Genomic DNA, 56,497 nt, shown 5'->3' with positions numbered 1-56,497 from the left:
GGCAACGAGCGCCGCAGCTCGGGCCTGCGGTTCCAGTGCCCGGACGGCACCCGGTTCACCATCCAGGTCCAGGTCCGGGGAGCGGCGCAGGTGCCGTGCGTGCGGCTCCTCCGGCCCGCGCGGAACCAGCGCCGCGACATCGCCGAGATCGAGGTCTTCGTCGCCGGCGTCGTGCACCCGAGCTGGGAGGACTGCGGGCGCGGCGGCCAGTGCTGGCGCAGGCGGTTGCGCGGCACCGGCCGCTGCCCCGGCCACCTGCGGTGGCGGGCCGCGGTCCACGACGAGGAAGTCGTCGACGCGACGACCTCGCGCTACGCGGGCCGGGCCGCGATGCTGGGCATCGACACCTTCGCCGAGCGCATCACCAGCGGCGAGCTCGTGATCGTCGCCGCGCCCCGGGACGACCGCCCGGACACCTTCCCGGTGATCTCCACCCCTGACGGCGCCGAGCAGGCCGCGCGGTACGGCGCGGATCTCGCGGAATGGCGGAATCGCAGCACCATCGGGCGGATGGCGGACCGGGCGCGGAAGATCGCCGCCGTGCGCGGGTCGTTCGTCCGCGTCGTCCCCGACGTGGACCGGCTCCTCGACCAGCTGGCGCGGCCCGGCAGCACCGTGCTGACCGGCGAGATCTTCCTGGTGCCCACCGAATCCGACCGCGACCGGATCGCCGCTGCCGGCGCCGCGCGGGAGTGGTCGCGGCGGCTCCGGGCCGTGATCGCGATGCCGGTCGGGTATTGACACCATTTCCGAGAACGCTGGAATATTCCAGCGAAAGTCGTTCTCGACAATTCCCGGCAAACGCGAAACGTCGTCGAGTTGATGTTGTACCTTGAGTCGATCTCCGGCCTTCGCACGAGGGGACGACAACGATGGCGGAAGCACCGGGACCGCTGGAACGACTCATCGGATCCGAATCCGGAATCGAGCACGTACCCGCGGAGATCAACACCGAGAAGGTCTCGATCGCCCGCATCTACGACTACTCCCTCGGCGGCAAGGACAACTTCGCGGTGGACCGGGCCGCGGCCGCGGCGATGATGGAAGTGGTGCCGGAGGCCATGCTGCTGGCCAAGGCGAACCGGCACTTCCTGCGGCAGGCGGTGCGCTTCCTGGTCGGCGAAGCGGGCATCCGGCAGATCGTGGACATCGGCTCCGGGCTGCCGACCGCGGGCAACGTGCACGAGATCGCGCAGGAGATCGCCCACGAGACGCGCGTGGTCTACGTGGACAACGACCCGATCGTGCTCGCCCACGGACGCGCCCTGCTCGCCTCCAACGACCGGACCGCCTTCCTCAACGCGGACCTGCGCGAACCGGATGCGATCTTCGAGCACCCGGAGACCGCGCGGCTGATCGACCAGTCCGAGCCGTTCGCCGTGCTGCTGGGCGGCATCCTGATGCACCTGGAGGACGAGGAGGACCCCGAGGGCGTGGCCGCGGGCATCCGCGACCGGCTGCCCTCCGGCGGTTTCCTGATGGTCTCCAACACCTGCGACAACGGCGAGCCGCGCGCCATGGAGCTGTCCCGCGTGTTCGCCGAGAGCGGCATGGGCAGCCGCTGCTTCCGCGGCTGGGACGAGCAGATCCGCTACTTCGACGGCCTCGACCTGGTCGAACCGGGCCTGGTGCCGCACAACCAGTGGCGCGCGGGTCCGGACATGCCGGAACCGGACAGCCCGGCGCACAGCATGCACATCGGCGGCATCGGCCGGAAGCCCTGATCGCACCGAAAACCGATCCTGCCGGTGCGCAAGTGGTGACATAATGCGCACGATCGATCACCGCACGGGAACGCAGGAGTCGGATGCACGGCAAAGGCAAGTTCACGTTCGTCGCCGTGGCCGTCGGATTCGCCGGCTTCATCGGGTTCCTGGCCGACAGCCTCAGCGTGCTGGACTGGTTCACCGGCAGCACTGATGCCGCCACGACCAGCCCGGCCGCACCGCCCACCGAGGAACCCGGGATGTCCGCGCAGCCCTCGGCATCCGCCACCCCTGTCGCGCAGTTCCGGTTCGGCGAACCGGAGGAGGTCGCGTGGAGCGTGACCGACACTGCGTGCGGAAACGTGAACGAGATCAACTGGGATGACCTCGGCAGCTCCCCCGCTGCCGACCCCGGCGAAGCCGATTTCTCCTACGGGCGCAGCGATTGTTCGAATGCATCGTTCCACGCCACGCACGGCGGCTTGGTCCCGCCCGGAACCGCCTTGGACGCCATGTCCTGCCGCAGCGCGGCGATGGCCGGCACGCTGCCCATCTGGGTCGACAGCGACGAGGTGAACGAACTGGGCCTCGTCCCCGGCGCCGCCATCTGCATAGTCACCGATCAGAAGCGCGTCGTGCGCGCAGAGATCGAGAACGTCACACCGGACAGCCCCCGTTCACCCTCCCTGCGCGGCAGAGCCAAGATCTGGATCCTGGAGTGATGCCGCAACGTCGGAGGGCGGCTTTCCTGCTCGCAGCCGCTTTCGTCGCCGGATGCTCCAGCGAACCCGAGGACACCACCCCTCCACAGCTACGCGCGCCCGCCGCCGCCTACTTCCCGCCGGAAGTCGTGCCCTGGGGCGTGAATTCTCTGAGCTGTGAGATGCACGAGATCGACTGGGACGACACCGGGACTCGCCCCGAGAGCGCGCCGGGCGAGCCGGACCTCGCCTACAGCGGGGAGCACTGCTTTGAGGACTGGTTCAGCGACTACCAGGGCAGCGCCATGTCGATCGTGCGAGCCGGTGCGTTCCTCACCCCGGCCGAGTGCCACCGGGCCGCGACGGTTCCCGGGGTGCCGGACGTGCTGCGCGAGGAGACCGGAGCGGACATCCTCGACGTCCTGCAACCGGGCACCGCGGTGTGCGTGGTGACCGATCGCGGCCGGGTCGTCCGCGCCCGCATCGACGACGTCGATCCGCCGGACCACCAGCCGACGTTCCGGGGCGAGGCCACCGTGTGGACGCCGAAACCGGCGCGCTGATCCCCTTGGCAGGGTGAACTGAATCACGTAGCCTCCTGTCACCCAAGAACGTGAAATTGGTTCGCATTCATCGAGGAGTGCAGGCCCATGCCCGTTGCCAGGAGGCAGGTGCTGGCGGCCGCGGCGGCGGCACCGCTGGTCGCTTCGACGCTCGGCGGCACCAGCGCCGCAGCCGAAACCGTCCGCGAGACCGGGGACTACCTGGTGGGCCGAGGCATGGCCGACGTCACCGGCCCGGCCGCCGAAAACGGCATGATGGGCTACTCGATGCCCCAGCAGCAGACCGCGGGCATCCACCTGCGCACCCTCGCGCGCGCGTTCGTCGTGGCCGACGGCGACAAGCGCATCGCGTTCGTGACCGCCGAGCTCGGCGCGGTGTTCCAGTCGGTGCACCAAGGAGTGCTGCGCAAGCTCCGGGAAACCCACGGCGACCTCTACACCGAGCAGAACGTGCTGCTCAACGCCACGCACACGCACGCGGCGTGCGGCGGCGACTCGCACTACGCCGCCTACGACCTCGCCATCCTCGGTTTCCAGGAGCAGACCTACAACGCCGTCGTCGACGGCATCACCGAGGCGATCTCCCGAGCGCACGCCGACCTCAAGCCCGGCACCGCGCACCTGGGACGAGCCCTGCTGACCGACGCCAGCGCGAACCGGTCCCGCAGCGCCTTCGACCTCAATCCCCAGCCGGACAAGGACCACTTCCCGCTGGGCATCGACCCGGCGGTGACCGTGCTGCGCTTCGCGCAGGGCAGCCGGGACGTCGGCGCGATCACCTGGTTCGCCACCCACGGCACCTCGATGACCAACACGAACCGGCTGATCAGCTCGGACAACAAGGGCTACGCCGCGTTCGCCTGGGAGCAGCTCGACGCGGACTTCGTGGCCTGCTTCGCGCAGACCAACGCCGGCGACATGTCGCCGAACCTGAACCTCTCGCCCGGCTCCGGCCCCACCGAGGACGAGTTCGAGAACACCCGGATCATCGGCGACCGCCAGTTCCGCGCCGCCAAGCGCGCTTTCGACGCGTCCCAGGAGCAGATCACCGGCGCGGTGGACCACCGGATGTGCTTCGTCGACCTGTCGAAGGTCACCGTGGACGGTCGCTTCACCCCGGACGGCGAGCAGCACTCCACCTGCACGGCGGCGATCGGCGTGTCCATGCTCGCCGGGAGCCGGGAGGACGGCCCCGGCCTGCCGATCCCGGAAGGCATCCGCAACCCGTTCCTCGACTGGCTCGGCGGCGCGGACGCACCGATCCCCGCCGGGCTGGCCGACGCGCAGGCGCCCAAACCGATCGCGGTGCCCTTCGGCGCGATGAAGCCCTACCCGTGGTGCCCGGAAGTCCTGCCGCTCCAGCTGATCCGCATCGGCCAGCTGCACCTGGTGGCGGTGCCCGCCGAGTGCACCATCGTGGCCGGGCTGCGGCTGCGCCAGGCGGTCGCCGACGAGCTGGGCGTGCCGCTGGAGAACGTGCTGGTGCAGGGCTACGCCAACGCCTACAGCCAGTACGTGACCACGCCGGAGGAGTACGACGCGCAGCAGTACGAAGGCGCTTCGACGCTGTTCGGCCGCTACACGCTTCCCGCCTACCAGCAGGAATTCGCCCGACTGGCCGCGGCGATGCGCTCCGGCACCGCCGTGCCGCCCGGCCCGACCCCGCGCGACCTGCGCGGCAAGCTGATCAACTTCCAGCCGGGCGTGGTCTTCGACGACAAGCCACCGGGCCGCGAATTCGGCGACGTGCTCACCGAACCGGCCAACCGCTACCGCCGCGCCGAGCAGGTGACCGCGGAGTTCGTGACCGGCCACCCGAAGAACGACCTCCGCACCGGCGGCACCTTCGCCGAGGTCCAGCGCCAGGTGGGCGGCGAGTGGCGGCCGGTGGCCGACGACCGCCACTGGTCGACGAAGTACCACTGGACCCGCTCGCTCGGAGCGACCTCGACGGCCAGGATCACCTGGGACATCCCGCCGAACACCCCGGCGGGCCGCTACCGGATCGTCCACCACGGCAACTGGAAGAACGGCTGGAACGGCGAGATCAGCCCCCTCACCGGAACCACCAGAACCTTCGTGGTCGGTTGACCTGCGTTAGAAGCGGATGGCCGGGCGGTGTCGGGGACGTCGACGAGCGACGCACCACCCGGCCATCCGGGGTGCCCGACCGCCGTGGGAACCCGGCGGCGGGCACGTGGTGAGGAGCGCGGCCAGGGAGGGGAAGCCGCAGATCTCCCCACCAGGCCTTCAGATCTGGTGCAAAGCGGTCAGAATCCGCTGCATCATCAACGGATCCCGCGACGACGAGCCGAACGCGGGCGGACTCATCTCGACACGAGGCAGCTGATCGGTCTCCGCACCGTCCAACCCGCGACCCGGAGGTCCTGGCTCGCGCAACCGATGTCGACCGGCGGTTTCGGCTTCACGGGCAGCTTGAGCCAGCAGGTGCGACACGGTCAGCGCACCTTCGCCGGAACCGGCGTGCTTGCCGTACTCGATGAAGTGCCGGGCCACCCACCACATCGCGAACCCGAACCCGGCAACGACGAGCACCATTCCAGCTGAAATCATCGCGCACCGCCCACCGGGGGAAGACCGGCGAGCTTGTGAGCAGCCCGGTTGCACGCAGAACAGGTCGGCCACAACCAGGCGATCTCGCTCGAATCGGCCTGAACGGACTCCTCGCACAAGGTCGAGACCTCAGTGCCAGCTGGGTAAACCAGAGTGCCGACCGGACGAGCATCGGTACTCGCGTGCCGCTGACCAGCGCCCGGCACCCAGTGGAAGGGATGAGCTCGGTACGACATGAAGCCTCCCGCCAGATCATCACCAGCAGCTCCGTCGCTGCTGCATGCATCAAGTATGTGATGCATGCAGCATTTCCGCTATTACTCGATCAGCTGACGCTGTCATGACGATCTGTGCACGCCTACGATTGCTGCATGGCTAGCAGCGCTGACACTCCGCGCGCACGCGCATTGGGAGTGGAGCTACGACAGGCACGCGAACGGCGCGGCTACTCAACACGCAAGCTCGCTGAGATGATCGAGCGCAGTAGTTCGCACATATCGCGTTGGGAGAACGGCAAACTCATTCCCAGCGAGGCAGACACTGCCACCGTGCTGGCCGTCCTCGGAGTCAACGGTCCGGACCGCGAACGTCTTCTCGAACTTGCACGCGATGCACTCGACCCGAACTGGGTCGCGCCAGGTATCGACAAGCAGCTAGCCGCACTGACCGAGTACGAGCGCACCGCCACCACGGTGATCAACGTCGAGCCGCTGATGATCCCGGGACTGTTGCAGACCTACGAGTACGCCCGCCACATCATGGTGGCCTACGGCCAGTCACGCGGCGAGGCAGATCAACGCGCAACGCTCCGGATCGGTCGACAGCATGTGCTCACCGACAAACCGCCCAAGAAGCTCATCGCCATCGTCGGCGAGTACGCACTACGCCACTCGGTTTGCCCGGATGACGTGATGGTCGAACAGCTCCACCAACTGCTGAAGATCTCCGCGCTGAGCAACGTGACGTTCCAAGTCCTGCCGATGGAGCGCCCCTCTGCCGCCGCCCTGAGCGGCCCGTGGGCACTCCTTGAGTTCCCTCGCGCGAAACCAGTGCTGCATCTCGAACACTTCCGTTCGTCGGCGACGATCACGGATGAGAAGACGGTGAAGAGCTACCGAGCCGCAGCAGACGAGCTGCTCGATCTGGCGATGAGTCCGGCTGAAACAGCAGCGCTCGTCGCCGATGTCATCAAATCCAGGGAGACGACATCATGACGAAACCGCACCGCCCCGAAGGATGGCGGAAGTCGAAGTACAGCGGTGGCCAGACCAACTGCGTCGAAGTCGGCCGCGTCGACGGTGGCGCCGCTGTACGCGACACCAAGAACCGCGCCGCAGGGCACTTAACCACCACCGCCGGTCAGTGGGCGGCGTTCCTCGGCGCGATCAAGGACGGCCGCTTCGGCGGGTGAGGGTTCAGGCCCGTGAGTGTTTTGGGGCGCTATGGCACCCCGAAACACTCACGGGCTCTTTCACACCCAGCCGGCGTTGAGGCCTTCCAGGCGCTGGTGCAGCTCGGCGGGCCAGTCGACCTGGCCCACCGCCGCGTAGTCGATGTGCAGGACGTTCTTGACGTCGCGGTCGCCGACCATCAGGACCTTGCGGTTGGCCTCCAGGACCACGTCCATGCCGTCCGGGCCCGCGAAGAACGAGACCTCCAGCTCGTTGATCTGCCCGTACCTCGGCGAGGCGCTGAACTCGATCTCCTGGTGGAACGGCAGCTGCTGGCGGGTGCCGCGGAACTGGCCCATCTCCACGTCGGCGTGGTGCAGTCGGAAGCCGAGGGCTTCCACCGCTTCCAGCAGCACGTGCTGCGCGGGCAGCGCGCCGATGCCGATCGGGTCGGTGTCGGTCGAGTCGAACGAGCCCTTGATCTCCAGCTGGGTGCGCACCGCGACGAACATGCCCGGCAGCGGGCCGTGCTTGTAGTGCGTGATGGGCGTTTCGAACGGCACCGGCGCCTCGAACGGGAACTCCACCACCTGCCCGGGCTGCAGGACCACTCCCTGCTGCACGTGAACTCGCCCGAAACCGCGCGTGACCTCCCGCTTCTCGTCGCGGTACATCTCGTGGCGGTGCGGGTTGTCGTAGTTGTGCCGGATGCGGTCGGGGATCTCCTCCTTGACCTGCGTGACGAACTCGACGGTCACGCCGTCCAAGGGCTGCTGGACCTCCCCGCCCCGCAGCCGGACGGTCCCGCGCACGACCCCACCGGGCTGCACCCCCGGAGTGCCCAGCACGGTATCGACCTCAGCGCCACCGACACCGACGGCGGCCAACAACTTCTTGAACATGCCGCCCAGTGTCGCGTCCCGAGCAGTCCGAGGTCTGCCGAACACGCGAATCCGACCGGCGGGGGCCGTGAGTGTTTCGGGGCGTCCCAGCACCCCAAAGCACTCACGGTCTCTTTCACAGCCAGCCGGTGCCGATTCGCTCCAGGCGCTGGTGGATCTCGGCCGCCCAGTCCACCTGGTGCACTGTCGCGTAGTCGACGTGCAGAACGTTTGTGACGTCGCGCTCGCCGGTGAGCAGGCCGGGCCTGCGGTCCGATTCCAGGACCACGTCCATGCCGTCCGGTCCGGCGAGGAAGGACACCTCCAGCTCCTGGATCCGGCGGTACCTCGGCGAGGCGCTGAACTCGATCTCCTGGTGGAACGGCAGCTGCTGGCGGGTCCGGCGGAACTGGCCCATCTCCACGTCGGCGTGGTGCAGGCGGAAACCCAGCCGCTCCACCGCCTCCAGCAGCACGTGCTGCGCGGGCAGCGCACCGATGCCGATCGGATCGGTGTCGGTCGCGTCGAACGCCCCCTTGATCTCCAGCTGGGTGCGCACCGCGACGAACATGCCCGGCAGCGGCCGGTCCTTGTAGTGCGTGATGGGCGTTTCGAACGGCACCGGGGCCTGGAACGGGAACTCGACGACCTGACCCAGCTCCAGCACGACCCCGCGCTGCACGTCGACCCGCCCGACGGGGCGCATCATCTCGCGCTCCCGGTCATCGGCGGTCTCATGCTCGACCCGCGTGACGAACTCGACGAAGACGCCGTCCAGGTGCTGCTGGACCTCGCCGCCGCGCAACCGGATGTCCCCGTGCACGACACCACCTGGCTGCACTCCGGGCGTGTGCAACACGGTCTCCACCTCGGCGCCACCGATCCCCACGGCGGCCAACAACTTCTTGAACATGCCGCCCAGTCTCCCGTTCCGAGGAATCCGAAGTCGACCGAACGGCCGAATCCGGGCTGAGGGCTTCGCTGCGCTCTGCTCGCCGGCGCTTTCCGCTCTGGGGAAGGGGACGTCGTGGGTGAACAGCGGCGCGCGCTGCTCATCGCCACCGACCGCTACTCGGACAAGACCTTCCACCGCGATCCGGCGCCGTTGACCTATTGATTTTCGATAGGTTCCGATCGATAATCGATGCATGCACTCGTTCATCATCACCGCCCTCCGGATCGGCATCGTCGGCGCGATCGCAGCCGGCCTCTTCGGCCAGATCGTGGTCATCCCGACGACGGCGGCCGACGAAGTCGAGCTCTTCCCGCCCTACGCTCCGCTCGCGGTGCCCTACGCGACGGCGGCGATCATCGGCGTGGCCTGCGTCCAGATCGTGCTCGTCGCGGCGTGGATGCTGCTCGCGATGGTCCAGCGCGACGCGATCTTCAGCTCGCGGGCCTTCCGCTGGGTCGACGCCATCATCGGCGCCACGCTGCTGGCCACGCTGGTGGCGGCCGGGGTGGCCGGTCACCTGGCGGTGGCCGAGATCCCGTCGCCCGACGACGGCATGGCGGTCATCGGTGCGCTGGGTGCCGCGACCGCGTGCGTCGGCGTGGGGGCGTCGTTCGCGATGGTCGTGGTGATCATGCGCAACCTCCTGCGCAAGGCGACCGAGATGAAGACCGAGATCGCCGGGGTGATCTGATGGCGATCATCGTCGACCTCGACGTCCAGCTCGCCAAGCGCGGCATGTCGGTCGGCGAGTTCGCCGAAGCCGTCGGCATCACGCCCGCCAACATCGCGGTGCTGAAGAACGGCCGGGCGAAGGCGGTCCGGTTCACCACGCTCGACGCGATCTGCCGCACGCTCGACTGCCAACCCGGAGACGTGCTCCGCTGGGTCCCCGACGACTGACGCGCAGTTCGCACAGCGGAATTCAGACTTCGGTGGTAGAGCTACGCCGAATTCGCCGCCATACGAGATATCGGCGAACTCCGCGAGCCGAAATCCGCACCGGCACCGCATCGATCCGCGCGGGAATCGTGAAACTCCTTATTCGCAGCGATCACGCCGGTTTTCGCTGTGAGGAAGCGGTTTTCCGGCTTCGACCCGCCAGATCAGCCGATGGAACGGCGCAATCATCCGCAAGGGTGGCGAAAGATTCCCTTTGGGGTGGTTGCGAAGGCGCACCGACCCGAACCGATGCACTGTACATCTTGCCGATCGGCGTGCACCCCCCAGGTCCCGGAAATCCGGGACAGCCGCCGAACGGCCCGAATATGGATGGGAGTTCATGCAATGCGCACTACGCTTCGTCTGATCGGTGTCACTGCTGCCTGCGCCGCTGCTCTGGCGGTCGGGTCCCCCGCCTTCGCTGGTGGGCACCACGGGGACAACGCCGGGTCTTACGCCCAGGGCGGCAACGGCGTCGGCGGCAACGGCGGCGTCGGCGTCAACGTCCTGAGCGGCCTCAGCGTGCTGTCCAGCGGTGACGGCGGCAACGCCTCCGCTGGTAACGGTGGCGCGGGTGTCGGCGGCGACGCCAACTCGGGCGCCTTCAACGGCTGACGCCTGATCTACGCCTGATCGAAGAGTGCGCCGACCGGCTCCCACCGGTCGGCGCACTCGCGCGCGCACCCGTTCCGCGGTCACCGGACTCGATCCCGACTCGCCGACGCGAGGCACGGCCGCTTCCCCGGTTCGCGTTCTCGATACCCTCGGCGATCACATCGTCCTCGCTGCGGAGGATCACTGCTGGTGGGAAGCGACTTCTCTGCTGCAGGCGCCGACGGTTCGACGGTGCCCGAGTTGATGTCCCGTCGTTGGGGAGTGCGACCGACGGCGAGCTCGCCGTGGATGAACGCGCCGGGCTGGTGGTACCAAGCCGCAACGCCTCGTGAATGCCCGGGCTGCGGCACGACTTTGCACGTGTTCCGGAAGGTCTACGACGGCCCGCGCAAGCAGGGACGCGACCGGGCCGGACTGCTGGCGGCGGTGGTGTGCCCGCGTTGCCCGGCGACCTTCCAGCTGCGCGATCTCGGCCTCCGCACGTACGCGCAGCTCATGGATGGCTCATCTCGCTCCCGCCCGAACTGCGATGCCGGGCCCGGGGTGACCGTTCAGGCGATCCCCGCCCGGCACGCGGCCGCGTTCGTGGACGAACTCATGAACGGCGCACGTGTCGTCGCCGCCGAACCGCGGCTGCTGCACTGGGTCAAGACCAGCGATCCGGACGTCCTCATCGCCCGGCAGCCCCCGGGAACCGACGTCCGGGTGCTGCTGCCGCTGGAACCGGGGTTCGACGCGCTCGCCCGGCGCCTCGACGCTGACGGGATTCCGCACCGGCGGGTCCGGTACTGGGTCGAGGACGAAGCCATCAGCACAGTCGGCCCGGGAGGCCGTCTCGCGCACTTGCGCGTCACGCCGGAGTCCACGCCGCAAGGTGCGATCGCAGCGCGGGACGCGTTCGAGCTGATGTGGGAGACCCACGACGACGTCCCAGGTGAGGGGCCGGTCGATGCCGTGGTGCCCGGCGAGTGGCTGCCCTACCTGCCGCACCCGACGTTGAACCCCGCTCAGGCCCAGGCCGCGCCGACCATCGTCGGAACGGATTCCCCGGTGATCATCACCGCGCCCACCGACGCGGGCAAGACCGTGATCGGGATGATGGCGGTGCTCAAGGCGATGCTCCAGCACGGCAGGAAGGCGGCCTGGCTGGTACCGCAGCGGTCGCTGACCGCGGAACTCGACCGGGAGCTGGGCCGGTGGCGAGCGCTCGGGATCCGGGTGGAACGGCTCTCCGGCGACTACGCCATCGACCGGCAGCGCATTCGAGACGCGGACGTGTGGGTGGCGACGACCGAGAAGTTCGAGTCGCTGTGCCGGACCGCCTCGCTGCGCACCGCGTTGGAGCAGGTCGGCTGCCTCGTCGTCGACGAGATCCACCTGCTCGGCGACCCGCACCGCGGGCCGGTGCTGGAGGCGCTGCTGGCACGATTCGCCGAGAACGGCGCTCCGGTGCGGATGGTGGGCTTGTCGGCCACGGTGTCCAACGCCGCCGACATCGCTTCCTGGCTGCGCGCCGAGCTGATCACCACGACCTGGCGCCCCACCCGGCTCACCTGGCAGCTCCCGGTGATCCCGGACACCGGCGACCGCAAGGCCGACCAGGACGCACGCACCCGACTGGCCGTCGCCCTCACCGCCCGCATCACCGCTGACGCCGGGAGCGTCCTGGTGTTCTGCGGCAGCAAGCACAACGTCCGCGCGACCGCCCTGGCCCTCGCGCGAGCACGCGGCGCCAACACCGACGACGTCGCCGCCGACGACCTGGAACGGCTCGAACGCGTCTGCACCTCGGTCGGCATCGGCATCCACTACAAGGACTGGGAGCACAAGCACGCCGCTGAACAGGGATTCCGCGACCGGGAGCTCGACGTTCTCGTGGCCACCACGACGGTCGCCGCGGGCGTCAACCTGCCGGCCCGCGCCGTCATCGTGCGCGACACCCAGCTGGGCACCGCCACCATCGACACCGCGACCGTGCAGCAGATGTTCGGCCGCGCCGGACGCATCGGCGCAGGGGAGATCGAAGGCTGGGCCTACCTGATCAACACCGCCGCCGAACGCGCGACGTGGCAGCGCCAGCTGACCGCGGGCTACGCGGTGCGGTCCCAGATCGCCGCCAACCTCCCGGATCACCTGCTGGCCGAACTCGCCCAGGACCGCATCCGCACGACCGCCGACGCCCAGCTCTGGTGGCAGCAAACCCTGGCCCACCACCAGGGAGATCAGGACAGCGCTCCCGTGCAGGCCGCGGTCGAACAGCTCCTGCGGCACGGCTACCTCACTCAGGCCTCCTCGCTGACCGTCACCGATCTCGGGCACCTGACCACCCGCCTGATGATCAACGTGCGGACCGGGAACGAACTCATCGCCGCACTCGCCGGAAAGGCCGCCCCCGAAACACCGCAGCAAGCCGAAGAACTGCTCTCCCGCGCGGTGGCCGACTGCGTACCGGCATTCGCCGAAGCCCCCATCGCCGACAACCTCCGACCCCGGGTCGCAGAGGCCCTCCGAGCAGTCGGCGGCTCGACCTCGCAGGCCGATGGTGCACACCGGTGCGAACCGGGCGACCTCGCGCAGTGCGCGTTCCTGCTGGTAGCCAGCACACCGCGCGCGTTCGCCGGCTCTCCCCGCGCCATCGCCGGACTCCCGCTCGCCGCCCTCCAGCCGATCCTCGCCGAAGCACCCCGCTACTTCAGCTGGCTCGCCGAACAGGGCCACCTCGGCACCGTCCACCCCTGGATCGCGATCACCGCGGCAGATCTCGGCCGCCGAATCCGCTGGCGCAGCACGGCACCACCACGCGGCGCAGGCCGTCTACTGTGGATCTGCGAGCAGCTGGCCACCCCAGAACACGCCGACCACCTCATCCCCCGCCTCTACCGCGCCGCCCGCGAAGCGGGCCACACCGCCCCGGATTGGCCCCACACAACGCCACCCCGCGACTGCCGCCTCAACCACACCAGCTACCAAAGCCTCTTGCGCGCCCGCGCCACCGGTACCCGATTCACCACCGAGAACGGCCGGCTGAGCGCACACCTTCCCGGCGAAACCACCATCGCCGCGTGGACCGGTGCGAACTACACCATCCACACCAGCTCAGCAGGACACGCTGCCTGCCCCAACGGCTCGGCAGCTGTCGCATTCACACCACGTGGCGACTACTACGCCCACGGCTGGCCCACCGTGTACAACGCCATCGACTCGGCCACCTGACGTCGCCGAGAAGCTGTTCACCTCGGCGGGAAGGGCTCGACGCCGACGATTCGGCGCACCTTGAGAGGCTCGATCACCACCGTAATCCGTTGTTCCCCCGGCAGCAGCCACTCGTACGAAGTGCCCAGATACTTGCGCGCGAGCCGATCCATGTCGTGTTCGGCCTCTGGGCCCTCGACGAAACGAGCTACGCGGCCGTGGATCTGAACGCGATCGAACGGATCGGAGTGGTGTGAAAGGCACACTCGCGGATCACGGCGCAAATTGCGCTCCTTGAGACGTCCCACCGAGGTGTTGAACCAGGGATTGTCGCCGTCAACCCCGACCCACATCGGAGTCACGTGCGGTGCCCCGTCCGGACACGTGGTCGCCACGAACCACACGGCTGCCGCCACGAGCCGCTCCCGCACGTCCTCCGTCAGCTCCTGCACCCCGACCTCCCCACATCGCCCGGTTCGCGGCCGCCGCTTGCGCCAACCGCACCATCGACGTCATTGAACCGGGAGCAGCCTCAGCGGGGCCAGACTCCGCTGGGGTCAATCCGACTTCTCCGGGGCGCAGCTGTGGAGACTTTCAGCGGCGCTTCTGGCGCACTGCCAAGCCAGGGTTCTGGAAGCTGGAGCGCCACGTGCAAGTCACCCGGCCTGCGCGCGGGTCACCAGATCGCGGACGAGTTCCACCACCTCGGCAGGGCTGAACTCCATCGCGTTCTCGCCGACCGTGATCTCGAAGGAGCACCGCGACGGATCAGGTGATGAGCGGACCTTGATGAACAACTGCGTGCCGGTCTCGGCGAGCATCCGAGCACCGGCCTGCTCGACCGCGGCTTTGGTGGCGGGAACGTGCACGTGGAACAACGGGGTCTGCGGCGGGTCGGGAAACACGCGCACGACCCCGTCCGCGTTGAGCGCGGCCGCGATCGCGACAGCGTGGTCGCGGAACTCCGCCATCCGCGGCACGAGCCGCTCCAATCCCACCAGAGCTCCCAGCGCCAGCGGCCATGCGTTCGGGATCGCACCGCCGAGGCGTTTTCGCCACACCGCGGCCTCAGCCACCGTCGCCTCATCACCGGCCAGCACAGCTCCCCGAACACCCTGAAGTCCTTTGTAGAGCGACACGTAGACGGTGTCGAAGAGCCCCGCGATCTCCGCGTGCGGGCGGTCGTAGAACGGTTGCGCCTCGAAGATCCGCCCACCGTCGAGGTGCACCGCCGCGCCCCGCGACCGGACCAGCTCGACCTGCTCGCACAACTGCACCCACTCCGGCAGCAGCCCACCCAGATCCCGCTGCGGCAACTCCCACACCACAGCGGCCAGCGGCTCACCAACAGCAGCCAGATCCGCCGTGCTCAGCAGCTGGTTCCGATCCCCGACCCGGTGAAACCGCAGCCCGTGGACCGCGTTGTAACCCTGCAGCTCCCAGTTGTCCAGGTGCAGGTGCGGATGCCCGGCGAAGGTCCACCGCCCCCGCCGCTCGGCGTGCACCCGTAACGCCACCTGCTGAGCCATCGCGCCGGTGGGGAAGAACAACGCCGCCGGAGTCCCCACCAACTCGGCGATCCGCGCCTCCAGCACGGCCACCGGCTCCTCGGGCGAGGTGTCCGGACCGACCAGGTCGACCCACTCCCGCAGCAGGTCGTGGGGCTTGCGTCGAAGATCGGAGTGCAGAGCCAAAGAACGCCGAATCACCGGAGTACCCATGGCCCCAGACCCTGCCAACGACCACCGACAGAACCGACTGCTGCTTCAAACGGTCGGCACGTCGAAGAGGGCGAGCTGGCCGTCTTCATCCTCGGGGAACTCGGAGCCCGAACAGGGGTCGGGCGTCCCGCACAGCTCGAGCGCAGCCCCTGGTCGATGATCCTCTGGACGAGAGAAGGATCTGGAATCATCGCCGCTGAGGAAAGTCGGCAATCCATTGCCAACGGGTCCCGCCGAAACAAGAAGCCCAGGTCGTTGACCTGGGCTTTGCGCTCCTCCGACCGGGATCGGACCAGCAGGGCTGCACCCGCCGCCTAGTGCGGCCGTGATCCGGAGTCGTGGTGCTGGCGCCTTGTCAGAGCTGGCCGCTGGCGTCGATGCGGACCGGCTTCAGCGGCTTGTCGTTCCGCCCCGTCTTGTTCTGCTCGATCGCGTCCAGGACGGGGAGGCCCTCGATCAGCTCGCCGAAGACGACGTGCCGCCCGTCCAGGAAGCCGGTCTCGGTGAAGGTGACGAAGAACTGGGAGCCGTTGGTGTTCGGGCCCGCGTTCGCCATGGACAGCTGGCCGCGCTTGGTGTGCTTGGCGGTGAAGTTCTCGTCCTTGAACTGCCCACCGGGGTAGATGCTCTTGCCGCCGGTGCCGTCGCCCTTGGTGAAGTCGCCGCCCTGGGCCATGAAACCGGGGATGACGCGGTGGAAGAAGGAGTCCGCGTAACCGAAGCCCTTCTCCCCCGTTGCCAGGGCGCGGAAGTTCTCGGCGGTGTCGGGCACGATGTCGTTGTACAGGCTGAAGACCATGCGGCCCACCTGCTTGCCGTCGATGGAGATGTCGAAGTAGACCTCGGGCCTGCTGGTGTCACTCATGCCCGCGATCCTGTCACGCCACCCGCACTGCGGCAGTGGCGACCTCGGACGACGACCGACAGTCCAAGGCTTTTCTCGCCGTCGCGCGCGGGGCGTTCATCGCTGGCGCCCGACAGCAGGTGCCATCCATCAGACGGTCTCGATGTTGCCGGCACCCTGACGTTCATCTCACAGGAGTCCGGCTTCGCTCAGGAATCTGCTGGGGCCGGCCGTCGTCGTCTTCCCCGAAGCCCATTCAACGAATTCCGAGTAGAACATGTGCACTTGATTCCGCGCTCGTGTTATAGATACGTAGAACTTGCGGCGATCCTCTGCGAGTTCCGCCGGGTTGTAAATCGACTTGAAGTGCGGAATCCCCTTATCGTCGAGCCCTACAATAAGGACCACGTCGAACTCCAGCCCTTTACTTGAAGTCATGGTGGTAACCTCAACGCGATCGACTTTACGAGCGCGCTCCGCGAGACCTTTGATAGTCAAACCTACTAGCGCTCCTTCAGTGAGACTCTTCTTCATTTCAGCCAGAATCAAGGCCTCATCCGACATGGACGGCCGTTGCAACCCACGGGCCAAGCCGAGTTCGAGAAGCCGCTCCAGCAGGTCATGCGCGGTCATCTGCTCGCCGGAGTCGAGGCTCATCAGAAGCTCGGCCAGGGCGACGTCCTGCTCACGTGTCCACATTGGACCAACAAGGTTCCGCCACTGCCCGAGGAGATCCGCCAGTCTGTAGTTGCTCCGCTCACGGTCAAGCGTGCTCCATGCCGCGCACGCCTCGACGAACGCGGTTGAGGTCGACTGCCGATATTCGGCACCTCGGACGAAGGCCGGGATGTTGCTCGCCCTCAAGGTTTCCGCGACCCGCTTGCACTGATCGTTACGCAGGCAGATCACCACGATCTCGTGCAACGCCACATCATCTGCCACTGCATTACGCACGGCTGCGACCACCGACCGGCACTGTCCCGCGAATCCATCTGGGCAGTAGTTGACCGATACATGCCCGCCGTCACGCTGGCCGACGACCGGGCTTGTACCTTTTCGAACGCGGTCCGCGACGCGGATGATCTCCTTACCACAGCGGTAGTTGATCTCGAGCGGTACCGCCGTGACGTCTGGCAACCCGGCCAGCTCGGCCAGCAATTCCGGCCTGCTTCCTGTCCATCCGAACACCGCTTGTTCAGGATCACCGACGGTGAAAAGCGTTGCACTACCGCTCTGGCCGAAGCACATCGCCCGAACGAGGCGGTCGAGTCCTGGCGCGAGATCCTGGTACTCGTCCACGTACAGGCACGGGAACCGTGCGATGAGCGCCCGTCGGACGAGTTCGTGTTTCTCCACTAGTTCGACGGCGGCTGCTACCACGCCGTCGAAGTCGATGAGTTCCTGCTCAGCCAGCTTTGCTTCGTACTTCCGTGCTGCGGCCAGGGTCTTATGGCCACTGCGCGACCACTGGTCGTCGCTGGACAGCCGCTTCCGGTGGAATTCGATGGTGGATCGGATATGACGGGTGTCCGCACGCGACCCGAAGACTGCACCGATCGCTTCTTCGTAGGCACCGTTGATTTGGGCGTCGCTTCCGATCGATGCCCTCGCGAGGTCAGGCCGCCCGGCGACAGCGGCGAAAGGCGCGATGACCCGGCGCAAGGCAAAGCTGTGAACGGTCCCTACGAACAAGGACGACCGCCCGGGAGGGACGAGTACGTCGAGTCGACGCCTGAGTTCGTCAGCGGCTGCGTTCGTCAGCGTGATGCACGCGGCACCATGGGGAGACGGGATGGTGTTGAACAGGTCATAGGCGAGCCTAGTGGTCAGCAGCTTCGTCTTCCCGCTGCCGGGCGGCGCCAGTACGACGCAATGACCCTGCGTCTCGAACGCCTTGGCCTGCTGCGGATTGTGCCGAAGTTGTGCAATCGACTCCGACAATCTGTTCACTGCGCCGCCAGGTACTCGAGCGCGTCGCGAACGTGAGCCGCCGGCACGAGTTTGTGCAGAGCCACACGTTGAGCGAACCTACCCTTGCCACCCACCTTCCCAATAACGCTGATCAACTCATCACAAGAGGGTGCAGAACCACCCCAGCCGTTGATCGCATCGGCGACACTCGCCGACCCGAGTTCCCGCAAGGTGTCGAAGAACGGGCCGACATTCGCGGAATCGGCCAGCACAACATCATGCTCAAAAGTCGTACCACCAACGAAGATCCCGTGGTCCGCTGGAGGCCCGCTCTTCCGAATTCGCTGAACCAGATTCGCTGCCCGGTTCGCGCCAGCACCACCATCGCCGTCGGTCAGGACAGCCCACGGGATCTCCAGCGCTTCGCAAAACGCCACGTATGTACCGAAGTGGGTGCCGCTAACCGAGCACACTGTGATTCCGAGCTTGTCGAGATCCATTCCGCAGGACCTCGCAAGTTGCGGGACAAGAACCTGTTCGGCGTACCCCTCGACCAGGAGAACCCGCCTGGCGAATACGAGTTCAGCTCGTGTCGCGTCGAGATAACGAGCCAGATCGTCCCACTCCTGCGGACTGAGATCGGCCTGATGGGCCGCAGCCGCTGCGGTCTGCCCATTCACCGTGCGCAGGAGAACAAGACTGCGCGGCGAAGCAACACTCGCGATGTGCGGCGACTGCGTGGTGACCAAAGCAGTCCGCGTCTGCGGAGCCTCAGTCAGCAACCGCTTGAAGACCAACCGCTGCATGTGCGGATGCAGGTGCGCCTCGGGCTCTTCAATCGCCATCACCACATGTGCGATGTCAGCATCACGGAGGCGCTGTTCGAGCCCCAGCTCCAGCAAGGCCAGGTAGAGCACGTTGAGCGTGCCCAGGCTGGTGCTGCCAAGGTGACGATGTGCGGAGCCGTCGACGTACAGCTTCATGTTCCGGATGAGCCGCAACGGATCGTCCGGGGCAACCGCGAGTTCGGTCTCCAATGCCTGGTTGTCGCCTACGATCTCGAGGACACGCGCCGCAATGTCAGCACCGACGTTCTTGATCTCACTGAGATCGTTGATCTTGGCGTTGGCTTCCTTCATCGCCTCGCGAACAACACCGAGATCTGATTCCTCGATCGACTTGGCCGCCGCCTCCAGAAGCGTGCGCAGCGGCGATCGGTGCCAACTGGCCAGATCAGTCTCCGCATCGCGGAGAGCATGCAGGAACGCCATGTACAGATACCCGCGGAGGTCGCTCGAAATGAGCTGGTCCTCGTTGTCCCCGCCGAAGATCGTTGGACGGTACTTGACCGGACCTGTATCCGTCCCGGTGTCCATCGGAGCGAAGCGGTACGTCAACCTCGCACGGGCTTCCGACTCCTGGACCAAGGCGTCGCTCAACGCAACCATCAGCTTGGCATCGTCTTCGAAGTCAACGATCTCGACGGAGATCTCGATGACTTCACCCGACGCCATCGGATCCCAGTCATCACTTCCATCGGACAGCCCGTCCCAGAAGTCGCTTCGCCCGAGGTAGCGATCGAACTTCGACAACGCCGGGTCCAGCACCAGGCGGAGCGCATGCACGAGATTGCTCTTGCCCGACCGGTTCTCGCCGACGATGACCGCGCTCGGCTCAAGACGAAGATCCAGATCAGCGAGGTTCCGGAAGTTGTTCACCCTCAAACGATCGATGCGCACTGGCTCTCCATCAATACGAGAGTTAGATCATCGGAGCGTGAAAAGCTTACTCCCCACCCGATCGAGCCAGAGATCCGCCTCGGCCTCCCCTTCAACGGCACGCACGCAGCACGCGAGCGAACGCTCACCGTGGTCCACCGCGCTCGGCAGGCGTCGTACCACCTGAACTCAAACAAGAAGCCCAGGTCGTTGACCTGGGCTTTGCGCTCCTCCGACTGGACTCGAACCAGTAACCCTTCGATTAACAGTCGAATGCTCTGCCAATTGAGCTACGGAGGAATGTTCTTTTGTTTCATCAGCTCGTCGCGCTGACATGGACTACTTTAGCGCATCCCCCGGGGCCCCTTCACGGGGCCCCCCTCTTATTGATCGGCGGCGTGTCTTCGCAGGTCAGACGCGGTGAGCCACTGCGAAGACGCGGCGGAACGGGAACCACGTCACCCCATCGGGGCGCTGCGGGTAGGCCTTCGCCAGGCGGGATGCCAGCTCGGCGCGGAATTCCTCCCACTCCTCGTCGTCCAAGGCCTCGCGGACCGGGCGGAGCGCCGTTCCCGTCACCCATTCCAGGACCGGGTCCGGGCCCTGCAGGGCGTGGACGTAGGTCGTCTCCCAGGCGTCCACGGTGACGCCGAGGTCCGCGAAGGCGTCGGCGTAGCCCACCGGTGTGAGCACCGAGTCGGTTCGCAGGACGCCCGCCCGGTCGCGCCAGCGCGGTTCGGCGAGCAGTTCGCGGATCGTCACGTAGGACGGCGATTCGAAGTTGCCCGGCACCTGGAGGGCGAACCAGGCGCCCACCGGCAGTTCGGACAGCCAGCGCCGCAGCAGGTCCACGTGTTCGGGGACCCATTGCAAGACCGCGTTGCACAGCACGACATCGGTGTCCGGCAACGGTTTCCAGTCCCGGACGTCCTCCAGGCGGGCCGGGACGCCGCGGGTTCGCGCGGCTTCGACCATCTCCGGGGACGAGTCGGTGGCCTCGACCTCGGCATCCGGCCAGCGGTCGGTGAGCAGCGACGTCAGGTTGCCCGCGCCGCAACCGAGGTCGACCACTCGGCGCGCGCGCTCAGCACCGACCCGGGACATCAGATCGTGAGCCGGGCGGTCTCGCTGTTCGCTGAAGGTCAGGTACTTCTGCGGGTTCCACATGCCATGCCTCCCTAGCAGTACGCTCGTACTGTATTCCGGGAGGTGCGGGATTGTCGAGGGATCAGCGCTCTTTCGCCCGCTGCAGCTGCTCGGCGACGGTGGCGGCGAACTCCGCGACCGCTGCTTCGTCCGCGCCCCGGTCCGGCCGCACCTGGAGCACGATCCCGTCCTGGCCGGGGACCTTGCGCTGCACGAACCACGCTCCCCCGCCGGGCAGGTCGCGGTGGTGGCGGGAGCGGATCGACTTGTTCACGCGCTCGTGGACGACGTCCGGCAGGCGCCTGGGCTCGGTCAGCTGCAGGCGGCGGTCCGGCTGGTCGCGCAGCAGCACCGCGCCACCCGCATCACCGGTCTCCTCGGCCTCGACCAGGGTGAGCGCGCCGTTCTTCCAGGTGGCCTTGCTCAGCAGGTGCCAGCCGATGCGGCGTCCCTCCGGCAGCCAGAGGCCGAGGTGCGTGGCGACCAGGGCTCCGTCCGAAGTCCGGGCCACCGCCAGGACGTGTTCCTCGGGCGCGAGCTCTCCGGTGAAGTCGGCGGGCAGCTCGGCCGTGCCGCTCAACCGGGCGCCCAGCCGGCGCAGCCAGGTGATCACATCGTCCCCATGATCTTGTCCAGCAGGGCCTTGCGGTAGCCCTCCAGCGCGATCAGGTCGCCGAACAGCGCGTTGTACTCCTCGGCGTCCTCCACCGGCGAGATCCGCTGGACGTTCGACTTGATGTCCGCGATCTGCCTGCTGACCAGGCGCTCCTGCATGCGCGTGATCAAGTCCGCGACGTAGCGCGGACCGTCGTCGCTCTGCACGTCCAGCGGCTCCGCCACGAGCTCGGTGAGCATCCGGGCGACGACGTCGTTGCCGCACTGCTGCGCCACCGCACCCACCAGGGAGGCGCCGTCCAGTCCGGACGCCGTGCCCCCGGCGAGCAGGATCGCGCGGTGCAGCTCGGCGTAAGCGCGCTCGGTGAAAGCATCTTCCGGCAGCGCGTCGTAGGTCGGCCCGGCCAGCGCGGGCAGCTGCAGCGCCGCCTTCAGCGCTTCCCGCTCCACCAGCAGGCGGGGATCGTTGCGCGGCGGCCTGCGCGGCAGGTCGACGTCGATGCCCAGCGCGGCCTGGTTCGGCTTCGGGGCCTGCTTGCGCGCGGGCCGGGCCTGTCGACCGCTGCCGCCCTTGACCCGGCGCACGACGTCGTTCTCGCTGTGCCAGCCCGACCAGCCGGCCAGCTGGACCGCGTAGTTCTCCTTGCTGCTCTGGTCCTTGATCTGCTGGACCAGCGGAATCGTCCGCTTCAGCGCGGCGACCCGGCCTTCGACGGTGGTCAGGTCGTGCTCGTTGAGCAGGCTGCGGATGGCGAACTCGAACAGCGGCCGACGGCGGGCCACCAGATCTCGCACCGCCGCGTCACCCTTGGCCTCGCGCAGCTCGCACGGATCCATGCCGTCCGGGGTGATCGCGACGAAGGTCTGGGAGGTGAACTGCTGCTCGCCCTCGAAGGCCTTGAGCGCGGCCTTCTTGCCCGCCTCGTCGCCGTCGAAGGTGAAGATGACCTCGCCGCGGAACACGTCGTCGTCCAGCATCAGCCTGCGCAGCACCGAGATGTGCTCGTCGCCGAAGGCCGTGCCGCAGGAGGCCACCGCCGTCGGGACCCCGGCCAGGTGCATCGCCATCACGTCGGTGTAGCCCTCGACCACCACCGCCTGGCGGCGCTTGGCGATCTCCCGCTTGGCCAGGTCGATGCCGAACAGCACCTGCGACTTGTTAAAGATCGGCGTCGCCGAGGTGTTGACGTACTTGGCCTGGATCGGGTCGTCGTCGAAGAGCCTGCGCGCGCCGAAACCGACCACGTCACCGCCGAGGTCCTTCAGCGGCCACAGCAGCCGCCGGTGGAACCGGTCGATCGGGCCGCGGCGGCCTTCCTTGGACAGCCCGCACTTGATCAGCTCGTCGAGCTCGAAGCCCTTCTGCAGCAGGATCTTCGTCAGCTTGTCCCAGCCCGCGGGCGCGAACCCGCAGCCGAAGCGCTGGGCCGCCGCCTCGTCGAAACCGCGCTCCGACAGGTACTCGCGGGCCTTCAACGCCTCCGGCGAACGCAGCTGCTCGGCGTAGAACTCGGCGGCGATGCGGTGCGCCTCGACCATCCGCGCCCGCGTGCCGCGGTCGCGCTTCGGCCCCGGTGCGCCGCCCTCGTACTGGAGCTGGATGCCCGCCTGATCGGCCAGCCGCTCGACCGACTCCACGAAGCCGAGGTGCTCGATCTTCATCAGGAAGGCGATGACGTCGCCGCCCTCGCCGCAGCCGAAGCAGTGGAAGGTGCCGTGGCTGGGGCGCACGTTGAACGACGGCGTCTTCTCGTCGTGGAACGGGCACAGGCCCTTCTGCGCGCCGCCCCCGGCGCTGCGCAGGGCGACGTACTCGCCTACGACTTCGTCGATCCGGATGCGATCGCGCACTTCGGCGATGTCGCTCTCCCGGATCCTGCCTGCCACGCGGCCCAGTCTAGGGGCACGGCGATCGGCACCGCCCAGGTGTCCGCTCCTGGAGGCTGGCGCGCCACACTTCGGTCTGCTCGCGGTGCCGCTGCGGCAGAATCATCGACGTGACCGTCACCAGCGCCGAGCTCGCCGCGGAATTCGACCAGCACCGGAACCGGTTGATCGGTCTCGGCTACCGGCTCACCGGCCGGATCGCCGACGCCGAGGACGCGGTCCAGGACGCCTGGCTGCGGCTGGCGACGGTCGACCGCGACGACATCCGCGATCTGGGCGCCTGGCTGACCACCGTGGTCAGCAGGCTGTGCCTGGACCGGATGCGCTCGGCGGCGGTGCAGCGCGAGCAGTACGTCGGCCCGTGGCTGCCGGAGCCGTTGGTGACCTCGCTCGACGCGGATCCGGGCGACATCGTGGCCGGTCAGGACGACCTGCGGATGGCCGCGTTGCGCGTGCTGCACGAGCTGCCGCCGGACCAGCGGCTGGCCTTCGTGCTGCACGACGGCTTCGAGGTGCCGTTCGCCGAGATCGCCGAGGTGCTCGGTTGCAGCGTCGTCGCGGCCCGCCAGCACGCCTCGCGGGCGCGGCGGGCGATGGCCGACGCCGACCCGCCGCCGCGGGCTCCGCTGCCCGAGCAGCAGCGGGTGGTGGAGGAATTCCTCGCAGCGGTGGCGTCGAAGGACGTCAGCGCGGTCGCCCGCACGCTGCACCCGACGGTCGTGGTCCTCGGCGACAGCGGCGGCAAGGCGCGCACCGCCCGGCGCCCGGTCGTGGGCGTCGACAAGGTGGCCCGGTTCACCGTGGGGCTCATGCAGAAGTACGACGACAAGCTGCTGGAGAACCTCCGCCTGGTGCTGGTCAACGGCGACCTCGGCGTCCTGCTGCCCGGCTCCCCCGAGGTCGCGCCGCGCGTGTTCACCCTGGCGATCCGCGACGGCCGACCGGCGGAGATCTTCGACGTGGTCAACCCGGACAAGCTCACCCGGATCCCCTGGTGAGGCGGGCCGGTGGTCAATTTCGTACGAAATTGACGTTCACCCGGGTGATGGTCAATTTCGCGCGAAATTGACCATCACTCCGCAGCGCGGGCGGCTTTTGCGCAGGTGGTGGGTTGTGCGTGCTTGTGGGGCCGTGGCACTCGAAAGTGGGGTTGTCAGCTCGGGTCGGTGATCCGGGCGAGGAAGTAGAGGGCGCCGGTGGTCTGGTGGCGGACCAGGAACAGGAAGGGGCGGTCGACCTCGACGCGGATCGGTTCCGGCTCCTGGATGATCGCCGTCAGGCGCATCATCACCGCCGTCGCCGCCGCGCCCTCCAAGCCCTTCTCGTCCACCTCCAGCACCGACTGGTGCAGCACCGCGGAGACCCGCAGCGACCGGTCGGTCAGCGGCGAGAAGTCCGCGTCCGGGGTGAACAGGTCGTGGACGCCGAGGGCGCCCAGCGGCCGGGTCAGCTCGGCATCGCCGGTGACGTCGAACTTCGGCAGGAACAGCTCGACGCGCTGCTGCTCCAGCGCGGCCAGGAGCCCGCTCAGCCGGGCGGTGCCGAGGTCCGGCTCGGCCCGGTCGAGGCCTTCGTCCGGGAGCAGGACCACCGCCTCCACTCCCCCGGCGGCGGGCAGGCTCACCGCTTGCCAGCCATCCGCAGCGGCGTAGCCGAAACGCCTGGTGACGTGCATCGTCGGCACCTCGCGGGTGCCTGCCGGAGCGTGGAAGGGGCGTGCCGCGGTGGCGTGCTCGTCGAACGCCTCGCGCCACGAGACCTTCAGGTACAGCGCGTTGACCAGCGCCGCGACCGTGTCCGAGCGCACCGAGCCCGCGGGCAGCAGCTCCGGGATCAGGTCCCGGGTGGTTTCCGCGACGTCGGTGTTGATCAGCCGGCGGGACTTCTCCGGGTCGGTGCGGAACGGCGCGTTGCGCACCTCGCTACCGGGCCAGTCCTTGAGCGCGCGCAGGTAGGACTCCTCGACGTGCAGGTCCTCGTGCGCCCACAGCGTGTTCGCCACCGCCAGCACCGGTGGTTCGGCCGCGCCGCCCGCGGTCAGCTCGGCCGCGCCGCCGAGCACGTCGAGCAGTGCGGTCGGGTCTGCGCGCAGGGCGGTGACCAGCTCTTCCCTGGTCCGGCCGCCGGTCGCGGCGGCGGCCAGGCCGAGTGCGCTGGACACCGAGTACGGCGACCAGCAGAACTGCTCGTCCGGCTGCGGGGCGAGCTTGCGGTGCAGGGACAGGCTGAAGTCGAGGTGTTCGCTCACGGCCGCTGGGCTCCGTTCCGCGTCGGCTTGCTCCGGGCTGATCCCGAGTCTGCCAGCCGACCGGTCCGCCCGGCCGTCCTCGCACGCGAATCGTCGGAACCCGCCAGCCGTCACCGGCCGAGGGAGGCCCGCGTCAATTTCGCGCGAAATTGACCATCACCCGGGTGAACGTCAATTTCGTACGAAATTGACCAGGGGCCGGGTGAACGTCAGCGGAGGGATTCTTCGATGTCGGACAGGCCCATCAGGCGGAGTTCCTGGGCGATGTAGCTGGCCGCGCGCTGGGCCGCCGGGTCCTGCCAGTTCAGGTCGTTGACCCAGTCGGCCAGGTTGTCGGTGTTGACGTAGGGCTCGCCGCCGACGACGAGCTTCTGGATGTAGTGCCGGTTGCGCATCGGGGTCTCCTCGCGACCCGGCGATGTCGGGGGCCGGGCCGCTGGCGTGTTCGGGGGTCGGGCACCACCGGCGGTCGGGACCCGCCAGCGGACACTCTGCGTAAGCGTCATGGAGAAACCCAGATCAACTCACCCCTTTCGGATGAACGTCACACGGGTTCAGCCACGTTGCGTACATGTTTTCGATGCCAGCGCACCGCCTGCGCATCGGTCAGCGAGGCCACCTGGTCCAGCACCACCCGCAGCCGCGCGGCATCGTCCCCGGCCCGCCGCCACACCACCGCCATCGCCGGGTCCAGCGACTCCGGGGCGCCCTCCGCCAGGGCCTCCACCAGCTCCGCCAGCATCGACCGCTGCCGCTCCTGCATCCGCAGCCGCTGCGGATCGCTCATCACGTACCGCAGCGCGACCGCCTTGAGCACCGCGACCTCGGCCACCACCGGCTCGGGAACGACCAGGTCGGCGCGGTACCGGGTGAGCGGTCCCGGCCCGAACCGCTGCACCGTGCCGGTCACCGCGGCGGCCACGAACCGGCCGACCAGCTCGCTGGTGAGCCGCTTGAGCGCCACCTGCGCGGTGAAGGTCCCGTCGTAGTCCAGCACCGCCGCCACCACCGGCCAGCGCACCAGCTCCGCCGCCGCCTGGTCGAGCAGCCCCGAGGCGTCGCCGGGGCCGCTGAAGTACTTCGCGGCCATCCGGACGATCTCCGCGCGCTCATCGGCGCTGGTCAGCGAGCGCAGCGAGATCCGGCCGGACAGCACACCGTCCTCGACGTCGTGCACCGAGTACGCCACGTCGTCGGCCCAGTCCATCACCTGGGCCTCCAGGCAGCGGCGCTGCGCCGGGGCGCCCTGCCGGAGCCAGTCGAAGACCGCCACGTCGTCCGGGTACACGCCGAACTTGGCCTCGCCGGGCCGCTTCGGCCACGGGTACTTCGTCGCCGCGTCCAGGCACGCCCTGGTCAGGTTCAGCCCGCGGCCGACGTCACCGGATTCGGCCAGCTTCGGTTCCAGCCGGGTGAGGATCCGCAAGGTCTGCGCGTTGCCCTCGAAACCACCGCAGGGCCCGGCCAGGTCGTTGAGCGCGCGTTCGCCGTTGTGCCCGAAGGGCGGGTGACCGATGTCGTGCGCGAGCCCCGCCGTGTCGACGAGGTCCGGGTCGGCGCCCAGCGCCGCGGCGATGCCCCGCCCGATCTGCGCGACCTCCAGCGAGTGCGTCAACCGGGTGCGCGGGACGTCGCCCTCCTCCGGACCGACCACCTGCGTCTTGCCCGCCAGCCGGCGCAGCGCCGCCGAGTGCAGCACGCGCGCGCGGTCGCGGGCGAACGGAGTGCGGTCGTCCGAGCGGGCGCCCTGCGGAAGCGCGAGCTTCGGCGGTTCGGGCAGCAGCCGTTGCAGATCGGGTGCGCGGTAGCCGGGCGTGGTGTCCATCGCGGTTCAGACTACGGCCGGAACCCGGCGAATCGCCGCAGGCCGCAGGCGTTTCGCGGCCGCCCCACCGGGTGGGCGTCATGCCTTGGCCTCTTGTCTTGATGCGCCGCCAGGCGCACAGCCCGCCCTCGGCGCTCGCACCGCCGCGGGTTCACTCCGCCACCCGCATCGCCACGCAAAACGAGTTCGTCAGACAGGTCCTCAGCCCAGGCCGTCGCCGTTGAGCTCGGCCGGGGCGTGCGTCAGCCGGTAGTACAGCAGCGCGCCGGTCTCCCGGACGATGTAGCGGAACTGGAACTCGCGGGTCTGCACGGCCGGGCCGGAGCGAGCGGGCGAGGCCCACGCCTCCAGCCCGAGGTCGTTGGCCATCGTCCGCGCCCGCAGCGAGTGCCACGGGTCGCTCACGATCAGCGCGCTGTCCCAGCCGCGGCCCGCGGCCAGGTCCGCCACGGCCTGCACGCTGCCCAGGGTGTCCTCGCCGACGTCGACCTCGACGATGTGATCGGCGGGCACCCCGTTCTCGCTCAGCCACTTCTTGCCCGCCTGGGCCTCGGTGTAGGCATCACCGCTCTGCCTGCCGCCGACGGTCACGACGTACTCCGTCAGCCCGGCGCGGTACAGCTTCAGCGCCTGGTTGAGGCGCGCCTCCAGCACGTCGGAGGGCTTGCCGTGGTACTGGGCGGCGCCGAGCACGACGACGATGTCCACCGGCCGCCGGTCGTCGAACCGCGCCACCTGCCACACCCGGAACGCGGTGCCGCCGCCGACCAGCAGCGCCACCAGCAGCGTGCCGACCACGACCCGGCTCAGGGTCCGCCCCGAGCTGGACCGGTGGGCGGCGCGGTGGGGACTCACGCTGGCAAACCTCGCAGAACTTCGGGGCCGGTGCCCGGGTCGACCAGTCGGCCGACCCGGACACCGCTCGGCATCTCCGTCCGGCGACGATCCCGCCGGAGGAACTGGAACGGCCTCAGCAGCCCAGGAGGCGGACCGCCAGGTACTCCTCGAGCTTGTCCATCGCGACCCGCTCCTGGCTCATGGTGTCGCGCTCGCGAACCGTGACCGCGTGGTCGGACAGCGTGTCGAAGTCGACCGTCACGCAGAACGGGGTGCCGATCTCGTCCTGGCGGCGGTAGCGGCGGCCGATCGCACCGGCGTCGTCGAAGTCGACGTTCCAGTTGCGGCGCAGCTGCGCGGCGATGTCGCGGGCCTTCGGCGACAGCTCGGCGTTGCGGGACAGCGGCAGCACCGCGACCTTCACCGGCGCCAGCCTGCGGTCCAGCTTCAGCACCACGCGCTTGTCCACGCCGCCCTTGGCGTTGGGCGCCTCGTCCTCGTGGTAGGCGTCGATCAGGAACGCCATCATCGGACGGCCCACGCCCGCCGCGGGCTCGATCACGTACGGCCGGTAGCGGGAGTTGCTGGCCTGGTCGAAGTACGACAGGTCCACCCCGGAGTGGTTGGAGTGGGTGGTCAGGTCGAAGTCGGTGCGGTTGGCGATGCCTTCGAGCTCACCCCACTCCTGGCCGCCGAAGCGGAACCGGTACTCGATGTCGACGGTGCGCTTGGAGTAGTGCGACAGCTTGTCCTTCGGGTGCTCGTACTCCCGCAGGTTGTCGCTGCTGATGCCCAGGTCGGTGTACCAGGACATGCGCTGGTCGATCCAGTACTGGTGCCACTGCTCGTCCTCGCCCGGCTCGACGAAGAACTCCATCTCCATCTGCTCGAACTCGCGGGTCCGGAAGATGAAGTTGCCCGGCGTGATCTCGTTGCGGAACGACTTGCCGATCTGGCCGATGCCGAACGGCGGCTTCTTGCGCGCCGTGGTCATCACGTTGGCGAAGTTGACGAAGATGCCCTGCGCGGTCTCGGGGCGCAGGTAGTGCATCCCCTCCTCGCTCTCGACCGGCCCGAGGAAGGTCTTGAGCATCATGTTGAACTCGCGCGGCGCGGTGAACTGGCCGCGGGTGCCGCAGTTCGGGCACGGGACGTCGGACAGGTCGTCCTCGGCGGTCTCCTTGCCGGTGCGCTCGGAGTACTCCTCGGCGAGCTGGTCGGCGCGGAAGCGGTGGTGGCAGGACGTGCACTCCACCAGCGGGTCGTGGAACGCGGTGACGTGCCCCGAGGCCTCCCAGACCGGGCGCGGCAGGATCACCGAGGAGTCCAGGCCCACGACGTCGTCGCGGCCCTGCACCATGAACTTCCACCACTGGTGCTTGATGTTGTCCTTGAGCTCGACACCCAGCGGACCGTAGTCCCAGGCCGACCGGGTACCGCCGTAGATCTCACCGGACGGGAAGACGAAACCACGGCGCTTGCAGAGATTGACGATCGTGTCGATCTGGTCGGCGGGCACGTTAACTCCGGAAATCATTCGCTGGATGAGTCGAACCAGCTGGTCGGGCTGGAGTTTCCCAGCGTACCGATCGCAGCGCGGCGGGCGTGCGCCTGGGCCGTGGTGTCGATGCGATCGACCGTAAGTGTGTTACCCGTAGGATGGGTGCGTGGAGCGTCACCGCGCGACGGCGCAGCTCGACGGTCCCGCGCCCAGACATCTCGGAGAGGAACCGATGCCCGCTATCAGCCCGGATGCCGAGCCGGCCCAGCCGACTGCGCGGCCCGGTCTGGAGCGCCCCGAGGACCACGTGCACTCCCCGGACCGGGCCGCGCACCCGGCGCCGCTGTGGGACCAGCAGGTCCTGGTGGAGGCCGGCGAGCTGCTGCGGGCGCTGGCCGCCCCGGTGCGGATCGCGATCGTCCTCCAGCTGCGGACCTCCGAGCGCTGCGTGCACGAGCTGGTCGACGCGCTCGGCGTCGCCCAGCCGCTGATCAGCCAGCACCTGCGGGTGCTGAAGTCGGCCGGGGTCGTGCACGGCGAGCGGCACGGCCGGGAGGTCGTCTACCGGCTCGTCGACGAGCACTTGGCGCACATCGTGGTGGACGCCGCCACGCACGCGGAGGAGACCTCCGGAGCCCGGTCGCGCGGACCGGCGGCGGTGCGCTCCACCGAATCCGACGGCGGACAGGAGACGGAGACAGCGTGACCACCGGTGAGGGCCCTGCGGTCGGGGTACCGGGACTGCGGGCCACCAAGCAGCGAGCGGCGGTGTCGAACCTGCTCGACCAGGTCGACGACTTCCGCTCGGCGCAAGAGCTGCACGAGGAGCTGCGGCGGCAGGGCGAGGGGATCGGGCTGACCACGGTCTACCGAACCCTGCAGACCCTGGCCGACGCGGGCGAGGTCGACGTGCTGCGCAACCCGTCGGGCGAGTCGGTGTACCGGCGGTGCTCCAGCCACCACCACCATCACCTGGTGTGCCGGCACTGCGGCCGGACCGTCGAGGTGTCCGACCCGCCGGTGGAGAACTGGGCGGAGCGCATCGGCCAGGAGCACGGCTTCACCGATGTCAGCCACACCGTGGAGATCATCGGCACCTGCCCCGACTGCGCGGCCTGACCCGCCCGGGTTCGGTGGTGGGTGGGGTTTGGTTGTGGGTGAGGTCGTGAGTGTTTTGTGGGGCTGTAGCACCACAAAACACTCACGGGCATTGACCAGGCGAGATCGTCAGTACTCGTAGGTGTCCGGCGGGGCCGGGATGGTGCGGAGCGTGAGCACGTCCACCGTGGGGACGTAGTCGTTGGCCTCGGTGGCCGTGCCCGGGCGGAGGCGGACGGCCACGTCGACCCAGGTGTCCGCCGGGAGCTCCGCCGCCTGCGGCGCCCCGGCCAGGTCGATCTTCACCGGCGCCGCGTCGGCGGCGCAGCAGGTGATGCGCATGCGCGCGAGCTGCGTGGTCTCGGGCGTCGGGTGCACCACGAAGCCCTGCAGGCGGATGGTCCGGCCGTCGAGCGAACCGCTGTCGTCCCAGATCACCCGGGTGATGAACTCCGAGGCGCTCAGCAGCGGGGCCTGCTCGGGCGGCAGCTCGGGGAACAGCGGTTCCGCCGGGGCCTGCGGGGCCGCGGCGCGGTCCCGGGTGACCGAGTCCGAGCCCAGCGCGGGCGGCGCCACCAGGAAGATCGCGAACACCGGCAGCAGCAACAGCCACGGGCTGCGCGAGTCGTGCTCGTGGTGCCCGGCGCCCCCGGCCCGGATGTCGCGGACGATGGCGAAGGCCGCGAGGCCGATCATGACCAGGCCCGACACCAGCAGCCACGGGAACAGCGAGGGCTTGACGTAGCGCAGGTAGCTGCCGCCCAGCGCGATCTTCAGCAGCGCGCCGCCCAGCAGCAGCAACAGCAGGTTCTGGGTCTCCCGGCGCATCACGAACCTCCCAGCAGCACCGCGCCGACCCCGACGGCGCAGGCGATCGCGACCACGAACGTGACCGGGGCGAAGCGGGCGGCGAAGCCGCGGCCGAAGGCTCCCGACTGCAGCGCGATCAGCTTCAGGTCCACCGCGGGCCCCACCACCAGGAACACCAGCTTCGGGATCAGCGGCAGACCGGGCATCGACGCCACCACGAACGCGTCGGCCTCGCTGCACAGCGCCAGCACCACCGCGAGCACGGCCATGACCAGCACGCCGAGCACGAGCTGACCGGCCAGCGAGTCCAGCCACTCGGTCGGCACCAGGACGTTGAACGCCGCCGACGTCAGGCCGCCCAGCACCAGGAAGCCACCGGCCTCGACCAGGTCGTGCCGCGCCGACTCGGCGAACACCACCCAGCGGCTGCCGCCGGATCGCGCTTCGACCCGGCGCAGCGCGCGCTCGGCCAGCCACTCCGCCTTGCCCAGCCGCGCCCAGAGCCAGCCCATCGCGCAGGCCGTCAGCAGCGAGCCGAGGAACCTGGCCAGCACCATCCGGGGCTCACCGGGGAACGCGACCGCGGTGGAGACCAGCACGATCGGGTTGATCGCCGGTGCGGCCAGCAGGAACGCCAGCGCCGCGGCGGGCGCGACGCCCTGCTGCATCAAGCGGCGCGCGACCGGCACCGAAGCGCACTCGCACCCCGGCAGCGCGACGCCCGCGAGACCGGCGACGGGCACCGCCGCACCGGCCTTGGCGGGCAGCACCCGGCGCAGCGCGTCCGGCGGGACGAACGCCGCGATCAGCCCGCTGACCAGCACGCCGAGCACCAGGAACGGCAGCGCCTGCACGCAGACCGCGACGAACACGGTCGATCCGGTGCGCAGCGCGGGAACGTCCAGCAGCGCGGTCACCTGCGACTGGAACACCGCGGCGAGCACGAGCAGGACGCAGAGCACCTCCAGGGAGGTGATCAGGGGCCGCCGCGAGCGCGGCGGATCGGCGATCTCGGTCACCCGCTCATCGTGCCAGTTCGAACTGATAATCGTTCGCACTAGTGCGCAACGAGCGGCAGAGACACCGATCACCGCTGGTCGAGCGCGGCAACCCAACGCACCGACGCATCCCCCGAATGAGCGGCGGACCAGCGGTTTCAATGGAAATCAGACGTCCGATCTCCCTTGAAACCGCGTTGCGACTACGGGGACGCCGTGCCCTCCGGTTCGGCCAAGAGCTCCGTGCGCAGCTGGGACGCCGTCGCGACCACGAGCATCAGCAGCGTGCCCAGCGGCGCCGGTGCCATGCCCTCCGCCGGGAAGGCGTAGCGCAGCGTCACGTCCATGCCCCGCTCGGTGCGGACCACGCCCAGCGTGCCGAACAGCCCCTGCCCGGCCCGCTCCGCGACCGACTGGGCGAGCTCGTCGGTCGCCGGCAGGTCCCAGGCGACCACGCAGGTCAGGCTCAGCACGGTCAGCCCCTCGGCGAGCTGCATCGCCTGCACCGCGCACGGCACCTCGGAGTGCCGGAAGGTCAGCGCGCCGTCGTCGTCGACGTGCACGTCGTGGTAGGTCTCCAGTGCTTCCTTCGCCGCGGTCATCAACCGCGCCGTGGTAGCAGCCTCCTGGGTCATCAATTGCCCTCCTGGGCGGATTCGGCGTTCGCCGCCCGGTCGATGGCCCCGCCGAACCGCCGGTCGCGGCGCGCGTACTCCTCGCACGCCTGCCACAGGTGCCGTCGGTCCACGTCGGGGAACAGCGTGTCCTGGAAGACGAACTCCGCGTAGGCGGACTGCCAGAGCATGAAGTTCGACGTCCGCCGCTCCCCGGAGGGCCGGATGAACAGGTCCACGTCCGGCATCTCCGGCTGGTACAGGTACTTCGCGATGGTGCGCTCGTCGACCCGTTCCGGGTTGATCTTGCCCGCCGCGGCCAGCCGCGCGATCTCCCGCGCCGCGTCGCCGACCTCGGCCCGCCCACCGTAGTTGACGCACATGGTCAGGTTCATGACCTCGTTGTTCTTCGTGCGCTCTTCGGCGTCCTGCAGCTGGTTGACCACGCTGCGCCACAGCTTCGGCTTGCGCCCGGCCCAGCGCACCCGCACGCCCATCTCGTCGAGCTCGTCGACGCGCCGGGCGATCACGTCGCGGTTGAAGCCCATCAGGAACCGCACCTCGTCCGGGCTGCGCTTCCAGTTCTCGGTGGAGAAGGCGTACAGCGACAGCCACTTGACGCCGAGCTCGATCGCCCCGCGGGCCAGCTCCAGCACGACGGCCTCGCCGCGCTTGTGCCCCTCGATGCGGGGCAGGCCGCGCTCGTTGGCCCACCGGCCGTTGCCGTCCATCACGACCGCGACGTGGTTGGGCACGAACTCGGCGGGCAGCGCCGGCGGCTTCTCCCCCGAGGCGTGCGGGTCGGGTGCCCGAACGCTCGGGTCGTCCTTGCCCCGCCCACGGCGTCGCAACATAACTGGCTTCTCCTCTTCGGACTGCTGAGCGTGCGTCCTCATTGTCCCCGCACGCGTCGATCAACAGTTCAGCGCCCGTCCTCGGCGGTGCCGACCAGCGCGGCTTCCGCCGCCCGCTCCCGGATCAGCTCCGGAACGGTCCGCTCGACCAGCGGCAACGAGCGCAGTTGGCGTTCCATGTGCCACTGCAGGTGCGCGGCGATCAACCCGCTGGCCTCGCGGCGGACCGACTGCTCCGCCCGCTCGGCGCGCCCCCAGTCGCCCTGCAGCAGCGCCTCCATCAGCGGCAGCGTGTGCGCGGACGGCCGCACCGAACCGGCCGGGCGGCAGCGCGCGCACACCGCGCCACCGGCCTGCACGTTGAACGCCGCGTGCGGCCCGGACTCGCCGCACCGCGCGCACTCCGACAGCGCCGGGGCCCACCCGGCGAACGACATCGCGCGCAGCAGGAAGGCGTCCAGCACCTGCGACGAGTCGCGCTCCCGGCCCGCCAGCGCCCGCAGCGCGCCGATGGCCAGCAGGTAGAGCCGCAGCACCGGTTCGCCCTCCTCGGCGGCCAACCGGTCCACGGTCTCCAGGACCGCGCAGGCCGAGGTGTAGCGCTGGTAGTCGTCGACGATGTGCAGGCCGAAGGCGTCCACGGTCTGCACCTGGGTGATCACGTCGAGCGTGCGGCCGGTGTAGAGCTGCACGTCGACGTGGCAGAACGGCTCGACGCGGGCGCCGAACCGCGAGGTGGTCCGGCGCACGCCCTTGGCCACCGCGCGCACCTTGCCGTAGCGGCGGGTCAGCAGGGTTATGATCCGATCCGCCTCACCCAGCTTCTGCACCCGCAGCACGACCGCGGTATCCCGGTAGAGGCTCACGCCCCCATCGTCGCACCTCCGTGCGAGCACCTCGCGGGCAAGGCGAAGGATGCGGGGGATCCGGTTCGTCCTCCCGAACGTCCCATTTGCGAACCGGACGAGCTGAAGAGGAACGGATGACCTACCCGTACGACCCGAACAACTCCTACTACCAGGCGCCGCAGCCGTACGGCATGGGCGGCTACCCGCCGCTGCCGCGCAACAACGGCATGGCGATCGCCTCGATGTGCGTCTCGCTGGCGTCGATCTTCACCTGCTACGGCGCGCTGCTCATCGGGCCGGTCGGCGCGATCCTCGGGCACGTGTCGCTGCGCGAGATCAACCGGGATCCGCAGGCCTACACCAACCGCAGCATGGCGCTGACCGGGATCATCGTCGGCTGGTCGCTGTTCGCGGCGTGGGGGCTGCTGCTCACCTTCGTGATCCTCGCCGCCACCGGCGTGCTCGGCGCGGACCTGCAGGAAGGGTTCGACAGCTAGACGTAGAGCGCGTTGAACGGCGGGAAGGGGAGGTTCCTGATCACCGACCAGATGGCGATCAGGACCAGCCCCACGTGCGGTGCCCAGCGCCACTGCTCCCAGGTGGCCACCCGCCTGCCGCGCCAGCGGCCCAGCACCCAGGCGCCCCAGGTCCACAGGAAGAACGGGATGAACAGCATCGCCGCCGCGTTGAAGTGCAGCGCGGTGAGCACGTCGCCGTGCAGCAGGCTGTAGATCATGCGCGTCACGCCGCAGCCGGGGCAGTCCAGCCCGGTCAGCAGCTTGACCGGGCAGGGCGGCAGCGGGAAACCGGCGTCGGAGGTCGGATCCGCGGCCAGCACGACCGCTGCGCCGACGCCGGCCACCAGCACCGTGGCCGCCGGGAACAGCATGGCGCGCAGGCGAACCGCGGTCGCGCCGCCGTGCGTCGTCATCGCTGCGTCACGGCGGTCATGCTGGCGCCGATGATCACGAAGATGAAGACGAAGTAGAGCACCATCAGCAGGATCATCGCGCCGTAGCCGCAGGCCCCGACGATGACGCCGATCTTGCCCCACTTCTTCGCCTCGTCCGCGGCCGCCTGGGCCTGCGGGTGCTGGCCCTGGTACCACAGCGAGCTGACCTGCAAGGCCTTGATCAGGGACGGGATCCCGAACGGCCAGCAGATCAGCAGGCTCGCGATGGCCCAGCCCAGGTTGTTGTTCAGCGGCATCGGCGCCACGCCGAACTGCGCCCCGTACGAAGGCGGCGGCGGCATCGGTGCGGGCAGGTTGGCCGGTTCCTGCGGCGGGACCTGCTCCGGCCCGGACGGCTCGCTCATGCTTCTTCCCCCTCGTACGACCATGCCGTTGCGTGCGGATCGACCGCGCGCAACGGCATGGGTGGATCAGTAGCTGCTGTAGCTGCTCGCCGTGGCGGCGATGATCACGAAGAACACTACGTAGAACAGGATGAGCAGGGCCCAACCGCAGGCACCGACGATGATGCCGATCTTGCCCCACTTCTTGGCCTCGTCCGCGGCTTCCTGGGCCTGCGGGTACTGGCCCTGGGCCCACAGGTTCTGCACCGAGGTGGCCTTGATCAGCGACGGGATCGCGAACGGCCAGCAGAGGAAGATCGAGCCGATGCCCCAGCCGATGTTGTTGTTCGGCGGCGCGGCGCCGTAACCGGGCTGGCCGTAGGGCGCGGGCTGACCGTAGGGCTGCTGGGGGATCGGTCCCGAGGGCGGGCCGTATCCGCCGGGCTGCTGGCCGTACGGCTGCTGCGGGTTGGGACCCGAGGGCGGGCCGCCATAGGGATTCGTCACGTCAATTCCTTAAAGAGTTCCACGAGAGCCGCCTTGCGGCTGAGCGCAAAGACCGGCAGCAACGTACCTGAGACGCGGGCGATCGCAAGTCAGTTCCCGCGAATCCGTCGCCGATGTGTGATCAGAACCCCAGTTTGCGCAGCTGCCGCGGATCGCGCTGCCAGTCCTTGGCGACCTTGACGTGCAGGTCGAGGTAGATCTTGCTGCCGAGCAGCGCCTGGATGTGCTTGCGCGCCTGGGTGCCGACCGCGCGCAGCCGCTCGCCGCCCTTGCCGATGACGATCGACTTCTGGCTGGAGCGCTCGACGTAGACGATCGCGTGCACGTCGATCAGGTCGTCGCGGTCCTCGCGCGGGATCATCTCCTCGATGGTCACCGCCAGCGAGTGCGGCAGCTCGTCGCGCACGCCCTCCAGCGCGGCCTCGCGGATCAGCTCGGCGATGAGGGTGGTCTCCGGCTCGTCGGTCAGCTCGCCGTCCGGGTACAGCTGCGGGCCCTCCGGGAGCTGCTGCACGAGCAGGTCGGAGAGCACGTCGACCTGGTAGGAGTCCTTCGCCGACACCGGCACCAGGTCCGCGAAGTCCATCACCTGCTGCAGGTCGAGCAGCTGCTGGGCCACCTGCTCCTTGGGCACCAGGTCGGTCTTGGTGACCACGCCCAGCACCGGGGTGCGGCGGGAGACCTTCTTCAGCTGCTCGGCGATGAACCGGTCGCCCGGGCCGACCTTCTGGTCGGCGGGCACGCAGAACCCGATCACGTCGACCTCGGACCAGGTCTCGTAGACCAGGTCGTTGAGCCGCTTGCCGAGCAGGGTGCGCGGCCGGTGCAGGCCGGGGGTGTCGACGATGATCAGCTGCGCGTCCGGGCGGTGCACGATGCCGCGGATCGCGTGCCTGGTGGTCTGCGGCTTGCTGGAGGTGATCGCCACCTTGGAGCCGACCAGGCGGTTCGTCAGCGTCGACTTCCCGGCGTTGGGGCGGCCGACGAAGCAGGCGAATCCGGAGCGGTGCACATCAGAGCTGGTCACCGACCCATTGTGACGGCTCCGCCCGCACCCCGGCGCACCGGGCACCGTTCACACCACCGGGCGAACGGTGAAGGGCACCTTTCGCCAAGTTAGTTGGCGAAAGGTGCCCTTCACCTCGAAAATTCGCGTGGTCAGGTGAGGACGCCGCGGATGTCGCCTCGGGCGTCGGCGCGGAGGATGGGGGCCGTGGCCGTGAGGTCGTGGACCGCTGCTGCGGAGGCCTCGTCGACGGAGTCGGCGTCGGTGACGACCGCTGCCGCTTCCAGGCCTTCGGCGCCGCTGGAGACCGCTGCGGCCACCGCTGCTTGCAGCGCCGTGAGGCGCAGGGACGGGAGGGCGACCGTGGTGGCCGCGTAGGTCCGGCCGTCGGTGTCGCGGACCGCCGCGCCCTCGGCCGCGCCGTTGCGGGCGCGCGAGGACCTCGCCAGCGTGACGATCTTGGCGTCCTCCGGGTCGACCTGCTGCGGCGCTGCCGCTTCCACCTGCTCAGCCACGGGTGTTGCTTCCCTCCTGGTCAGCACCGCGCAGCGGTGCTTGGTCGGTGTTGGCGGGGCGGACCAGCAGCGCGTTGATGCGGATCCGGCCGCGGTGGTCCTTGCCGCCCTCGGCGCGCAGCTTCAGCCCGGCGATCTCCGTCTCGGCGCCCGGCAGCGGGACCCGGCCGAGGCGCTGCGCCAGCAGGCCGCCGACCGTCTCCACGTCGGAGTCGTCCAGCTCGACGCCGAACAGCTCGCCGAGGTCCTCCACCGGCAGCCGCGAGCTGACCCGGACCGTGCCGTCGTCGAGCTTCTCGACCGGGCGGTGCTCCTCCAGGTCGGACTCGTCGGTGATCTCGCCGACGATCTCCTCGATGATGTCCTCGATGGTCAGCAGCCCGGCGGTGCCGCCGTACTCGTCGACGGCGATGGCCAGGTGGCTGCGGGAGAGCTGCATCTCGCGGAGCAGCTCGTCCACCCGCTTGGTGTCCGGCACGAAGCTCGCCGGGCGCATCAGCTCCGACACCGGCGGGCCGGCCTCGTCGCGAGCGGTCAGCACCGTGCGGGTCAGGTCCTTGACGGTGACCACGCCGACGATGTCGTCGACGCTCTCGCCGATCACCGGCACCCGGGAGAACCCGGAGCGCAGGCACAGCGCCAGCGCCTGCCGGGCGGACTTGGTCTGCTCGATCCAGATGATCTCGGTGCGCGGCACCATGACCTCGCGGGCCAGCGTGTCGCCGAGCTCGAAGACCGAGTGGATCATCTCCCGCTCGCCCGCCGCCACCACGCCGCGCTCCCCGGCCAGGTCGACCAGCTCGCGCAGCTCCACCTCGGTGGAGAACGGGCCCTCGCGGAACCCCTTGCCCGGGGTGATCATGTTGCCGATCAGGATCAGCAGCCTGGTCAGCGGGTTGAGCAGCCGGGCCAGCACCCGCACCGGCGCGGCCACCTTCAGCCCGATGCCGTAGGGGTGCTGCCTGCCGAGCGTGCGCGGCCCGACGCCGACCAGCACGTACGAGGCCACCAGCATGATCAGCCCGGCGATCACCACCGCCCAGGCCTCGGAGTCCGCCAACCGCAGCGCGACGACCGTGACCAGCACCGTGGCACCGAGCTCGCAGGCCAGCCGCAGCAGCAGGAGCAGGTTGACGTGGCGGGGCCGGTCGGCGAGCAGCAGCGCGAACTGCTTGGCCCCGCCCCGGCCCTCGCGCACCAGCTCGTCGACGCGCGCTCGGGAGGCCACCGTGACGGCGGCCTCCGACGCGGCGAACACCCCGGCCGCGAGCACCAGCAGCACTGCCGTGACCAGGAACGCGGTGGAATCGGTCAATCCCAACGCCGGCTCCTTCAGCTGGTCGGCGCCGGGCCGCCCTGCGGCGGCTCCGACTCGTCCAGGCCGACCGCGCCGAGCACCTTGTCGTCGGCGTTGCGCTGCGCCTCCGCGCGCTCCGCCTCGGCGCGGGCCTCGCGGAACTCGGCCAGGATGCGGTTCTGCAGGCCGAACATCTCCCGCTCCTCCTCCGGCTCGGCGTGGTCGTAGCCGAGGAGGTGCAGGACGCCGTGGACGGTGAGCAGGTGCAGCTCGTCGAGCAGGCTGTGCCCGGCCTTGCGGGCCTGGTCGCGGGCGAACGCCGGGCAAAGCACGATGTCGCCCAGCAGCGCCGGGCCGGCACCGGCCGAGTCCGGCCTGCGGGCCGAGTCGTACTCGTCCATCGGGAAGGACATCACGTCGGTGGGGCCGGGCAGGTCCATCCACCGCTCGTGCAGGTCGGCCATCACGTCGAGCTCGACGAGCACGATGGACAGCTCGGCGAGCTGGCTGACGCTCATCTTGTCCAGGGCGAACCGGGCGACCGAGACGATGGTCGCCTCGGGCACTGCGACGCCGGATTCGTTGGCGATCTCGATGCTCATGCTCGTCCTCGTCGCTGCCCGTTGCGCCGACCGGAGCGGTCGTGCGGTTCGGCTTCTTCCAGTGCGTGCCAGCGGTCGTACGCGTTCACGATGTCGGTGACCAGCCGGTGCCGCACCACGTCGTGGCTGTCCAGCTGCGCGAAGTGCACGTCGTCGACACCGCCCAGGATGTCCTGCACCACCTTCAGCCCGCTGCGCTGAGCACCGGGCAGGTCGATCTGCGTGACGTCGCCGGTGACCACGATCTTGGAGCCGAAGCCCAGCCGGGTCAGGAACATCTTCATCTGCTCGGGCGTGGTGTTCTGCGCCTCGTCGAGGATGATGAACGCGTCGTTGAGGGTGCGACCGCGCATGTAGGCCAGCGGCGCGATCTCGATGGTGCCCGCCTGGGTCAGCCGCGGCACCGACTCCGGGTCGACCATGTCGTGCAGCGCGTCGTACAGCGGCCGCAGGTACGGGTCGATCTTCTCGTAGAGCGTGCCCGGCAGGAAGCCGAGCCGCTCACCGGCTTCGACCGCGGGGCGGGTGAGGATGATCCGGTTGACCTGCTTGGCCTGCAGCGCCTGCACGGCCTTGGCCATCGCCAGGTAGGTCTTGCCGGTGCCCGCCGGGCCGATGCCGAACACCACGGTGTGGTGGTCGATGGCGTCGACGTAGCGCTTCTGGTTCAGCGTCTTGGGGCGGATGGTCCGGCCCCGCCGCGACACGATGTCCAGGCTCAGGACGTCGGCGGGCGATTCCTCGTGGTCCGCGGTGAGCATCCCGACGCTGCGGCGGACGATGTCCGGCGTCAGCGGGCTGCCCTTGCCGATCAACGCGATGAGCTCGGCGAACAACCGCTCCGCGAAGGCGACCTCGGCGGGTTCGCCGGACAGCGTCACCTCGTTGCCCCGAACGTGGACATCGGCGGTGAGCAGGTCTTCGACGACCCGCAGGTTCTCGTCTCGGGATCCGACCAACGTCAGCACGACGTCGTCCGGAACGGTCACCTTGGACTGCGCCCGTGCGGTCTGGGCTGTTGCCGTCTGGGGGGTTTCTCCGGACTGGGCGGCAGCGCCACCCGCTGCAATACCGGCCACGTGTGTTCGGGCCTGCTTTCTGCGCGTTGCGCGCCGGTCGTTCGGTCAGTTCTGCCTGGCACCGATGGTAGTCCACCCGGCAATCGGATTGCCGCTATCACCGGCACGCGGACGACGTGGATCACGCAACACCCCGGGGCGGACCCGGGGGTGTCGGCGCGAGCGGGATTCAGCCCTTGAGCGGGCCGCCGGTGAGGCCGCCGAGCGGCTCTCCGCCCAGCAGGTGCAGGTGCACGTGGAAGATCGTCTGGCCCGCGTCGGCGTTGGTGTTGAACAGCAGGCGGTAGCCGGACTCCTCGATGCCCTCCTGCGCGGCGATCTCGCGGGCCGCGGTGATCAGCTCGGCGAGCAGCTCCGGGTCGGCGGCTGCCAGTTCGGCGGCGTTGCGGTAGCGCTTCTTCGGCACCACGAGCACGTGCGTGGGGGCCTGCGGGTTGATGTCGCGGATGGCGATGACCCGCTCGTCCTCCCGCACGATCTCGGCGGGAATCTCGCGCTCGATGATCCGCAGGAACAGGGAATCCATGTCGCTCATGCCGGGAAGACTAAGGGGTGAGCACCCCGTCCCGGGTGGCGGTCGTACCCGGCACGCTGCGCCGCAACCGGGTCTGGGGGTATTCCCGTTTGCGGCGCAGCTCTCGCCGGACCGAGGGGGGAGGTGTCCGACGAGTGCTGGGGTCCGATGCCCCGTGCGGCACCGGTCGCGGCAGAGCCGCTATAACCGACTTTCACCACCGAGCGTAGCGTCCCGTCAACCGTTCGCGCTACGAGAACGAGAAAAGTTCTTGATCTTCTTCGTGGATCGTCACCCATCGAACACGAATCGGGCAATCCAGGCGATCCGCTAGCCCTTTTTCACGCCCAGCGGTCGGTGCGAACGCCGAGCGCGCCGAGAGCGACGGCGGCGGCGGTGGACGCGCGGAGGACCGTCGGGCCCAGGCGCACCACGTGCGCACCGGCCTCGGTCAGCGCCGCGAGCTCCGCACCGGTGATACCGCCCTCCGGGCCCACCACCAGCACCAGCTCGCCGGATTCCGGCAGCTCGACCGACGCCAGCGGTTCGGTCGCCGACTCGTGCAGCACCAGCGTCGCGGCCGCGCTGCCGACCAGCGCGGCGAGCTGCTTGGTGCTCACCGGCTCGGCCACCTCCGGCGTCCACGCCCGCCGCGCCTGCTTCGCCGCCTGCTCCGCCGTGCTGCGCCACCGCGCCAGCGCCTTCGCGCCGCGCGGGCCGTCGTCCCACTTCGCCACGCAGCGGGACGCGCGCCACGGCACGACCGCGTCGACACCGGCTTCGGTGGCCAGCTCCACCGCCAGCTCCCCGCGATCACCCTTCACCAGGGCCTGCGCGAGCCGCACGCGGAGCGCGGGCTGCGGCTCCTGCCAGGTCTCGGCGACCGCGAGCTGCAGGGAGTCCTTGGCCGCGGCCACCACCTCGCAGCGGGCCATGCCGCCGCTGCGGTCGGAGAGCAGCAGCTGCTCCCCCGCCCGGAGCCGCCGCACGGTGGCCGCGTGCTTGCCTTCCGGCCCGTCCAGCACGGCCGGGCCGACGCCGGGCAGCTGCTCGACGGTGAACACCGGCAGCGAGGATTCCGACACGTCGTCAGTCCTTGTTCGTGGACCACCCGACATCCCGAAGTCCGCCAGGTGATCGCTGTCTCGAGTCCGACCAGTGTTCTCAGAGCCTGTCTTTGATCCTGGTCTTTGTCTTTGAAGCGGCGCAGCCGCTTAGCCCACCCTCACAACCCGCACCGCCGCGGGTTCTCAGAGGTCGCCTGGCGAGGACAGCCCGTTTGCCGTGTATTGGACATACATAAAAACGGGATCCCGCAGCCAGGCGGCCTCTGAGGTTCCGCTACCCGCACCGCCACGCAAGACGAGTTCGACAGACAGTCTCTCAGCGGTTGCCGAAGGAGCGGAAGCGGGAGAACAGGCCGTGCCTGCTGCCGTTGCCGTTCGCGGTCACGGTCGGCTCCGGCTGCTCCTCGCCGCGCAGCGCGGCGAGCTGGCGCAGCAGGTCCGCCTGCGCGTCGTCGAGCCGGGTCGGCACCACGACGTCCAGGTGCACGTGCAGGTCGCCGTGCCCGCTGACCTTGCCGTTGGAGCGCAGCTTCGGCAGGCCGCGGCCGCTGAGCACGTGCTCGGTGCCGGGCTGCGTGCCGGGTTCGACGGTGAGCTCCTCCTGCCCGCCGTCGAGGGTCTCCAGCGTCAGCACCGTGCCCAGCGCGGCGGCGGTCATCGGCAGCTCGACCGTGCAGTGCAGGTCGGCGCCGTCGCGGGTGAACCGCTCGTGCGGCAGCTCCTCGACCTCGACGAACAGGTCGCCCGCCGGGCCGCCACCGGGCCCGACCTCGCCCTCGCCCGCCAGCCGGACCCGCATCCCGTCGCCGACGCCCGCCGGGATCTTGACGGTGATGGTGCGGCGCGCGCGGACCCGGCCGTCGCCGTTGCACTGCTGGCACGGGTCGGTGATGACCTCGCCGAAGCCGCGGCAGACCGGGCACGGGCGGGAGGTCATGACCTGGCCGAGGAACGACCGCTGCACCGACTGCACCTCGCCGCGGCCACCGCAGGTGTCGCAGGTCGACGGGGCGCTGCCCGCCTTCGAGCCACCGCCGTCGCAGGAGTCGCAGAGCACCGCCGTGTCGACGGTGATGTCCCGGTTGACGCCGCTGGCGCACTCCTCCAGCGTCATCTCCAGGCGCAGCAGGGCGTCCGAGCCCGGCTGGACCCGGCTGCGCGGGCCGCGCCCGCCGCCACCGGCACCGCCGCCGAAGAAGGCGTCCATGATGTCGCCGAGGCCGCCGAAACCGGCGAACGGATCGCCGCCCATCCCGCCGCCGGCGCCGCCGCCGTTGCCCAGCGGGTCACCGCCGAGGTCGACGACCTGCCGCTTCTTCGGGTCGGACAGCACCTCGTAGGCGGTGGTCACCTCGCTGAACCGCTCCTGCGCGGCCTCGTCGGGGTTGACGTCCGGGTGCAATTCCCTCGCGAGCTTGCGGTACGCCCGCTTGATCTGCTCGGGCGTCGCGTCCCTGGACACGCCGAGAGTCGCGTAGTAGTCCCTGGCCACCTTCTCCGTACTTCCTCTGCTCGATCAACGAGTACACGCCGGTCCGGCTGGATCACCGACCGACCAGGATCTCACCCACGTACCGGGCGACCGCCCGCACCGCCGCCATCGTGCCCGGATAGTCCATCCGGGTCGGCCCGACGACACCGAGGCCCCCCAGCACCATGCCATCTGAACCGTAACCGGTCGAAATCACCGAGGTCGTCTGCATCTCCTTGGCCTCGTTCTCCATCCCGATGCTGACCCGGACGGTGCCGGAGTCGCGGGAGGCGGCGAGCAGCTTGAGCACCACCACCTGCTCCTCCAGCGCTTCCATCACCTGGCGCAGCGAGTTGGGGAAGTCGGCGACGTTGGCGGTGAGGTTCGGGGTGCCGCCGAGCACCATCCGCTCCTCCGGGTGCTCCACCAGCGAGTCGATGAGCACGCTGCACACGCGCACCAGCGCGTCGCGCAGCTCCGCGGGGGCCTGCTCGGGCAGCTCGGCCACCGCCGCGGAGGCGTCGGCGAGCCGCTTCTCCGCCATCGTGGAGTTGAGCACGTTGCGCAGCCGCGCCACGTCGTCGTCGGTGATGACGTCGCCCAGGTCGACCATCCGCTGGTCGACGCGCCCGGTGTTGGTGATCAGCACCAGCATCAGGCGGGCCGGGGTGATGGTGACGACCTCGACGTGCCGGACGGTGGAGCGGGTCAGCGTCGGGTACTGGACGACGGCGACCTGGTGGGTCAGCTGGGCCAGCAGCCGCACGCTGCGCCGCATCACGTCGTCGAGGTCCAGCGCACCTTCCAGGAAGGTGTGGATGGCGCGGCGCTCGGCGCTGGTCAGCGGCTTGATGTCGTGCAACCGGTCGACGAACAACCGGTAGCCCTTGTCGGTGGGCACCCGTCCAGCGCTGGTGTGCGGCTGGACGATGAACCCGTCCTCCTCCAGCGCCGCCATGTCGTTGCGGACGGTGGCGCTGGACACGCCGAGGTTGTGGCGGTCGACGAGGGCCTTCGACCCGACCGGTTCCTTGGTCGAGACGTAGTCCGCGACGATCGCCCGCAGGACCTCGAACCGGCGTTCATCCGCGTTCACCCCGCGCCACCTCCTCCTGCACCCAGCAGCACCTGCCCAGCCCGATGCGCCCAGGCTCGGCCCGGGTCACACCGACGAGTTTACGGTGTTGTCCGCCCAGGACCGAGCGCCGCAGGTCGGCACGGGTAGCCTGCCGGATGGCCGAGCGCCTGGCGGTCCCGGGCGGCGCGCCTGCCGTTCGCCAGGAGGTACCAGCACGTGATCTTCAAGGACGTCCGCGAGGGCCGGCCGTATCCGGAGCTCCGGATGTCCCTGCGGGACTGGGCCGAGGTGCCGCCGCGGCCGGTGCGGATGGAGGAGCTGGTCACCACGACCAAGGTGCTGCACCTGGACCGCCTGCTGAGCCCCGACTCGACCTTCTTCGGCGACCTGTTCCCGCACGTGGTCGCCTGGCGCGGCGAGCTGTTCCTGGAGGACGGCCTGCACCGGGCCCTCCGCGCGGCCCTCCACCAGCGGACGGTCCTGCACGCCCGGGTCCTGAACCTGGACGTGCGGCCCGTCATGCGATGAGGCGCTGAACGACTCCGTCGGCGAGCAGTCGGCCCCGGTCGGTGAGGACGCAGCGGCCCCGGGTCAGGGCTTCCCGGTCCAGGAGTCCGTCGGCCACCGCTTGCTTGGCCGCCAGGACACCGGATTCGCCGAGGGCCGTCACCGGAAGTCCTGCTGCCACGCGGAGTTCCAGCATGATCCGCTCGATGCGCTGGTCCTCGGCGCTGAGCCGTTCGCGGCCCGCCGCCGGGGAGTTGCCCTCGGCCAGCAGGGCCGCGTAGCGGGCCGGGTGCTTGACGTTCCACCAGCGGACCCCGCCGACGTGGCTGTGCGCGCCCGGTCCGGCACCCCACCAGTCGCCGCCCTGCCAGTAGCCGAGGTTGTGGCGGCAGGCCGCCGCGTCGTCGCTCGCCCAGTTGGAGACCTCGTACCAGCGCAGGCCGACCTCGGCGAGCGTCCGGTCGATGAGCTCGTAGCGGTCGGCGAGCACGTCGTCGTCGGGCATCGGCAGTTCGCCGCGGCGGACCTTGCGGGCCATCGCGGTGCCGTCCTCCACGATCAGCGCGTACGCCGAGACGTGGTCCACGCCGGTGCTCAGCACCGCGTCCAGCGAGCGGCGCAGGTCGTCGTCGGTCTCCCCCGGCGTGCCGTAGATCAGGTCGAGGTTGACGTGCTCGAAACCGGCCGCGCGCGCCTCGCGGGCCGCCGCCACCGCGCGTCCCGGCGTGTGCCGGCGCTCCAGGATCCGCAGCACGTGCTCGGCGGCCGACTGCATGCCGAGCGAAACGCGCGTGTAACCGGCCGTGCGAATGGTGGCGAAGAACTCCGGTGAGGTCGACTCCGGGTTGGACTCGGTGGTGACTTCCGCCGCATCCGCGAGCCCGAAGGTGTCGCGGATCGCGTCCAGGACCTCGCCCAGGCGCTGCGCGCCGAGCAGCGACGGGGTGCCTCCGCCGACGAACACCGACTGCGCCGCGGGCACCAGCGCGCCCTCCGCCGACAGGACCCGCGCACCCAGCTCCAGCTCGGCCCGCACACCGTCCAGCCAGCTGCCGAAGCTCGCCGATGAACCCAGCTCATCGGCGGTGTAGGTGTTGAAGTCGCAATACCCGCAGCGGGTCGCGCAGAACGGCACGTGGACGTACACCCCGAACGGCCGCGAACCGAGTCCGGTCAGGGCCTCGGGCGGCAGGGCTCCGTCGGCGGGCGCGGGTTCGCCGGTGGGCAGTTGAGCAGGCACAGCACCACTGTCTCACCATTCGGATGGCCCTGGACCGACCGGTGGGCCCGTGGCACGCTCCTTCACATGGGCGCAACACTGCCGAGGCTTCTGCTGGTCGCCCGCCGCTACGTGGACCTGCGGCGGGTCTCCAGCGCGCTCTGCCGCGCCACGGATTGATCCCGCGCTGCTGCACTGTCCAGTCGGCGCCGGGGCGCCGGGCAGTGCGATCCGTCACCGGATGACACGCGGCGCCGCCGCGCCAGGAATCCCGGAGGTCGGACATGGTCCCCCCGACGGAAGCTGCCACCCGGCCCGCCCGCAAGCGCAAGACTCGCGGTGAAGGTCAGTGGGCGCTCGGCTACCGCGAGCCGCTGAACCCCAACGAGCGCTCCAAGAAGGACGACAACCCGCTCAACGTCCGGCAGCGCATCGAGACGATCTACGCCCACGGCGGCTTCGACTCGATCGACCCGGCCGACCTGCGCGGCAGGTTCCGGTGGTGGGGCCTGTACACCCAGCGCGCGCCGGGCATCCCGGGCGCGCGCACCGGCACGATCGAGCCCGAGGAGCTCGACGACCGCTACTTCATGCTGCGGGTGCGCGTGGACGGCGGGGCGCTGACCACCGAGCAGCTGCGCACCATCGGTGAGATCTCGCAGACCTACGCGCGCGACACCGCCGACATCACCGACCGGCAGAACATCCAGCTGCACTGGGTGCGGGTGGAGGACGTGCCGACGATCTGGCAGAAGCTGGAGGACGTCGGGCTGTCCACCACCGAGGCCTGCGGCGACTGCCCGCGCGTGGTGCTCGGCTCGCCGGTGGCCGGGATCGCCGCCGACGAGATCGTCGACGCCACCCCGGCGATCGCCGAGATCGCCGAGAAGTACATCGGCGACCGGTCGCTGTCGAACCTGCCGCGCAAGTTCAAGACCGCGATCAGCGGTTCGCCGCGCTGGGACACCGTGCCGGAGATCAACGACATCTCGCTGGTCGGCGTGGTGCACCCGGAGCACGGCCCCGGTTTCGACCTGTGGGTCGGCGGCGGCCTGTCCACCAACCCGAAGCTGGCCGTGCGGCTGGGCGCCTGGGTGCCGCTGGGCGAGGCCGCCGAGGTGTGGCGCGCGGTGGTGGAGATCTTCCGCGACTACGGCTACCGGCGGCTGCGGCACCGGGCGCGGCTGAAGTTCCTGGTCGGCGACTGGGGTCCGGAGAAGTTCCGGCAGGTGCTGGAGGACGAGTACCTGGGCCGCAAGCTGATCGACGGCCCGGCGCCGGAGACGCCGACCGGGTACCGCGACCACATCGGCGTGCACCCGCAGGTCGACGGCAACTTCTACGTCGGCGCGAAGTCGCAGGCCGGGCGGGTCAGCGGTTCGACGCTGGTGGAGGTGGCCAAGGCCGCCGAGCGCGTCGGCTCGCGGCGGGTGCGCACCACCGTGGAGCAGAACCTGCTCGTGCTGGACGTCGCGCAGTCCGAAGTGGACGGTCTGGTCGCGGATCTGGGCCGGCTGGGGCTGCAGGCCGATCCGTCGCCGTGGCGGCGCAACGTGATCGCCTGCACCGGCATCGAGTTCTGCAAGCTGGCCATCGTGGAGACCAAGGAGCGGGCGATCGCCCTGGTCCACGACCTGGAGAAGCGGCTGGCCGACATCCAGGGCGACATCGCAGATCCGGTGACGATCAACCTCAACGGCTGCCCGAACGCCTGCGCCCGCACCCAGGTCGCCGACATCGGCTTGAAGGGCCAGCTGGTGCCCGACGCCGACGGCAACCAGGTGGAGGGCTTCCAGGTGCACCTGGGCGGCGGGCTCGGCGTCGACGCCGGCTTCGGCCGCAAGATCCGCGGCCACAAGGTCACCTCGGCCGCGCTCGGCGACTACGTGGAGCGCCTGGTCAGGAACTACCTGGCGCAGCGCGGCGCAGGCGAGCGCTTCGCGCAGTGGGTCGCCAGGGCCGACGAGGACGACCTCAAGTGAGCCGGGCGACGCCGTTCTACTGCCCGTACTGCGGAGACGAGGACCTGACGCCCGAGGCCGAACCGGCCGGGGCGTGGAAGTGCGAGTCGTGCCAGCGGGTCTTCACGGTGCGGCTCGTCGGGCTTGCCACGGGAGGGAACGGACAACGATGACCGCCGACACCACCACGAACATCGGCACCCGGCGCGGCGACGACGAGCTGCGCGCTCTCGTCGACGCCGCCGAACTGGCCGAGGCCAGCGCGGAGGAGGCCCTGCGCTGGGCCGCGGAGAACTTCGGCGACAGCCTGATCGTCGCCTCGAACATGCAGGACGCGGTGCTGGTCGACCTGGCCGCCAAGGCCAAGCCCGGCGTGGACGTGCTGTTCCTGGAGACCGGCTACCACTTCGCCGAGACCATCGGCACCCGCGACGCCGTGGCGCAGGTCTACGACGTCACCATCGTCGACGCGCTCCCCGAGCGGACCGTCGCCGAGCAGGACGCCGCCGAAGGCCCGCGGCTGCACGAGCGGGACCCGAACCGCTGCTGCTTCCTGCGCAAGGTGGTGCCGCTGCGCAACACCCTGGCCCGCTACGAGGCGTGGGTGACCGGCGTGCGGCGGGTGGAGGCCCCGACCCGCGCGAACACCCCGGTCGTCACCTGGGACGAGCGCAACGGGCTGGTCAAGATCAACCCGCTGGCGGCCTGGTCGGACGCGGACATGCAGCGCTACATCGACGAGCACGGCGTGCTGGTGAACCCGCTGGTGTCGGCCGGATACCCGTCGATCGGCTGCCAGCCGTGCACGGCCAAGCCCGCGCCGGGCGCGGACCCGCGCAGCGGCCGCTGGGCGGGCAGCGCCAAGACCGAGTGCGGCCTGCACGGCTGAACAGCATGTACATCAACTCGTTCTGCGATGCGCCGCGCGCAACCACCACTGAAATCACGGAGAGGCGGACAGCATGACCGCGATCGATGCCGAGGTCGAGCTGCCGGGTGACGCGCCGCCGCAGGCGGACAACCTGGACGCGCTGGAGTCCGAGGCGATCCACATCTTCCGCGAGGTCGCCGGGGAGTTCGACCGGCCGGTGATCCTGTTCTCCGGGGGCAAGGACTCCACGGTGCTGGTGCACCTGGCGCTCAAGGCGTTCCGGCCGGCACCGGTGCCGTTCCCGCTGCTGCACGTCGACACCGGGCACAACTTCCCGGAGGTGCTGGCCTTCCGCGACGAGATCGCGAGCAAGCACGACCTGCGCCTGGTGGTCGCCTCGGTGCAGGACTACCTCGACGACGGACGGCTGCAGGAGCGCCCGGACGGCACCCGCAACCCGCTGCAGACCACGCCGCTGCTGGACGCGATCGGCGACAACCGGTTCGACGCGGTGTTCGGCGGCGGCCGCCGCGACGAGGAGCGGGCGCGCGCCAAGGAGCGGATCTTCAGCCTGCGCAACGCGTTCGGCCAGTGGGACCCGCGCCGCCAGCGCCCCGAGCTGTGGAACCTCTACAACGGCAGGCACCGGCCCGGCGAGCACGTGCGGGTGTTCCCGCTGTCGAACTGGACCGAGCTGGACATCTGGCGCTACATCCAGCGGGAGAAGATCGAGCTCCCGGACATCTACTACGCGCACCGCCGCGAGGTGTACCAGCGCGACGGCATGTGGCTGACCTCCGGTCCGTGGGGCGGCCCGCGCGAGGGCGAGGTGCCCGCGCTGAAGACGGTCCGGTACCGCACGGTCGGCGACGGTTCCTGCACCGGCGCGGTGGAGTCCGAGGCGTACACGGTGGACGACGTGATCGCCGAGGTGGCGGCCAGCCGCCTCACCGAGCGCGGCGCGACCCGCGCGGACGACCGGATCTCGGAAGCGGCGATGGAAGACCGCAAGCGCGAAGGCTACTTCTGAGCCGCGCAAGGTCGTCCTACGACGTTAGGCCGTGATTGTTGCCGTGAGCGTTTTGTGGGGCTATAGCACCACAAAACGCTCACGGGCCCCCACCTCCCCAAGCCGAACCACCAGGAACGGGTTCCCCATGACCGAGACCACGACCCGCACCGCGCCGGACAGCGGCACCGAGGTGACGCTGCCGGTGCAGACCGATCTGCTCCGGCTGGCCACCGCCGGTTCCGTCGACGACGGCAAGAGCACCCTGGTCGGGCGGCTGCTGCACGACACCAAGTCGGTGCTGGCCGACCAGCTCGACGCCGTGCACCGCGCCAGCGCCGACCGCGGCCTGGCCACGCCGGACCTGTCGCTGCTGGTCGACGGGCTGCGCGCGGAGCGCGAGCAGGGCATCACCATCGACGTGGCCTACCGCTACTTCGCCACCCCGAAGCGCTCCTTCGTGCTGGCCGACACGCCCGGCCACGTCCAGTACACCCGCAACACCGTCACCGGCGCTTCGACCGCGCAGCTGGCGGTGCTGCTGGTGGACGCGCGCAACGGCGTCGTCGAGCAGACCCGGCGGCACGCGGCGGTGCTGGCGCTGCTGGGCGTGCCGCAGCTGGTGCTGGCGGTGAACAAGATCGACATGGTCGACTTCGACGAGTCGGTGTTCACCCGCATCGCCGCCGAGTTCGCCGAGCACGCCCGCGCGCTGGGCTACTCCGACGACGCCGTGGTGACCATCCCGGTGTCGGCGCTGCTCGGCGACAACGTGGTGGAGCACTCGGCGAACACGCCGTGGTACGAGGGCCCGTCGCTGCTGGAGCACCTGGAGCGCGTCCCGGTCGCACCGGACCCGCACGACGCGCCGTTCCGGCTGCCGGTGCAGTACGTGATCCGCCCGCGCACCGCCGAGCACCCGGACTACCGCGGCTACGCGGGCCAGGTGGCGGCGGGTGTCGTCGCCGAGGGCGACGAGGTCGTCGTGCTGCCCGCCGGAGTGCGCACCCGGGTGTCCAAGGTGGACACCCCGAACGGCCCGAAGCCGCGCGCCGCCGCCGGGCACTCGATCACCCTGCTGCTGGAGGACGACGTCGACATCTCGCGCGGCGACCTGATCGCCGCCGCCGACACCGCCCCGCAGCTGACCGACGAGCTCGACGCCACGGTGTGCTGGCTGGCCGAGAAGCCGCTGAAGCCGGGTGCGAAGGTGCTGGTCAAGCACGGCACGCGCACCGCGCAGGCGATCGTCACCGAGCTGTCGGCCCGCTTCGACGAGCAACGTCTGTCCAGTGTGGATGCACCGGATTCCCTGCAGCTCAACGAGATCGGCCGGGTGCAGCTGCGCACCTCGGAGCCGCTGCCGGTGGACGCCTACGCGGCCAGCCGCCGCACCGGTTCGTTCCTGGTGATCGACCCCGCCGACGGCACCACGCTGGCCGCCGGCCTGATCGGGGTGCCGCTGGCACCGTTCGCGGCGCGATGACCGCACCGCTGGTGGCCGTCGCCCACGGCAGCCGCGACCCGCGCTCGGCCGCGACCATCCACGCCCTGCTGGACGTGGTGCGCGCGAAGCGCCCGGACCTCGACGTGCGCGCGGCGTTCCTGGACCTGTCGGCACCGCGCTTGGGCGACGTGCTCGGCGCGGTGCACGGCGACGGCCACGACGCGGCCGTGGTCGTCCCGCTCCTGCTCGGCCGCGCGTTCCACGCCCGCGTGGACGTCCCGGCGGCCGTGGCCGAGGCGCAGCGCCGCCACCCGAGGCTCCAGGTGCACGTGTCCGACGTCCTGGGCCCGGATCAGCGCCTGGAGGCCGCGGCCTGGCGACGCCTGCTCGAAGCCGGAGCGGATCCCGACGACCCGGAACTCGGCGTCCTGCTGGCCGGTGCGGGCTCCTCGCACGCCCCGGCCAACCAGCTGGTCGCCGACGTCGCCGAGCGCTGGCAGGCGAGAACGTCCTGGGCAGGAGCGGTCGCGACCTTCGCGGCGGCGGCCGAACCGGCGGTCCCGGCGGCGATCGAGCACCTCCGAACCCGCGGCGCCCGGCGGATCGCGGTCGCCTCCTGGTTCCTGGCCCCCGGCCTCCTCCCGGACCGCATCACCGCCCAAGCCCGCGCCCACGCCCGCGATCCCCTGATCGCAGCCCCGATGGCCGACGACGAGAACCTGGCGGACCTGATCACCACCCGCCACGCCGAAACCCTCGGAGCAGCGCACCTGCCCGTCGCCCTGTGACCCGGTCGTCCCCAGCACGCCCGAGCTCGGCCACTCCTCCGGGGGAGCGGGTTCGCCCGAAAAGACGTGCGGTTGAGCAAAAGACGACAACTCGGGTCGGGTGAGCAACGTCCGGGGCATGATGGCGCTCGTGTCCACCAGCTGGGTACACGATGACCGGCAGCGACCCGGAACACCCCGACATCCCAGGTCGCTGCCGGACCCGTCTTCGCAGCCTCCCGCGAGCGCCGCGTGATCCCGCAACCGCACCTGATCGCGCGAGTGCGCCCCGAGTTCGCCCGCGGCGAGCGGGACTTGTGCTGCCACTTCTTCCCATTGCCCGAGGAAGGCGCCGTGCCCGAGGTGCTGCGCGCCTACTGCGGGTTCGACATCCACCCCGGCGAGGCCGAATCCCTGGACGAGCCCGCCGGCATGCCCTGCCTCGGCTGCCTGATGGCCGCCGTGCTGCCCTCCTGACCCGGCGGAGTCGGGCAAAAAGGGCCGATCACCCGTTAACGGTGAGTTGTTCTCCCGAACACTAAACTTCACCCCATGTGGTCATGAGAGAGTTTGATATCAGTGTCTGGACGGGGAACCGGCCGCTCCCTGTGTCCGTCGGATCCGCCAGACCCGCGCTATCGAGTGACCGCCGTGGTGTGGGGGCGATCAATGCAAGGCTGGATGAGGAGTCGGGGACAACAGCGCGAGATGAACACGACGCAGCAGCCGAATCGACCGGTCGTCACGCCCGCGATGCGGGAACAGGCCACGAAGCAGCCCAACACCTGGCTGTACGTGGTCGACCCGATCTTCACCGATCCGAACGCCGAGGTGCCGCCGTGGGGCTTCATCGGCGGCTACCGGGTCGATGAGCAGGGCGAGATCACCGACGACTTCTCCCCCAACCCGAACTACCGGCCGTCGCCGGTCGCGCTGCGGCTGCCCGCGCCGACCAACGACGTCGAACGCGCCCTCCAGCTGACCACCACCGGCTACGCGCAGGGCCACGCGCTGCTGACCGCGATGCTGGACGCCGAGCTGATCCTGTTCGCGCAGCCGCAGGGCACCGGCCTGTTCACGATGGAGCACGAGTCCGGGCGCAGGCAGCTGCAGGTGTTCACCTCCGAGAGCTTCCTGCCGCCCAACTGGACGAGCTGGCAGCGGATGACCGGCCGCCAGCTGGCCGGGCACAACCCGTCGGGCATCGACATCCAGGTGAACCCGACCAGCCCGGTCAAGGCCCGGCTGCCCGCCGAGGACCTGGTCAAGGCCGCCGCCGCGGTGCCGCCGAAGCCCGGCCCGGCGCCCTCGCCCGCCACCGGCACCCCGGTGATCGCGCCGCCGTCGCCGCCCACCGGCACGCCGGTGCCGCCCGCGGCCGCGCCGGTGGAGCCGCCCGCGCCGACGGCGATCGACCCGACCGAGACGGAGTTCGGCCGCCGCTTCATCGGATCGGTGCTGGCCGGGGCGATCGGGGACGCGCTGGGCGCGCCCGTGGAGTTCTACCCGGTGGACCAGATCCGCAGCCGCTTCGGCGCGATGGGCGTCACCGAGTACGACCGCACCGGTGACCAGCCCGGCGAGTTCACCGACGACACCCAGATGGCGCTGTTCACCCTGGAAGGCCTGATCCGCGGCCACATCGCGGTCCGGGCCGGGGCGAGCAGCCCGCTGTCGGCGATCCAGCTGGCCTACCAGCGCTGGCTGCACACCCAGGGCTACGCGTGGATGCGGGCGGCCGGGCCGTTCGCCATCAGCCACCCCAAGCCGAACGGCTGGCTGGTCGAGCAGCACGACCTGTTCGCGGTGCGCTCGCCGAACAGCAGCTGCATCACCGCGCTCCGCGAGTTCGCCTCGGTCGGCGCGCCCGGCACCTTCGAGCGGCCGATCAACGACTCCCCCGATTGCGGCGGCGTGGTGCGCGCCGCCCCGGTGGCGCTGTGGGCCGAGGACCCGAAGCAGGTCTTCGAACTCGCCGCCGCGACCGCGGCGCTGACCTACTCGCAGCCCAACGGCTACCTGCCAGCAGGCGTGCTCGCGGTGGTCGTCCACCAGCTGCTGCGCGAGGCGACGCTGGAGGACGCGGTGCGCCGCGCCCGCGAGCTGCTGGTCCAGTACGCCGACCACGAGGACACCGACCGCGCGCTGCAAGCCGCCGAAGACCTCGCCCAGCAGGGAAAACCGAGCCCCGAGCAGCTCAAGGACGCGCTCGGCGGCGGCTGGGCCGGGCACGAGGCGCTGGCGATCGCGGTGTGCGCGGCGCTGAGCACCGACAGCATCGCCGCCGCGCTGATGGTGGCGGTCAACCACTCCGGCGACAGCGACTCCACGGCTGCGATCTGCGGCAACATCGTCGGCGCCCGCTACGGCGCGCCCGCGCTGCCCGGCGTGTGGCTGCGCGACCTCAAGCAGCGCGAGATCGCCGAGACCCTCGCCAAGGACGCGCTGCTGGAGTTCGGCCCGACGCCGCCGAGCGGCGACGCCTGGACCGCGCGCTACCCGGCGGCCAAGGACGTCTCCGACCTGGAGTTCGCCTCGGCGCTGCCGCTGGCCTCGGAGAAGGCCGCGAAGGCGGAGCCCGAGGCGGACGCACCCGAAGCGCCGGTCGCCGAGCCGGAAGAACCGGTCGCCGCTGCCGAGGAATCCCCGGTCGACGAGGAGACCACGTCGATCACCGAGGAGCAGCTCGCGGCCGCGGAAGGCATCGCAGCCGCTCCGGTCACCGAAGAAACCGCAGCCGCCGACGAGCCGCCAGCGGAGCCGGTCGCCGAGGAGGAACCCGCCGACGAGCCGGTCGCCGACGAAGCGGAAGAGGCGGCGACGCCGGAACCCGCCGACGAGCCGAGCTCCGAGGCCGAGCAGGACGCCCCGGCCGCCGACCCGGCGGAACTGCACGCGCAGCGGATCTTCGGCTTCCTGCTCGGCGGCGCGGCCGGTGACGCCCTCGGCTACCCGATCGAGGACGACTCGCTGCAGGACATCCGCCGCAAGTACGGCTCGGGCGGGTTGACCGACTTCGTCGACGCGCACCGCCCCGGCGGTTCGGTCAGCGACGAGACGCAGATGACGCTGTTCACCCTGGAAGGCCTGATCCGGGCGAGCATCCGGCGACGGCTGTTCGGCGAGAACGAACCGGCCACCCAGGTCCAGCACGCCTACCAGCGCTGGCTGCACACCCAGGGCTTCGACTGGAAGGAGGCCGGCGGTCCGCTGGCCACCACGCCGCCGGACGGCTGGCTGATCCGGCAGAAGGGCCTGTTCGTCCGCCGCGCACCCGGCACCACGTGCATAC

The 56,497-nt window shown here is 69.9% G+C and carries 59 protein-coding genes and 1 tRNA gene (2 of these 60 cut by a window edge); 24 read left to right on the top strand and 36 right to left on the bottom strand.

Annotated features, from left to right (window positions below; translation table 11 throughout):
- The 5 genes from OU416_RS21520 to OU416_RS21500 all read left to right on the top strand — a co-directional run.
- A protein-coding gene (locus tag OU416_RS21520; protein WP_270928796.1) for a hypothetical protein crosses the window boundary here: on the top strand, positions 1-741 show its 3' portion. Its footprint begins 495 nt before the window's first position; only the last 741 of its 1,236 coding nucleotides appear in the window; the start codon falls outside the window, past its left edge; it ends in the stop codon at positions 739-741.
- 131 nt (positions 742-872) lie between these two features.
- Positions 873-1,724 carry an SAM-dependent methyltransferase gene (locus OU416_RS21515; RefSeq protein ID WP_270928795.1) on the top strand — a complete coding sequence of 284 codons (852 nt, stop codon included), beginning with the start codon at positions 873-875 and terminating at the stop codon, positions 1,722-1,724.
- 83 nt (positions 1,725-1,807) lie between these two features.
- A complete protein-coding gene (locus OU416_RS21510; RefSeq protein ID WP_270928794.1) occupies positions 1,808-2,428 on the top strand; it encodes a hypothetical protein in 621 nt (206 codons plus the stop codon).
- The gene (locus OU416_RS21505) at positions 2,428-2,970 is read left to right on the top strand and encodes a hypothetical protein (RefSeq protein ID WP_270928793.1); all 543 of its coding nucleotides are present in this window, start codon (positions 2,428-2,430) and stop codon (positions 2,968-2,970) included. The genes OU416_RS21510 and OU416_RS21505 overlap by 1 nt, the downstream gene beginning before the upstream one ends.
- An 87-nt stretch (positions 2,971-3,057) precedes the next feature.
- A complete protein-coding gene (locus OU416_RS21500; protein WP_270928792.1) occupies positions 3,058-5,061 on the top strand; it encodes a neutral/alkaline ceramidase in 2,004 nt (667 codons plus the stop codon).
- Between the two features lie 159 nt (positions 5,062-5,220).
- On the opposite strand, the gene OU416_RS21495 is transcribed toward OU416_RS21500, so the two are convergent.
- Together OU416_RS21495 and OU416_RS21490 are read right to left on the bottom strand one after the other, a co-directional pair.
- Positions 5,221-5,616, bottom strand: coding sequence for a hypothetical protein (locus OU416_RS21495; protein ID WP_270928838.1), 396 nt, complete (start codon positions 5,614-5,616; stop codon positions 5,221-5,223).
- Complete coding sequence (locus tag OU416_RS21490; protein ID WP_270928791.1) at positions 5,541-5,780, bottom strand: zinc finger protein; 240 nt, start codon at positions 5,778-5,780, stop codon at positions 5,541-5,543. Before OU416_RS21490 ends, OU416_RS21495 begins: the two co-directional genes overlap by 76 nt.
- Before the next feature lie 135 nt (positions 5,781-5,915).
- On the opposite strand from OU416_RS21490, the gene OU416_RS21485 reads away from it, so the two are divergent.
- Together OU416_RS21485 and OU416_RS21480 are read left to right on the top strand one after the other, a co-directional pair.
- Complete coding sequence (locus tag OU416_RS21485) at positions 5,916-6,758, top strand: helix-turn-helix domain-containing protein (RefSeq protein ID WP_270928790.1); 843 nt, start codon at positions 5,916-5,918, stop codon at positions 6,756-6,758.
- Positions 6,755-6,955, top strand: coding sequence for a DUF397 domain-containing protein (locus tag OU416_RS21480; RefSeq protein WP_270928789.1), 201 nt, complete (start codon positions 6,755-6,757; stop codon positions 6,953-6,955). The genes OU416_RS21485 and OU416_RS21480 overlap by 4 nt, the downstream gene beginning before the upstream one ends.
- 60 nt (positions 6,956-7,015) lie before the next feature.
- Here OU416_RS21480 and OU416_RS21475 read toward each other — a convergent pair whose 3' ends face one another.
- Both OU416_RS21475 and OU416_RS21470 read right to left on the bottom strand, forming a co-directional pair.
- Positions 7,016-7,837, bottom strand: coding sequence for a sporulation protein (locus OU416_RS21475; RefSeq protein WP_270928788.1), 822 nt, complete (start codon positions 7,835-7,837; stop codon positions 7,016-7,018).
- Between the two features lie 115 nt (positions 7,838-7,952).
- Positions 7,953-8,729 carry a sporulation protein gene (locus tag OU416_RS21470; RefSeq protein WP_270928787.1) on the bottom strand — a complete coding sequence of 259 codons (777 nt, stop codon included), beginning with the start codon at positions 8,727-8,729 and terminating at the stop codon, positions 7,953-7,955.
- Between the two features lie 235 nt (positions 8,730-8,964).
- Here OU416_RS21470 and OU416_RS21465 point away from each other — a divergent pair, with 235 nt between their 5' ends.
- The 4 genes from OU416_RS21465 (at position 8,965) to OU416_RS21450 (ending at position 13,538) form a co-directional block, all read left to right on the top strand.
- Positions 8,965-9,462 carry a DUF2975 domain-containing protein gene (locus tag OU416_RS21465; RefSeq protein WP_270928786.1) on the top strand — a complete coding sequence of 166 codons (498 nt, stop codon included), beginning with the start codon at positions 8,965-8,967 and terminating at the stop codon, positions 9,460-9,462.
- The gene (locus OU416_RS21460; protein ID WP_093151955.1) at positions 9,462-9,671 is read left to right on the top strand and encodes a helix-turn-helix domain-containing protein; all 210 of its coding nucleotides are present in this window, start codon (positions 9,462-9,464) and stop codon (positions 9,669-9,671) included. Before OU416_RS21465 ends, OU416_RS21460 begins: the two co-directional genes overlap by 1 nt.
- Positions 9,672-10,055: 384 nt before the next feature.
- Positions 10,056-10,325: a hypothetical protein gene (locus OU416_RS21455; protein WP_270928785.1), complete on the top strand. Its 270-nt coding sequence runs from the start codon at positions 10,056-10,058 to the stop codon at positions 10,323-10,325.
- A gap of 360 nt (positions 10,326-10,685) precedes the next feature.
- Entirely contained in the window at positions 10,686-13,538 is a 2,853-nt protein-coding gene (locus tag OU416_RS21450) for a DEAD/DEAH box helicase (RefSeq protein WP_270928784.1), read from the top strand.
- A gap of 17 nt (positions 13,539-13,555) precedes the next feature.
- Here the strand turns inward: OU416_RS21450 and OU416_RS21445 are convergent, their stop codons facing one another.
- The 9 genes from OU416_RS21445 to dnaG form a co-directional block, all read right to left on the bottom strand.
- Positions 13,556-13,969 carry a TIGR03618 family F420-dependent PPOX class oxidoreductase gene (locus tag OU416_RS21445; RefSeq protein ID WP_270928783.1) on the bottom strand — a complete coding sequence of 138 codons (414 nt, stop codon included), beginning with the start codon at positions 13,967-13,969 and terminating at the stop codon, positions 13,556-13,558.
- 204 nt (positions 13,970-14,173) lie between these two features.
- Entirely contained in the window at positions 14,174-15,238 is a 1,065-nt protein-coding gene (locus OU416_RS21440) for a threonine aldolase family protein (protein ID WP_270928782.1), read from the bottom strand.
- A gap of 355 nt (positions 15,239-15,593) precedes the next feature.
- A complete protein-coding gene (locus tag OU416_RS21435; RefSeq protein ID WP_270928781.1) occupies positions 15,594-16,103 on the bottom strand; it encodes a peptidylprolyl isomerase in 510 nt (169 codons plus the stop codon).
- 168 nt (positions 16,104-16,271) lie between these two features.
- Positions 16,272-18,032 (bottom strand): UvrD-helicase domain-containing protein, encoded by a 1,761-nt coding sequence (locus OU416_RS21430; protein WP_270928780.1) that lies wholly within the window; start codon positions 18,030-18,032, stop codon positions 16,272-16,274.
- Entirely contained in the window at positions 18,029-19,732 is a 1,704-nt protein-coding gene (locus OU416_RS21425; protein ID WP_270928779.1) for an ATP-dependent nuclease, read from the bottom strand. Before OU416_RS21425 ends, OU416_RS21430 begins: the two co-directional genes overlap by 4 nt.
- 206 nt (positions 19,733-19,938) lie before the next feature.
- Positions 19,939-20,011 (bottom strand) — tRNA-Asn (locus OU416_RS21420).
- Between the two features lie 111 nt (positions 20,012-20,122).
- The gene (locus OU416_RS21415) at positions 20,123-20,878 is read right to left on the bottom strand and encodes a trans-aconitate 2-methyltransferase (RefSeq protein WP_270928778.1); all 756 of its coding nucleotides are present in this window, start codon (positions 20,876-20,878) and stop codon (positions 20,123-20,125) included.
- 61 nt (positions 20,879-20,939) lie between these two features.
- A complete protein-coding gene (locus OU416_RS21410) occupies positions 20,940-21,470 on the bottom strand; it encodes a hypothetical protein (protein ID WP_270928777.1) in 531 nt (176 codons plus the stop codon).
- The gene (gene dnaG / locus OU416_RS21405; protein WP_270928776.1) at positions 21,467-23,359 is read right to left on the bottom strand and encodes a DNA primase; all 1,893 of its coding nucleotides are present in this window, start codon (positions 23,357-23,359) and stop codon (positions 21,467-21,469) included. The genes OU416_RS21410 and dnaG overlap by 4 nt, the downstream gene beginning before the upstream one ends.
- A gap of 104 nt (positions 23,360-23,463) precedes the next feature.
- Between dnaG and OU416_RS21400 the strand changes: the two genes are divergently transcribed.
- Positions 23,464-24,357 carry a sigma-70 family RNA polymerase sigma factor gene (locus OU416_RS21400; RefSeq protein WP_372907235.1) on the top strand — a complete coding sequence of 298 codons (894 nt, stop codon included), beginning with the start codon at positions 23,464-23,466 and terminating at the stop codon, positions 24,355-24,357.
- A 155-nt stretch (positions 24,358-24,512) separates the two neighbouring features.
- Here the strand turns inward: OU416_RS21400 and OU416_RS21395 are convergent, their stop codons facing one another.
- From OU416_RS21395 to OU416_RS21375, 5 genes are all read right to left on the bottom strand, one after another.
- Positions 24,513-25,607, bottom strand: a complete 1,095-nt coding sequence (locus OU416_RS21395) for a serpin family protein (protein WP_270928774.1) — start codon at positions 25,605-25,607, stop codon at positions 24,513-24,515.
- A gap of 209 nt (positions 25,608-25,816) precedes the next feature.
- Positions 25,817-26,002 carry a hypothetical protein gene (locus OU416_RS21390; protein WP_270928773.1) on the bottom strand — a complete coding sequence of 62 codons (186 nt, stop codon included), beginning with the start codon at positions 26,000-26,002 and terminating at the stop codon, positions 25,817-25,819.
- Positions 26,003-26,151: 149 nt separating this feature from the next.
- Entirely contained in the window at positions 26,152-27,432 is a 1,281-nt protein-coding gene (locus OU416_RS21385; protein ID WP_270928772.1) for a deoxyguanosinetriphosphate triphosphohydrolase, read from the bottom strand.
- A 201-nt stretch (positions 27,433-27,633) separates the two neighbouring features.
- Positions 27,634-28,287, bottom strand: a complete 654-nt coding sequence (locus OU416_RS21380) for a YdcF family protein (RefSeq protein ID WP_270928771.1) — start codon at positions 28,285-28,287, stop codon at positions 27,634-27,636.
- Between the two features lie 115 nt (positions 28,288-28,402).
- Positions 28,403-29,788, bottom strand: a complete 1,386-nt coding sequence (locus tag OU416_RS21375; RefSeq protein WP_093152109.1) for a glycine--tRNA ligase — start codon at positions 29,786-29,788, stop codon at positions 28,403-28,405.
- A 214-nt stretch (positions 29,789-30,002) separates the two neighbouring features.
- Between OU416_RS21375 and OU416_RS21370 the strand changes: the two genes are divergently transcribed.
- Positions 30,003-30,476 (top strand): ArsR/SmtB family transcription factor, encoded by a 474-nt coding sequence (locus OU416_RS21370; protein WP_270928770.1) that lies wholly within the window; start codon positions 30,003-30,005, stop codon positions 30,474-30,476.
- A complete protein-coding gene (locus OU416_RS21365; protein WP_270928769.1) occupies positions 30,473-30,889 on the top strand; it encodes a Fur family transcriptional regulator in 417 nt (138 codons plus the stop codon). The genes OU416_RS21370 and OU416_RS21365 overlap by 4 nt, the downstream gene beginning before the upstream one ends.
- A 108-nt stretch (positions 30,890-30,997) precedes the next feature.
- Here OU416_RS21365 and OU416_RS21360 read toward each other — a convergent pair whose 3' ends face one another.
- From OU416_RS21360 to recO, 5 genes are all read right to left on the bottom strand, one after another.
- A complete protein-coding gene (locus OU416_RS21360) occupies positions 30,998-31,696 on the bottom strand; it encodes a TIGR03943 family putative permease subunit (protein ID WP_270928768.1) in 699 nt (232 codons plus the stop codon).
- Positions 31,696-32,697, bottom strand: a complete 1,002-nt coding sequence (locus OU416_RS21355; protein ID WP_270928767.1) for a permease — start codon at positions 32,695-32,697, stop codon at positions 31,696-31,698. The genes OU416_RS21360 and OU416_RS21355 overlap by 1 nt, the downstream gene beginning before the upstream one ends.
- Before the next feature lie 182 nt (positions 32,698-32,879).
- Positions 32,880-33,311: a hypothetical protein gene (locus OU416_RS21350; protein ID WP_093152120.1), complete on the bottom strand. Its 432-nt coding sequence runs from the start codon at positions 33,309-33,311 to the stop codon at positions 32,880-32,882.
- Complete coding sequence (locus OU416_RS21345; protein ID WP_093351721.1) at positions 33,311-34,144, bottom strand: isoprenyl transferase; 834 nt, start codon at positions 34,142-34,144, stop codon at positions 33,311-33,313. Before OU416_RS21345 ends, OU416_RS21350 begins: the two co-directional genes overlap by 1 nt.
- A gap of 68 nt (positions 34,145-34,212) precedes the next feature.
- A complete protein-coding gene (gene recO / locus OU416_RS21340) occupies positions 34,213-35,010 on the bottom strand; it encodes a DNA repair protein RecO (RefSeq protein ID WP_270928766.1) in 798 nt (265 codons plus the stop codon).
- Between the two features lie 116 nt (positions 35,011-35,126).
- Between recO and OU416_RS21335 the strand changes: the two genes are divergently transcribed.
- Positions 35,127-35,489: a DUF4190 domain-containing protein gene (locus OU416_RS21335; protein ID WP_270928765.1), complete on the top strand. Its 363-nt coding sequence runs from the start codon at positions 35,127-35,129 to the stop codon at positions 35,487-35,489.
- Here OU416_RS21335 and OU416_RS21330 read toward each other — a convergent pair.
- From OU416_RS21330 to hrcA, 12 genes are all read right to left on the bottom strand, one after another.
- On the bottom strand, positions 35,486-35,923 hold the full coding sequence (locus OU416_RS21330) for a DUF2752 domain-containing protein (protein WP_270928764.1): 438 nt from the start codon (positions 35,921-35,923) through the stop codon (positions 35,486-35,488). The two genes, OU416_RS21335 and OU416_RS21330, sit on opposite strands and share 4 nt — an antisense overlap.
- On the bottom strand, positions 35,920-36,309 hold the full coding sequence (locus OU416_RS21325; protein ID WP_270928763.1) for a CD225/dispanin family protein: 390 nt from the start codon (positions 36,307-36,309) through the stop codon (positions 35,920-35,922). The genes OU416_RS21330 and OU416_RS21325 overlap by 4 nt, the downstream gene beginning before the upstream one ends.
- A 66-nt stretch (positions 36,310-36,375) precedes the next feature.
- On the bottom strand, positions 36,376-36,795 hold the full coding sequence (locus tag OU416_RS21320) for a CD225/dispanin family protein (RefSeq protein WP_270928762.1): 420 nt from the start codon (positions 36,793-36,795) through the stop codon (positions 36,376-36,378).
- Between the two features lie 121 nt (positions 36,796-36,916).
- Complete coding sequence (gene era / locus OU416_RS21315; RefSeq protein ID WP_270928761.1) at positions 36,917-37,822, bottom strand: GTPase Era; 906 nt, start codon at positions 37,820-37,822, stop codon at positions 36,917-36,919.
- Positions 37,823-37,953: 131 nt separating this feature from the next.
- On the bottom strand, positions 37,954-38,316 hold the full coding sequence (locus OU416_RS21310) for a cytidine deaminase (RefSeq protein WP_270928760.1): 363 nt from the start codon (positions 38,314-38,316) through the stop codon (positions 37,954-37,956).
- Positions 38,309-39,631 (bottom strand): hemolysin family protein, encoded by a 1,323-nt coding sequence (locus OU416_RS21305; RefSeq protein WP_270928837.1) that lies wholly within the window; start codon positions 39,629-39,631, stop codon positions 38,309-38,311. Before OU416_RS21305 ends, OU416_RS21310 begins: the two co-directional genes overlap by 8 nt.
- A gap of 17 nt (positions 39,632-39,648) precedes the next feature.
- Positions 39,649-40,215 carry an rRNA maturation RNase YbeY gene (ybeY, locus tag OU416_RS21300; RefSeq protein WP_270928759.1) on the bottom strand — a complete coding sequence of 189 codons (567 nt, stop codon included), beginning with the start codon at positions 40,213-40,215 and terminating at the stop codon, positions 39,649-39,651.
- Complete coding sequence (locus OU416_RS21295) at positions 40,212-41,294, bottom strand: PhoH family protein (RefSeq protein WP_270928758.1); 1,083 nt, start codon at positions 41,292-41,294, stop codon at positions 40,212-40,214. Before OU416_RS21295 ends, ybeY begins: the two co-directional genes overlap by 4 nt.
- Positions 41,295-41,463: 169 nt before the next feature.
- The gene (locus OU416_RS21290) at positions 41,464-41,829 is read right to left on the bottom strand and encodes a histidine triad nucleotide-binding protein (protein WP_270928757.1); all 366 of its coding nucleotides are present in this window, start codon (positions 41,827-41,829) and stop codon (positions 41,464-41,466) included.
- 320 nt (positions 41,830-42,149) lie between these two features.
- Positions 42,150-42,893 (bottom strand): 16S rRNA (uracil(1498)-N(3))-methyltransferase, encoded by a 744-nt coding sequence (locus OU416_RS21285; protein ID WP_270928756.1) that lies wholly within the window; start codon positions 42,891-42,893, stop codon positions 42,150-42,152.
- Between the two features lie 298 nt (positions 42,894-43,191).
- Complete coding sequence (gene dnaJ, locus OU416_RS21280; protein WP_270928755.1) at positions 43,192-44,367, bottom strand: molecular chaperone DnaJ; 1,176 nt, start codon at positions 44,365-44,367, stop codon at positions 43,192-43,194.
- Positions 44,368-44,419: 52 nt separating this feature from the next.
- Complete coding sequence (gene hrcA / locus OU416_RS21275; RefSeq protein ID WP_093152160.1) at positions 44,420-45,442, bottom strand: heat-inducible transcriptional repressor HrcA; 1,023 nt, start codon at positions 45,440-45,442, stop codon at positions 44,420-44,422.
- A gap of 198 nt (positions 45,443-45,640) precedes the next feature.
- Between hrcA and OU416_RS21270 the strand changes: the two genes are divergently transcribed.
- Positions 45,641-45,952, top strand: a complete 312-nt coding sequence (locus OU416_RS21270) for a type II toxin-antitoxin system VapB family antitoxin (protein WP_270928754.1) — start codon at positions 45,641-45,643, stop codon at positions 45,950-45,952.
- On the opposite strand, the gene hemW is transcribed toward OU416_RS21270, so the two are convergent.
- Positions 45,942-47,171 carry a radical SAM family heme chaperone HemW gene (gene hemW / locus OU416_RS21265; RefSeq protein WP_270928753.1) on the bottom strand — a complete coding sequence of 410 codons (1,230 nt, stop codon included), beginning with the start codon at positions 47,169-47,171 and terminating at the stop codon, positions 45,942-45,944. The genes OU416_RS21270 and hemW overlap by 11 nt on opposite strands.
- A 66-nt stretch (positions 47,172-47,237) precedes the next feature.
- Between hemW and OU416_RS40205 the strand changes: the two genes are divergently transcribed.
- The 8 genes from OU416_RS40205 to OU416_RS21230 all read left to right on the top strand — a co-directional run.
- Positions 47,238-47,330, top strand: coding sequence for a putative leader peptide (locus tag OU416_RS40205; RefSeq protein WP_309599294.1), 93 nt, complete (start codon positions 47,238-47,240; stop codon positions 47,328-47,330).
- 104 nt (positions 47,331-47,434) lie between these two features.
- Positions 47,435-49,132 (top strand): nitrite/sulfite reductase, encoded by a 1,698-nt coding sequence (locus OU416_RS21260; RefSeq protein WP_270928752.1) that lies wholly within the window; start codon positions 47,435-47,437, stop codon positions 49,130-49,132.
- A 148-nt stretch (positions 49,133-49,280) separates the two neighbouring features.
- Positions 49,281-50,000 (top strand): phosphoadenylyl-sulfate reductase, encoded by a 720-nt coding sequence (locus tag OU416_RS21255; RefSeq protein ID WP_270928751.1) that lies wholly within the window; start codon positions 49,281-49,283, stop codon positions 49,998-50,000.
- Between the two features lie 73 nt (positions 50,001-50,073).
- Positions 50,074-51,012: a sulfate adenylyltransferase subunit CysD gene (gene cysD, locus OU416_RS21250; protein WP_270928750.1), complete on the top strand. Its 939-nt coding sequence runs from the start codon at positions 50,074-50,076 to the stop codon at positions 51,010-51,012.
- Positions 51,013-51,139: 127 nt separating this feature from the next.
- Complete coding sequence (locus OU416_RS21245; protein ID WP_270928749.1) at positions 51,140-52,477, top strand: sulfate adenylyltransferase subunit 1; 1,338 nt, start codon at positions 51,140-51,142, stop codon at positions 52,475-52,477.
- The gene (locus OU416_RS21240; RefSeq protein WP_270928748.1) at positions 52,474-53,226 is read left to right on the top strand and encodes a sirohydrochlorin chelatase; all 753 of its coding nucleotides are present in this window, start codon (positions 52,474-52,476) and stop codon (positions 53,224-53,226) included. The genes OU416_RS21245 and OU416_RS21240 overlap by 4 nt, the downstream gene beginning before the upstream one ends.
- A gap of 231 nt (positions 53,227-53,457) precedes the next feature.
- Positions 53,458-53,682 carry a hypothetical protein gene (locus OU416_RS21235; RefSeq protein ID WP_270928747.1) on the top strand — a complete coding sequence of 75 codons (225 nt, stop codon included), beginning with the start codon at positions 53,458-53,460 and terminating at the stop codon, positions 53,680-53,682.
- 231 nt (positions 53,683-53,913) lie between these two features.
- Positions 53,914-56,497, top strand: partial view of a type VII secretion system-associated protein gene (locus tag OU416_RS21230; protein WP_270928746.1) — the 5' portion only. Its footprint extends 2,231 nt past the window's final position; 2,584 of the gene's 4,815 nt are visible here — the first part of the coding sequence; the start codon lies at positions 53,914-53,916; the stop codon falls past the right edge of the window.

The organism is Saccharopolyspora indica (assembly GCF_027853965.1).
Taxonomy (GTDB): Bacteria; Actinomycetota; Actinomycetes; order Mycobacteriales; family Pseudonocardiaceae; genus Saccharopolyspora; species Saccharopolyspora indica.
The sequence above is the reverse complement of the archived record's forward strand: the minus strand, read 5'-3'. Positions and strand labels throughout refer to the sequence as shown.

Excerpts from the sequence above, each read along its gene's own strand:
- OU416_RS21515 (WP_270928795.1), top strand. The coding sequence starts at position 873 with ATGGCGGAAGCACCGGGACCGCTGGAACGACTCATCGGATCCGAATCC.
- OU416_RS21510 (WP_270928794.1), top strand. The coding sequence starts at position 1,808 with ATGCACGGCAAAGGCAAGTTCACGTTCGTCGCCGTGGCCGTCGGATTC.
- OU416_RS21505 (WP_270928793.1), top strand. The coding sequence starts at position 2,428 with ATGCCGCAACGTCGGAGGGCGGCTTTCCTGCTCGCAGCCGCTTTCGTC.
- OU416_RS21500 (WP_270928792.1), top strand. The coding sequence starts at position 3,058 with ATGCCCGTTGCCAGGAGGCAGGTGCTGGCGGCCGCGGCGGCGGCACCG.
- OU416_RS21490 (WP_270928791.1), bottom strand. The coding sequence starts at position 5,780 with ATGTCGTACCGAGCTCATCCCTTCCACTGGGTGCCGGGCGCTGGTCAG.
- OU416_RS21485 (WP_270928790.1), top strand. The coding sequence starts at position 5,916 with ATGGCTAGCAGCGCTGACACTCCGCGCGCACGCGCATTGGGAGTGGAG.
- OU416_RS21480 (WP_270928789.1), top strand. The coding sequence starts at position 6,755 with ATGACGAAACCGCACCGCCCCGAAGGATGGCGGAAGTCGAAGTACAGC.
- OU416_RS21475 (WP_270928788.1), bottom strand. The coding sequence starts at position 7,837 with ATGTTCAAGAAGTTGTTGGCCGCCGTCGGTGTCGGTGGCGCTGAGGTC.
- OU416_RS21470 (WP_270928787.1), bottom strand. The coding sequence starts at position 8,729 with ATGTTCAAGAAGTTGTTGGCCGCCGTGGGGATCGGTGGCGCCGAGGTG.
- OU416_RS21465 (WP_270928786.1), top strand. The coding sequence starts at position 8,965 with ATGCACTCGTTCATCATCACCGCCCTCCGGATCGGCATCGTCGGCGCG.
- OU416_RS21460 (WP_093151955.1), top strand. The coding sequence starts at position 9,462 with ATGGCGATCATCGTCGACCTCGACGTCCAGCTCGCCAAGCGCGGCATG.
- OU416_RS21455 (WP_270928785.1), top strand. The coding sequence starts at position 10,056 with ATGCGCACTACGCTTCGTCTGATCGGTGTCACTGCTGCCTGCGCCGCT.
- OU416_RS21440 (WP_270928782.1), bottom strand. The coding sequence starts at position 15,238 with ATGGGTACTCCGGTGATTCGGCGTTCTTTGGCTCTGCACTCCGATCTT.
- OU416_RS21435 (WP_270928781.1), bottom strand. The coding sequence starts at position 16,103 with ATGAGTGACACCAGCAGGCCCGAGGTCTACTTCGACATCTCCATCGAC.
- OU416_RS21415 (WP_270928778.1), bottom strand. The coding sequence starts at position 20,878 with ATGTGGAACCCGCAGAAGTACCTGACCTTCAGCGAACAGCGAGACCGC.
- OU416_RS21390 (WP_270928773.1), bottom strand. The coding sequence starts at position 26,002 with ATGCGCAACCGGCACTACATCCAGAAGCTCGTCGTCGGCGGCGAGCCC.
- OU416_RS21385 (WP_270928772.1), bottom strand. The coding sequence starts at position 27,432 with ATGGACACCACGCCCGGCTACCGCGCACCCGATCTGCAACGGCTGCTG.
- OU416_RS21370 (WP_270928770.1), top strand. The coding sequence starts at position 30,003 with ATGCCCGCTATCAGCCCGGATGCCGAGCCGGCCCAGCCGACTGCGCGG.
- OU416_RS21360 (WP_270928768.1), bottom strand. The coding sequence starts at position 31,696 with ATGCGCCGGGAGACCCAGAACCTGCTGTTGCTGCTGCTGGGCGGCGCG.
- OU416_RS21350 (WP_093152120.1), bottom strand. The coding sequence starts at position 33,311 with ATGACCCAGGAGGCTGCTACCACGGCGCGGTTGATGACCGCGGCGAAG.
- OU416_RS21345 (WP_093351721.1), bottom strand. The coding sequence starts at position 34,144 with ATGTTGCGACGCCGTGGGCGGGGCAAGGACGACCCGAGCGTTCGGGCA.
- OU416_RS21335 (WP_270928765.1), top strand. The coding sequence starts at position 35,127 with ATGACCTACCCGTACGACCCGAACAACTCCTACTACCAGGCGCCGCAG.
- OU416_RS21330 (WP_270928764.1), bottom strand. The coding sequence starts at position 35,923 with ATGACGACGCACGGCGGCGCGACCGCGGTTCGCCTGCGCGCCATGCTG.
- OU416_RS21325 (WP_270928763.1), bottom strand. The coding sequence starts at position 36,309 with ATGAGCGAGCCGTCCGGGCCGGAGCAGGTCCCGCCGCAGGAACCGGCC.
- ybeY (WP_270928759.1), bottom strand. The coding sequence starts at position 40,215 with ATGAGCATCGAGATCGCCAACGAATCCGGCGTCGCAGTGCCCGAGGCG.
- OU416_RS21290 (WP_270928757.1), bottom strand. The coding sequence starts at position 41,829 with ATGAGCGACATGGATTCCCTGTTCCTGCGGATCATCGAGCGCGAGATT.
- OU416_RS40205 (WP_309599294.1), top strand. The coding sequence starts at position 47,238 with ATGGGCGCAACACTGCCGAGGCTTCTGCTGGTCGCCCGCCGCTACGTG.
- OU416_RS21260 (WP_270928752.1), top strand. The coding sequence starts at position 47,435 with ATGGTCCCCCCGACGGAAGCTGCCACCCGGCCCGCCCGCAAGCGCAAG.
- OU416_RS21255 (WP_270928751.1), top strand. The coding sequence starts at position 49,281 with ATGACCGCCGACACCACCACGAACATCGGCACCCGGCGCGGCGACGAC.
- cysD (WP_270928750.1), top strand. The coding sequence starts at position 50,074 with ATGACCGCGATCGATGCCGAGGTCGAGCTGCCGGGTGACGCGCCGCCG.
- OU416_RS21245 (WP_270928749.1), top strand. The coding sequence starts at position 51,140 with ATGACCGAGACCACGACCCGCACCGCGCCGGACAGCGGCACCGAGGTG.
- OU416_RS21240 (WP_270928748.1), top strand. The coding sequence starts at position 52,474 with ATGACCGCACCGCTGGTGGCCGTCGCCCACGGCAGCCGCGACCCGCGC.